At 67.0% G+C, this 55,463-nt stretch carries 55 protein-coding genes; 29 read left to right on the top strand and 26 right to left on the bottom strand.

All coding sequences use genetic code 11. The annotated features are described in order from the left end of the window. Positions 1–74: 74 nt before the first annotated feature. On the bottom strand, positions 75–1,334 hold the full coding sequence (locus IE224_RS05290; protein ID WP_268246535.1) for an argininosuccinate synthase: 1,260 nt from the start codon (positions 1,332–1,334) through the stop codon (positions 75–77). An 81-nt stretch (positions 1,335–1,415) separates the two neighbouring features. Here IE224_RS05290 and ilvA point away from each other — a divergent pair, with 81 nt between their 5' ends. Beyond that, entirely contained in the window at positions 1,416–2,705 is a 1,290-nt protein-coding gene (gene ilvA, locus IE224_RS05285) for a threonine ammonia-lyase IlvA (protein WP_191308571.1), read from the top strand. Positions 2,706–2,753: 48 nt separating this feature from the next. Next, positions 2,754–4,055 (top strand): PP2C family protein-serine/threonine phosphatase, encoded by a 1,302-nt coding sequence (locus tag IE224_RS05280; RefSeq protein ID WP_229849250.1) that lies wholly within the window; start codon positions 2,754–2,756, stop codon positions 4,053–4,055. Here the strand turns inward: IE224_RS05280 and IE224_RS05275 are convergent. Next, a complete protein-coding gene (locus IE224_RS05275) occupies positions 4,052–4,495 on the bottom strand; it encodes an NUDIX domain-containing protein (protein ID WP_191308569.1) in 444 nt (147 codons plus the stop codon). The two genes, IE224_RS05280 and IE224_RS05275, sit on opposite strands and share 4 nt — an antisense overlap. Before the next feature lie 144 nt (positions 4,496–4,639). Here IE224_RS05275 and hslO point away from each other — a divergent pair, with 144 nt between their 5' ends. From hslO to IE224_RS05245, 6 genes are all read left to right on the top strand, one after another. Next, positions 4,640–5,656 (top strand): Hsp33 family molecular chaperone HslO, encoded by a 1,017-nt coding sequence (gene hslO / locus IE224_RS05270; RefSeq protein ID WP_191308567.1) that lies wholly within the window; start codon positions 4,640–4,642, stop codon positions 5,654–5,656. After that, positions 5,653–6,246: an NUDIX hydrolase gene (locus IE224_RS05265; protein WP_229849249.1), complete on the top strand. Its 594-nt coding sequence runs from the start codon at positions 5,653–5,655 to the stop codon at positions 6,244–6,246. The genes hslO and IE224_RS05265 overlap by 4 nt, the downstream gene beginning before the upstream one ends. Further along, positions 6,243–7,382: a CCA tRNA nucleotidyltransferase gene (locus IE224_RS05260; protein ID WP_191308566.1), complete on the top strand. Its 1,140-nt coding sequence runs from the start codon at positions 6,243–6,245 to the stop codon at positions 7,380–7,382. The genes IE224_RS05265 and IE224_RS05260 overlap by 4 nt, the downstream gene beginning before the upstream one ends. After that, positions 7,379–9,223: an ABC transporter ATP-binding protein gene (locus IE224_RS05255; protein WP_191308564.1), complete on the top strand. Its 1,845-nt coding sequence runs from the start codon at positions 7,379–7,381 to the stop codon at positions 9,221–9,223. Before IE224_RS05260 ends, IE224_RS05255 begins: the two co-directional genes overlap by 4 nt. Further along, positions 9,220–10,458: a class I SAM-dependent RNA methyltransferase gene (locus IE224_RS05250; RefSeq protein WP_191308562.1), complete on the top strand. Its 1,239-nt coding sequence runs from the start codon at positions 9,220–9,222 to the stop codon at positions 10,456–10,458. Before IE224_RS05255 ends, IE224_RS05250 begins: the two co-directional genes overlap by 4 nt. A 63-nt stretch (positions 10,459–10,521) precedes the next feature. Then, positions 10,522–11,037 (top strand): L,D-transpeptidase family protein, encoded by a 516-nt coding sequence (locus IE224_RS05245; protein WP_191308561.1) that lies wholly within the window; start codon positions 10,522–10,524, stop codon positions 11,035–11,037. A 54-nt stretch (positions 11,038–11,091) separates the two neighbouring features. On the opposite strand, the gene dalA is transcribed toward IE224_RS05245, so the two are convergent. After that, positions 11,092–11,604 (bottom strand): divisome-associated lipoprotein DalA, encoded by a 513-nt coding sequence (gene dalA, locus IE224_RS05240; RefSeq protein ID WP_167621274.1) that lies wholly within the window; start codon positions 11,602–11,604, stop codon positions 11,092–11,094. Between the two features lie 221 nt (positions 11,605–11,825). Here dalA and IE224_RS05235 point away from each other — a divergent pair, with 221 nt between their 5' ends. After that, positions 11,826–12,476, top strand: a complete 651-nt coding sequence (locus tag IE224_RS05235; protein WP_191308559.1) for a L,D-transpeptidase — start codon at positions 11,826–11,828, stop codon at positions 12,474–12,476. Between the two features lie 76 nt (positions 12,477–12,552). Here IE224_RS05235 and IE224_RS05230 read toward each other — a convergent pair whose 3' ends face one another. The 3 genes from IE224_RS05230 to IE224_RS05220 all read right to left on the bottom strand — a co-directional run bounded on the left by IE224_RS05230 (position 12,553) and on the right by IE224_RS05220 (position 15,078). After that, a complete protein-coding gene (locus tag IE224_RS05230) occupies positions 12,553–13,119 on the bottom strand; it encodes a hypothetical protein (RefSeq protein WP_191308558.1) in 567 nt (188 codons plus the stop codon). Positions 13,120–13,213: 94 nt separating this feature from the next. Beyond that, on the bottom strand, positions 13,214–14,242 hold the full coding sequence (gene hemH / locus IE224_RS05225; protein ID WP_191308556.1) for a ferrochelatase: 1,029 nt from the start codon (positions 14,240–14,242) through the stop codon (positions 13,214–13,216). Next, entirely contained in the window at positions 14,239–15,078 is an 840-nt protein-coding gene (locus IE224_RS05220; RefSeq protein ID WP_191308554.1) for a methyltransferase domain-containing protein, read from the bottom strand. Before IE224_RS05220 ends, hemH begins: the two co-directional genes overlap by 4 nt. A 31-nt stretch (positions 15,079–15,109) precedes the next feature. Here IE224_RS05220 and IE224_RS05215 point away from each other — a divergent pair, with 31 nt between their 5' ends. From IE224_RS05215 to IE224_RS05205, 3 genes are all read left to right on the top strand, one after another. Continuing rightward, positions 15,110–15,847: a double zinc ribbon domain-containing protein gene (locus IE224_RS05215; protein ID WP_191308553.1), complete on the top strand. Its 738-nt coding sequence runs from the start codon at positions 15,110–15,112 to the stop codon at positions 15,845–15,847. Between the two features lie 29 nt (positions 15,848–15,876). After that, positions 15,877–16,149 (top strand): glutaredoxin 3, encoded by a 273-nt coding sequence (grxC, locus tag IE224_RS05210; RefSeq protein ID WP_167621268.1) that lies wholly within the window; start codon positions 15,877–15,879, stop codon positions 16,147–16,149. 112 nt (positions 16,150–16,261) lie between these two features. Beyond that, complete coding sequence (locus IE224_RS05205; RefSeq protein ID WP_167621267.1) at positions 16,262–16,732, top strand: MarR family winged helix-turn-helix transcriptional regulator; 471 nt, start codon at positions 16,262–16,264, stop codon at positions 16,730–16,732. Here IE224_RS05205 and ubiG read toward each other — a convergent pair. Beyond that, positions 16,729–17,475, bottom strand: a complete 747-nt coding sequence (gene ubiG, locus IE224_RS05200; protein WP_191308551.1) for a bifunctional 2-polyprenyl-6-hydroxyphenol methylase/3-demethylubiquinol 3-O-methyltransferase UbiG — start codon at positions 17,473–17,475, stop codon at positions 16,729–16,731. The genes IE224_RS05205 and ubiG overlap by 4 nt on opposite strands. 48 nt (positions 17,476–17,523) lie before the next feature. Between ubiG and pip the strand changes: the two genes are divergently transcribed. From pip to infB, 5 genes are all read left to right on the top strand, one after another. Then, complete coding sequence (gene pip / locus IE224_RS05195) at positions 17,524–18,510, top strand: prolyl aminopeptidase (RefSeq protein WP_191308549.1); 987 nt, start codon at positions 17,524–17,526, stop codon at positions 18,508–18,510. Positions 18,511–18,634: 124 nt separating this feature from the next. Further along, positions 18,635–19,264, top strand: coding sequence for a ribosome maturation factor RimP (gene rimP, locus IE224_RS05190; protein ID WP_167621263.1), 630 nt, complete (start codon positions 18,635–18,637; stop codon positions 19,262–19,264). A gap of 3 nt (positions 19,265–19,267) precedes the next feature. Beyond that, positions 19,268–20,887, top strand: coding sequence for a transcription termination factor NusA (gene nusA, locus IE224_RS05185; RefSeq protein WP_167621262.1), 1,620 nt, complete (start codon positions 19,268–19,270; stop codon positions 20,885–20,887). Positions 20,888–20,905: 18 nt separating this feature from the next. Further along, positions 20,906–21,526, top strand: coding sequence for an RNA-binding protein (locus tag IE224_RS05180; protein WP_191308547.1), 621 nt, complete (start codon positions 20,906–20,908; stop codon positions 21,524–21,526). Positions 21,527–21,534: 8 nt separating this feature from the next. Continuing rightward, positions 21,535–24,117, top strand: coding sequence for a translation initiation factor IF-2 (gene infB / locus IE224_RS05175; protein WP_191308545.1), 2,583 nt, complete (start codon positions 21,535–21,537; stop codon positions 24,115–24,117). Between the two features lie 333 nt (positions 24,118–24,450). Here infB and mutT read toward each other — a convergent pair whose 3' ends face one another. The 3 genes from mutT to IE224_RS05160 are packed head-to-tail and all read right to left on the bottom strand — an operon-like array spanning position 24,451 to position 26,950. Next, entirely contained in the window at positions 24,451–24,849 is a 399-nt protein-coding gene (gene mutT / locus IE224_RS05170) for an 8-oxo-dGTP diphosphatase MutT (protein ID WP_191308544.1), read from the bottom strand. After that, positions 24,846–26,099, bottom strand: coding sequence for a bifunctional glutamate N-acetyltransferase/amino-acid acetyltransferase ArgJ (argJ, locus tag IE224_RS05165; protein ID WP_191308542.1), 1,254 nt, complete (start codon positions 26,097–26,099; stop codon positions 24,846–24,848). The genes mutT and argJ overlap by 4 nt, the downstream gene beginning before the upstream one ends. Continuing rightward, complete coding sequence (locus tag IE224_RS05160) at positions 26,099–26,950, bottom strand: peptidylprolyl isomerase (protein ID WP_191308540.1); 852 nt, start codon at positions 26,948–26,950, stop codon at positions 26,099–26,101. Before IE224_RS05160 ends, argJ begins: the two co-directional genes overlap by 1 nt. A gap of 196 nt (positions 26,951–27,146) precedes the next feature. Between IE224_RS05160 and secA the strand changes: the two genes are divergently transcribed. Then, positions 27,147–29,864, top strand: coding sequence for a preprotein translocase subunit SecA (secA, locus tag IE224_RS05155; protein WP_191308539.1), 2,718 nt, complete (start codon positions 27,147–27,149; stop codon positions 29,862–29,864). Between the two features lie 69 nt (positions 29,865–29,933). Here secA and fmt read toward each other — a convergent pair whose 3' ends face one another. From fmt to def (IE224_RS05140), 3 genes are all read right to left on the bottom strand, one after another. Beyond that, positions 29,934–30,827, bottom strand: a complete 894-nt coding sequence (gene fmt, locus IE224_RS05150; RefSeq protein WP_191308537.1) for a methionyl-tRNA formyltransferase — start codon at positions 30,825–30,827, stop codon at positions 29,934–29,936. A 64-nt stretch (positions 30,828–30,891) separates the two neighbouring features. Further along, positions 30,892–31,392: a peptide deformylase gene (gene def / locus IE224_RS05145; protein WP_191308536.1), complete on the bottom strand. Its 501-nt coding sequence runs from the start codon at positions 31,390–31,392 to the stop codon at positions 30,892–30,894. Continuing rightward, positions 31,389–31,913 (bottom strand): peptide deformylase, encoded by a 525-nt coding sequence (gene def / locus IE224_RS05140; RefSeq protein WP_167621253.1) that lies wholly within the window; start codon positions 31,911–31,913, stop codon positions 31,389–31,391. The genes def (IE224_RS05145) and def (IE224_RS05140) overlap by 4 nt, the downstream gene beginning before the upstream one ends. A 76-nt stretch (positions 31,914–31,989) precedes the next feature. Between def (IE224_RS05140) and IE224_RS05135 the strand changes: the two genes are divergently transcribed. The 3 genes from IE224_RS05135 (at position 31,990) to IE224_RS05125 (ending at position 34,831) form a co-directional block, all read left to right on the top strand. Then, positions 31,990–33,189 (top strand): MalY/PatB family protein, encoded by a 1,200-nt coding sequence (locus IE224_RS05135; RefSeq protein ID WP_191308534.1) that lies wholly within the window; start codon positions 31,990–31,992, stop codon positions 33,187–33,189. Continuing rightward, positions 33,186–33,734 carry a L,D-transpeptidase family protein gene (locus IE224_RS05130; RefSeq protein WP_191308533.1) on the top strand — a complete coding sequence of 183 codons (549 nt, stop codon included), beginning with the start codon at positions 33,186–33,188 and terminating at the stop codon, positions 33,732–33,734. Before IE224_RS05135 ends, IE224_RS05130 begins: the two co-directional genes overlap by 4 nt. A gap of 134 nt (positions 33,735–33,868) precedes the next feature. Further along, positions 33,869–34,831, top strand: a complete 963-nt coding sequence (locus tag IE224_RS05125; RefSeq protein WP_191308531.1) for an acetyl-CoA carboxylase carboxyltransferase subunit alpha — start codon at positions 33,869–33,871, stop codon at positions 34,829–34,831. Positions 34,832–34,835: 4 nt separating this feature from the next. Here IE224_RS05125 and IE224_RS05120 read toward each other — a convergent pair whose 3' ends face one another. Genes IE224_RS05120 through IE224_RS05110 form a run of 3 tightly spaced genes read right to left on the bottom strand, consistent with a single transcriptional unit; the run spans position 34,836 to position 37,218 of the window. After that, on the bottom strand, positions 34,836–35,624 hold the full coding sequence (locus IE224_RS05120; protein ID WP_167621249.1) for a lysophospholipid acyltransferase family protein: 789 nt from the start codon (positions 35,622–35,624) through the stop codon (positions 34,836–34,838). Next, positions 35,621–36,493 carry a cell division protein FtsX gene (locus IE224_RS05115; protein WP_191308740.1) on the bottom strand — a complete coding sequence of 291 codons (873 nt, stop codon included), beginning with the start codon at positions 36,491–36,493 and terminating at the stop codon, positions 35,621–35,623. The genes IE224_RS05120 and IE224_RS05115 overlap by 4 nt, the downstream gene beginning before the upstream one ends. Before the next feature lie 50 nt (positions 36,494–36,543). Continuing rightward, entirely contained in the window at positions 36,544–37,218 is a 675-nt protein-coding gene (locus IE224_RS05110) for a cell division ATP-binding protein FtsE (RefSeq protein WP_167623362.1), read from the bottom strand. A gap of 115 nt (positions 37,219–37,333) precedes the next feature. Between IE224_RS05110 and IE224_RS05105 the strand changes: the two genes are divergently transcribed. Next, positions 37,334–38,098, top strand: a complete 765-nt coding sequence (locus IE224_RS05105; protein WP_191308530.1) for a zinc-ribbon domain-containing protein — start codon at positions 37,334–37,336, stop codon at positions 38,096–38,098. Here the strand turns inward: IE224_RS05105 and IE224_RS05100 are convergent, their stop codons facing one another. The 4 genes from IE224_RS05100 to argH form a co-directional block, all read right to left on the bottom strand. Beyond that, the gene (locus tag IE224_RS05100; RefSeq protein WP_308434844.1) at positions 38,099–40,570 is read right to left on the bottom strand and encodes a DUF4175 domain-containing protein; all 2,472 of its coding nucleotides are present in this window, start codon (positions 40,568–40,570) and stop codon (positions 38,099–38,101) included. It abuts the gene before it with no gap. Positions 40,571–40,635: 65 nt separating this feature from the next. Continuing rightward, positions 40,636–41,901: a diaminopimelate decarboxylase gene (lysA, locus tag IE224_RS05095; RefSeq protein WP_191308528.1), complete on the bottom strand. Its 1,266-nt coding sequence runs from the start codon at positions 41,899–41,901 to the stop codon at positions 40,636–40,638. Beyond that, positions 41,902–42,051 (bottom strand): hypothetical protein, encoded by a 150-nt coding sequence (locus IE224_RS05090; RefSeq protein ID WP_191308526.1) that lies wholly within the window; start codon positions 42,049–42,051, stop codon positions 41,902–41,904. After that, entirely contained in the window at positions 42,048–43,451 is a 1,404-nt protein-coding gene (gene argH, locus IE224_RS05085) for an argininosuccinate lyase (protein ID WP_191308525.1), read from the bottom strand. The genes IE224_RS05090 and argH overlap by 4 nt, the downstream gene beginning before the upstream one ends. 23 nt (positions 43,452–43,474) lie before the next feature. Between argH and IE224_RS05080 the strand changes: the two genes are divergently transcribed. Continuing rightward, the gene (locus tag IE224_RS05080) at positions 43,475–44,023 is read left to right on the top strand and encodes a TlpA disulfide reductase family protein (protein WP_191308523.1); all 549 of its coding nucleotides are present in this window, start codon (positions 43,475–43,477) and stop codon (positions 44,021–44,023) included. Here the strand turns inward: IE224_RS05080 and IE224_RS05075 are convergent. Next, positions 43,998–44,576, bottom strand: a complete 579-nt coding sequence (locus tag IE224_RS05075; RefSeq protein ID WP_191308521.1) for a DNA-3-methyladenine glycosylase I — start codon at positions 44,574–44,576, stop codon at positions 43,998–44,000. The two genes, IE224_RS05080 and IE224_RS05075, sit on opposite strands and share 26 nt — an antisense overlap. Before the next feature lie 102 nt (positions 44,577–44,678). Here IE224_RS05075 and IE224_RS05070 point away from each other — a divergent pair, with 102 nt between their 5' ends. From IE224_RS05070 to phbB, 3 genes are all read left to right on the top strand, one after another. Next, entirely contained in the window at positions 44,679–45,497 is an 819-nt protein-coding gene (locus IE224_RS05070; RefSeq protein WP_191308519.1) for an EAL domain-containing protein, read from the top strand. 101 nt (positions 45,498–45,598) lie between these two features. Next, on the top strand, positions 45,599–46,771 hold the full coding sequence (locus IE224_RS05065) for an acetyl-CoA C-acetyltransferase (protein WP_191308518.1): 1,173 nt from the start codon (positions 45,599–45,601) through the stop codon (positions 46,769–46,771). 84 nt (positions 46,772–46,855) lie between these two features. Then, on the top strand, positions 46,856–47,581 hold the full coding sequence (gene phbB, locus IE224_RS05060) for an acetoacetyl-CoA reductase (RefSeq protein ID WP_191308516.1): 726 nt from the start codon (positions 46,856–46,858) through the stop codon (positions 47,579–47,581). Between the two features lie 72 nt (positions 47,582–47,653). On the opposite strand, the gene IE224_RS05055 is transcribed toward phbB, so the two are convergent. From IE224_RS05055 to IE224_RS05045, 3 genes are read right to left on the bottom strand one after another with little or no spacing between them, the layout of a single operon-like run. After that, positions 47,654–47,818, bottom strand: a complete 165-nt coding sequence (locus IE224_RS05055; protein WP_167621238.1) for a YdcH family protein — start codon at positions 47,816–47,818, stop codon at positions 47,654–47,656. 60 nt (positions 47,819–47,878) lie between these two features. Then, complete coding sequence (locus IE224_RS05050; RefSeq protein ID WP_191308515.1) at positions 47,879–48,637, bottom strand: tRNA1(Val) (adenine(37)-N6)-methyltransferase; 759 nt, start codon at positions 48,635–48,637, stop codon at positions 47,879–47,881. Further along, complete coding sequence (locus IE224_RS05045; RefSeq protein WP_167621236.1) at positions 48,630–48,839, bottom strand: putative signal transducing protein; 210 nt, start codon at positions 48,837–48,839, stop codon at positions 48,630–48,632. Before IE224_RS05045 ends, IE224_RS05050 begins: the two co-directional genes overlap by 8 nt. Positions 48,840–48,914: 75 nt before the next feature. On the opposite strand from IE224_RS05045, the gene IE224_RS05040 reads away from it, so the two are divergent. The 3 genes from IE224_RS05040 to IE224_RS05030 all read left to right on the top strand — a co-directional run bounded on the left by IE224_RS05040 (position 48,915) and on the right by IE224_RS05030 (position 53,989). Further along, complete coding sequence (locus IE224_RS05040) at positions 48,915–49,916, top strand: polyprenyl synthetase family protein (RefSeq protein ID WP_191308514.1); 1,002 nt, start codon at positions 48,915–48,917, stop codon at positions 49,914–49,916. A 252-nt stretch (positions 49,917–50,168) separates the two neighbouring features. After that, positions 50,169–51,575, top strand: coding sequence for an ammonium transporter (locus IE224_RS05035; protein WP_373305507.1), 1,407 nt, complete (start codon positions 50,169–50,171; stop codon positions 51,573–51,575). A 161-nt stretch (positions 51,576–51,736) separates the two neighbouring features. Further along, the gene (locus IE224_RS05030; protein ID WP_191308510.1) at positions 51,737–53,989 is read left to right on the top strand and encodes a transglycosylase domain-containing protein; all 2,253 of its coding nucleotides are present in this window, start codon (positions 51,737–51,739) and stop codon (positions 53,987–53,989) included. Between the two features lie 70 nt (positions 53,990–54,059). On the opposite strand, the gene IE224_RS05025 is transcribed toward IE224_RS05030, so the two are convergent. Then, complete coding sequence (locus tag IE224_RS05025; protein WP_191308508.1) at positions 54,060–54,659, bottom strand: MlaC/ttg2D family ABC transporter substrate-binding protein; 600 nt, start codon at positions 54,657–54,659, stop codon at positions 54,060–54,062. Continuing rightward, positions 54,649–55,353, bottom strand: a complete 705-nt coding sequence (locus tag IE224_RS05020; RefSeq protein WP_167623359.1) for an MlaA family lipoprotein — start codon at positions 55,351–55,353, stop codon at positions 54,649–54,651. The genes IE224_RS05025 and IE224_RS05020 overlap by 11 nt, the downstream gene beginning before the upstream one ends. Positions 55,354–55,463 lie beyond the last annotated feature (110 nt).

Here is a 55,463-nt window from a genome sequence, read left to right as displayed (position 1 = left end):
CACTGTGGGACAGGCCCGGGCAAAAGAAAAGGCCGCGGGAAATGCCGCGGCCCTTGGTGCAGGATCGGGGGATGTTACCTGTTCCGCGCGTTCCGGTTCGCGACCAGCTTCAGGCGCAGCGCGTTCAGGCGGATGAAGCCTGCCGCGTCCTTCTGGTCATAGGCGCCCGCGTCGTCCTCGAAGGTGACATGCGCTTCGGAATAAAGCGACTGGTCCGACCAGCGGCCCACGCAGCAGGCCAGGCCCTTGTAGAGCTTCAGCCGCACGGTGCCCGACACATGTTCCTGCGACTTGTCGATCAGCGCCTGCAGCATCTCGCGTTCGGGGCTGAACCAGAAGCCGTTGTAGATCAGTTCCGCATAGCGCGGCATCAGGCTGTCCTTCAGGTGGCCCGAACCGCTGTCCAGCGTGATCTGCTCGATCCCGCGATGGGCTTCCAGAAGGATCGTGCCGCCCGGCGTTTCGTAGATGCCGCGCGACTTCATGCCGACGAAGCGGTTTTCCACGAAATCCAGCCGCCCGATGCCGTGCTTGCCGCCCAGCTCGTTCAGGCGGGTCAGGATCGTGGCGGGGGACAGCGCCTCGCCATTGATCGCGACCGCGTCGCCGCGTTCGAAGGTCACTTCGATGAACTCGGGCGCATCAGGCGCATCCTCGGGGTTCACGGTGCGCTGATAGACATAGTCCGGCGCGGCCTCGGCGGGGTTTTCCAGCGCCTTGCCTTCCGACGACGTGTGCAGCAGATTCGCGTCCACGCTGAAGGGCGCCTCTCCGCGCTTGTCCTTGGCGATGGGGATCTGGTTCTGTTCGGCGAACTCGATCAGCTTCGTCCGGCTGGTGAGATCCCACAGCCGCCAGGGCGCGATGACCTTGATCGACGGGTCCAGCGCATAGGCCGACAATTCGAACCGCACCTGGTCGTTGCCCTTGCCGGTCGCGCCATGGGCCACCGCATCGGCGCCGTGCTGGTGCGCCAGTTCAACCAGCCGCTTGGAAATCAGCGGGCGCGCGATGGACGTGCCCAACAGGTACAGCCCTTCATACAGCGCATTGGCGCGGAACATCGGAAACACGAAGTCGCGCACGAATTCTTCGCGCAGATCCTCGATGTGGATGTTCTCGGGCGCGATGCCCAGCAGTTCGGCCTTCTGGCGCGCCGGTTCCAGTTCCTCGCCCTGGCCCAGGTCGGCGGTGAAGGTGATGACCTCGCAGCCGTATTCGGTCTGCAACCACTTGAGGATGATCGAGGTGTCCAGCCCGCCCGAATAGGCAAGGACGACTTTTTTCGGCGCGTCGGTCATGCATTTAACCCTTTGGCGAAGTTTCCGGGGCAATAAGGCCAATCGCGCGGTCTAACAAGGGCCGGGCTGCCGATCCCCTTGCCAAGTTCGGCTTTTCGCGTCATGCGCAAGCGCATGGAAAACCCTGCCCCCCGCGACCCCGCCCTCAGCTTTCCCGCCGCAAGCTTTTCCGACTGCGTCGCGCAGGCCGAAACCGCCATCCGCGACCTGTTCGAGCCCACGCCCTTGCAGCGCAACGACTACCTGTCGGCGAAGCTGGGGGCCGAGATCTGGCTCAAGCGCGAGGATCTGACGCCCGTGCGCAGCTACAAGCTGCGTGGCGCCTTTAATGCGATGCGCAAGCGTGTCACGCCCGGAGCCGCCGGAAATGCGCATTTCGTTTGCGCAAGCGCCGGCAATCATGCGCAGGGCGTAGCCTATGCCTGCCGCCATTTCGGCGCGCGCGGCACGATCTTCATGCCGGTCACGACGCCCAAGCAGAAGATCGACAAGACCAAGATCTTCGGGGGCGATGCGATCGAGATCGTGCTGACCGGCGATTACTTCGACCAGACACTGGCCGCGTCCCAGACCTTTGCCGCCGAACAGGACGCGCAGTTCCTGCCTCCCTTCGATTCGGCCGACGTGATCGAGGGCCAGGCGACGGTCGGGCTGGAAATCCTGCGCCAGCTTGACGGGGCGCCGGATCTGGTGGTCCTGCCGGTGGGCGGTGGCGGGCTGGCGGCGGGCATCACGCGCTATTTCGCCGAGATGGCGCCGGCCACGCAATTCGCCTTTGCCGAACCCCTGGGCGGCGCCAGCCTGCAGGCAGCCTTGCAGCAGGGCGCGCCGGTCGCGCTGCCCGCGGTAGACAATTTCGTCGACGGCGCCGCCGTGGCGCGCATCGGCGCCCTGCCCTTCGATGCCCTGCGCCGCTTCAGCCCGCAGGACGTGCATCTGGCGCCCGAGGACCGCATCTGCATCACCATGCTGGAGATGCTGAACACCGAGGGCGTGGTGCTGGAACCGGCGGGCGCGCTTGCCATCGACGTGCTGGGCGATCTGGGCGACCTGGCCGGCAAGCGGGTGGTCTGCGTCTGTTCCGGTGGCAACTTCGACTTCGAGCGACTGCCCGAGGTCAAGGAACGCGCCCAGCGTTTCGCGGGGGTGAAGAAGTATTTCGTGCTGCGCCTGCCGCAGCGCCCCGGCGCGCTGCGCGATTTCCTGGAACTGCTGGGTCCCGACGACGACGTGGCCCGATTCGAGTACCTGAAGAAGTCGGCGCGCAACTTCGGCTCGATCCTGATCGGCATCGAGACCTCGGCTCCGCAGAACCTGACCACGCTGAAGGCGCGGCTGGATCACGCGGGCTTTGTTTATCGCGACATCACCAACGACGAGATTCTGGCAGAACTTCTGGTCTGAATCCGGGCATTTACCCGGTCTTTACGGTCTGGGGGTTATCACCTGGGCATGAAGCGCCCGAATCGCCAGATGCTTGCCCCCAGCCAGCCGCCCGCCACCCGGCTGGTTCGGCGTGTCCTGTTGGTAAGCCCCAATGCCGCGCAGCGACGCATCTTCTCGATCCAGCTGCGCCGTGCCCATTACGAGGTGATGGAGGCAGGCTCGGTCGCGGACGCGCTGCAACTGTGCCAGCGGAACGAACCTGACATCGTGCTGTCCGATTGGTCGATCCCGGGTCGTGCGGGCATGGAATCGGGACTGGACCTGTGCCGGGCCTTCCGTGCAGGCGAACGGCGAAACTATGGCTATTTCGTGTTGCTGACCTCGGCCCAGGACGAGGTGGACGTGGCCCAGGGGCTCGAGGCGGGGGCGAACGATTTCCTGGCCAAGCCCGTGACGACGCAGGACCTGCTGGTCCGCCTGGCCGCCGGCGAACGCATCCTGCGGGTCGAGGAGGATCTGCGCGCCAGCAATGCCCAGCTTCGAACCGCCCTTGACCGGCTGCGCGACACCCAGGCCGCGATCGACCGCGACCTGGCCGAGGCGCGCAAGCTGCAGCAGGGGCTGGTCAAGCAGCGATCGGGCCGGTTCGGGCCGGTCCAGCTGTCGCTGCTGCTGCGACCCGCGGGCCACATCGGCGGCGACCTAGTCGGTTTCTTCCCTATCGGAGAGGATCGGGTCGGCATCTATGCCCTGGACGTGTCGGGACACGGCGTGACGGCGGCCCTGCTGACCGCGCAACTGTCGGTCCACCTGTCGGGATCGGCCGACCAGAACGTGGCCCTGCGCGCGGCCCAGACGGGGACCGATGCGGTCAGCCCGGCGGCCCTGGCGCATTTCTTCAACAACATGATGCTCGAGGAGATGGCGACCGATACCTATTACACCATGATCTATGGCGACCTGAACCACGTGACGGGCCGGTTGCGGATGGTGCAGGCGGGTCATCCCCATCCCTTCCTGCAACGCGCCGACGGATCCGTGCGGCCCCTGGGCAACGGCGGAATGCCCATAGGCGTCTTCGAGAAGCCGATCTTCGACGAGATCGACGTGACCCTGCAACCGGGCGACCGCCTGCTGATCTGCTCCGACGGCATCACCGAGGCCACCAGCCCCGCCGGCCGGCTGCTGGGCGACGACGGGGTCGAGGCCATCCTGCGCACCAATGCCTTCCTGGGCGGGCACGTGTTCCTCGAATCGATGGCCTGGTCGGTATCGGAATACTGCCGCGGCGAAAGGCAGGACGACATGTCGGCCGTGCTGATCGAATATCTCGCCCCGGCCGAGACGGTGCCCCTGCCCCGCCGCTAGACCAGGTGGCGGAAACGCCGCAGGAAGGCTTGGGCGCCGGGATCGGCCAGCAGGTCCATCGCCCTGTCGGGGCCGGCCCAGCGGATGCTGTGATGCGGTTCGATCGGCGTGGACAGGCGCAGGACCGGCCGGGCGATCCAGACATGGCACAGCTTTTCGGCGAAGCGGTCGTAATCCGGCATGAAGGCAAAGCGGCGATAGCTTCCCAGGTGGCGGGCGGCGCCGATGGACCAGCCGGTTTCCTCGAAAACCTCGCGGTGCAGGGCGCGCAGGCCGGTTTCGCCGGGGTCGATGCCGCCGCCGGGCAACTGGAACTCGGGCTCGGGCGTGGCCTGGTGGGTCAGCAGCAGCCGCCCGTCGCGGACCAGCAGGCCATAGGCGCCGGGCCGCAGGTGGTGACGCTGCCCCGGCCGCGGGGGATTGCCGTATCGGCGGATCATGGAAACCTCGGCTTGTCTGCCCTGTCTCTAGCGCAGGGCGGGACGGCGGGAAAGCGGCCCTCTTGGGATTGCCGGCAAACCCCCTATATTGGTCGCGACCCGGCCCGCCCCTTGCGGGCCCGAACCGATTTCAGGAATCACCGCATGAGCAAGATCAACCAGATCGCGTGGGACGACACGGTTTTGCCGTTCCAACTGGACCGTTCGGACATTCGCGGCCGCGTGGCGCGGCTGGACGGCGTGCTGGACCATATCCTGTCACGCCACGATTATCCGGCCCCGGTCGGCGCCCTGGTTGCCGAACTGGCGCTGCTGGCGGCCCTGGTGGGCCCGACCGTGAAGCTGCGGTGGAAGCTTAGCCTTCAGGTCCGCGGCAATGGCGCGATCCGCACGCTGGCCGCCGACTATTACGCCCCCGAACATGACGGCGCGCCGGCCCGCATCCGGGCTTGGGCCAGCTTCGACGCCGACCGCCTGGACAGCCGCCCCCCTTTCGAACAGGTGGGCGAGGGGTATTTCGCGATCCTGATCGACCAGGGCCAGGGGTCGCTGCCCTACCAGGGGATCACGCCCTTGTCGGGCGGGTCGCTGTCGGCCTGCGCGCAGACCTATTTCGCGCAATCCGAACAGCTGCCGACTCGGTTCCAGCTGGCCAGCGGCTTTTCCCGGCTGACGGGTGAGACCGGCCATTGGCGCGCCGGCGGCGTCATGCTGCAAACCCTGCCCGCCCAGCCGATGCAGTCAGGCGAGGGCGGCAGCGGCGAGGGCGGCCTGATCGAGGCGGCCGACATCCTGCAGGGCGCGGCATCCGAGAACTGGAACCGGGCGAACCTTCTGCTGGACACCGTCGAGGTGCTGGAGCTGATCGGCCCCTCGGTCGGCCCCACCGACCTGCTTCTGCGCCTGTTCCACGAGGAAGAACCCCGCGTCTTCGACACCCAGCGGGTGGAATTCGGCTGTTCCTGCACCTCGGACCGGGTGCGCGACACGCTGTCGATCTATTCGGCCAAGGACATCGCCCACATGACCACGCCCGAGGGCATCGTGACCGCCGATTGCCAGTTCTGCGGCGCGCATTACGAGTTCGATCCCCAAAGCCTTGGCTTCGAGGCCACCGTGGACGCCGACGGCCAGCCCCTGCCCGACAGGGCGGCCGAGTGATCCCCGACTGGTCCGAGGATCGGCTGCGCCTGGCCCTGTCCGTCGCGACCGGGCCAACCTCCGATTACGACCTGAACCCGGATGTCGCCCCCCCTACGGCCAATCTGCGTCCTGCCGGCGTGCTGGCTGCGTTCCACGCCGACGACGGGAGGCTGGTCCTGACCAAGCGCGCATCGGGACTGCGCCATCATCCCGGCCAGATCGCGCTGCCCGGCGGCAAGGTCGACGCGGCGGATGCCGATCCGACCGCCGCCGCGCTGCGAGAAGCGCAGGAGGAAGTGGGCCTTGACCCCGCGCAGGTCGACCTGCTGGGCTCCTTGCCCCCGCATCGCACGGTGACGGGCTTTGCCGTGACCCCCGTCATCGGCATCATCCGCGGCCCCTTCCAGCCCCGCCCCGAACCCCGCGAGGTCGAGGAGGCCTTCACCCTGCCCTTCGCCCATGTTGCCGACCCGGCCCGCTATCGGGTGGAACGCCGGCGCTGGCGCGAGGGCTGGCGCAGCTATCACGCCGCGCCCTTCGGCCCCTATTACCTGTGGGGCGCGACAGCGCGGATCCTGCTGGGCCTTGCGAAAGGGATCCAGGCGTGACGCGGCTTCCCGCCGGCCTTTTGCAGGATGCGGACTTGCAGGCGATCTTCGCCGCCATCGAGGCGGGGGGCCATCGCGCCTGGCTGGTGGGCGGCGCGGTCCGCAACGCGCTTCTGGGCGAACCCGTGGGCGATCTGGACCTGGCCACTGACGCACCGCCCCACCGGGTCAGCGACCTGGCGAAAGCCGCAGGGCTGAAGCCGGTGCCCACGGGCATAGACCACGGCACGGTGACGGTCGTGGCAGGCGGACGGGGGTTCGAGGTGACCACCCTGCGCCGCGATGTCGAAACCGACGGTCGCCGCGCCGTCGTGGCCTTTTCCGACGACCTGGCCCAGGACGCGCACCGCCGCGACTTCACCATGAACGCGCTTTACGCAGGTCGCGACGGCACCGTCATCGACCTTGTCGGCGGGCTTGAGGATCTGCATGCCCGCCGCCTCCGCTTCGTGGGCGATCCCGCGCAGCGCATTGCCGAGGATTACCTGCGCATCCTGCGCTTCTTCCGCTTCCTGGCCTGGTATGGCCGCGACGCGGATCCGGCAGCCCTTGCCGCCTGCCGCGACGGGCGCGATGGGCTGGCGCAGATCTCGCGCGAGCGTATCGGGCAGGAACTGCGCAAGCTGCTGATGGCCCGCGATCCCCTCCCCGCGATCCGGCTGATGGCGGAAACCGGCGTTCTGGCCGAGGTGCTGCCCCATGCCACGCCCGACCGTCTGGCGGCGCTCGCGCCCTCGGCGCACTGGCTTGCGCGGCTGGCAGCGCTGTCGCAGGCCGATCTGGCCGACGCGCTGCGCCTGTCGCGCGCCGATGCACGCGACCACCGGATCCTGGTAACGGCCCTGGCCGAGGACTGGTCCTTCGACCGCATCGCCTATCGCCTGGCGGGCGAGCTGGCCGACGCCGCGGCTGTGCTGGTCCAGACGGGCCCTCGCGGCACGCGCCCCGGCTGGCCCGAGGCCAAGGCCGCCGCGCGCCCGCTGCCGATCACGGCCGGCGACCTGCAGCCGCGCCTGCAGGGTCCGGCCCTTGGACGCGCGCTGAAAGCGGCCGAGGATGCATGGATCGAGGCGGGCTTTTCCATGCCCGTCCCCGCCCTGATCGACATCGCCCTGCTTGCCGGAGAAAGCCAATGACCCTTCACCACCGGCTTGGCCGCCTGATCGATGCCTTCCGCCCGGCGGAGGGCCCGCCCCCCGCCACCCTTCTGGCGTTCTTCCGCTGGTGCCTGTCGGGCGCATGGGGTGGGCTGACGCTGGCCGGCATCGCCTCGGCCCTTGGCGGGGTCGCCGACGTGGTGGCGGCCGTGCTGCTGGGCTGGGTCGTGGACGCCATCGCGACGGGCGATCCTGGCGCCTTCTGGGGTCAGAACGGCCTGCTGGTCGCGGCGTTCGTGGGCTTCTTCCTGCTGCTGCGGCCGCTGATCTTCGGCTTTTCCACCGCCACCAGCAGCGTCATCATCGGACCGAACGTCCTGCCCCTGGTCCTGTCGCGGATCCACCGCTGGACCATGGGCCATTCTGTCGCCTTCTTCGACAACGACTTCGCCGGGCGCCTGGCGCAGAAGCAGATGCAGACCGCCCGCGCCGTCACCGATGTCGCGTCCGAGATGGTGAACGTGGTGGCCTTCGCGCTGGCCTCGGTCCTAGGATCGGCGGCCTTCCTGGTGTCGGTCGATACCTGGGGGGCGGTCGCGCTGATCCTGTGGATGCTGGCCTATCTGGGCCTGATCCGCTTTTTCCTGCCGCGCATCCGGGCGAAATCCGGCGCCCGCGCATCGGCCCGCGCGATGATTACGGGCCAGGTCGTCGATACCATCACCAACATCAAGACCGTCAAGCTGTTCGCCCATGCCGAACACGAGGATCGCGCGGCCCTTGGCGCCATGGCGGGCTTTCGCGAACGGGCGCTGGATTTCGGCGTGGTCAGCAGCACCTTCCGCATGTCGCTGATGGTGATCGCGGGCGTCCTGCCGGTGATCCTGGTCGGAGGGTCGATCATGCTGTGGCGGCAGGGCCAGGCGACGCCCGGCGACGTGGCGGCGGCGGGCGCGATCGCCATGCGCCTGTCGCAGATGACCGGCTGGGTCAGCATGGCGCTGATGGGCATCTGGGGCAGCGTGGGCGAGGTCGAGGACGGCATGAAGACCCTGTCCCCGCCCCATGCCCTGACCGACGCGCCGGATGCGGTTCCGCTGGAACGGGTCGCGGAACAGGTCGATTTCGACCATGTGGGTTTCGCCTATGGCCGCGACGAAGGAGGCCTTGCCGATATCGACCTGCATATCCGCGCGGGCGAAAAGGTGGGCATCGTCGGTGCCTCGGGGGCTGGCAAGTCCACGATGGTGGCGCTGCTGCTGCGGCTTTATGACGTGGAAAAGGGCGCGATATGCATCGACGGGCACGACCTGCGGCAGGTCACCCAGGAAAGCCTGCGCCGCCAGATCGGCATGGTTACGCAGGAAACGGCGATGTTCAACCGATCCGCCCGCGACAACATCCTGTATGGCCGTCCCGGCGCCACGCAGGCCGAAATCGAGGCCGCCGCCCGCGCCGCCGAGGCGCATGACTTCATCCTGACGCTGCAGGACCATGCCGGGCGGCGGGGCTATGACGCCCATCTGGGCGAACGGGGCGTCAAGCTGTCGGGCGGGCAGCGCCAGCGGATCGCGCTGGCCCGCGCCTTCCTGAAGGACGCCCCGATCCTGGTCCTGGACGAAGCGACAAGTGCCCTGGACAGCGAGGTCGAGGCCCAGGTCCAGGACGCCTTGGTCCGCGCCATGAAGGGCAAGACCGTGCTGGCCATTGCTCACCGCCTGTCCACCATCGCCGAACTTGACCGGATCGTCGTCATGGACAACGGCCAGATCGTCGAACAGGGCAGCCACAACCAGCTTCTGGCGCGTGGGGGGCTTTACGCGCGCTATTGGAACAGGCAATCGGGCGGCTTTCTGGGAACCGAGGAAGCGGCGGAATGAGCCTGTGGCATGTCGAACGGTTGGGCCGCCGCGGCGATGGCGTGGCCCATGGCGACGCGGGCCGCGCGCTTGCGGCCCTGACCTTGCCCGGCGAGGCCATCGAGGGCGAGGCGCAGGGCGACCGCATCCCTGCCCCGCGCATCCTGACGCCCTCTCCCGACCGGGTGCGCCCCATCTGCGCCCATTACCGCGCCTGCGGGGGATGCTCGCTGATGCACGCAAGCGACGGCTTCACCACCGCATGGAAGCGGCAGGTGGTCGAAACCGCCCTTGCGGCGCGCGGGCTGCCGGCGCCGGTCGAGGGGGTTCACGTCTCGCCGCCCATGTCCCGGCGGCGGGCGGTTCTGTCTGGCCGTCGCACGAAGAAGGGCGCGCTTGTCGGCTTCCACGCCCGCGCGTCCGACGTGATCGTCGATCTGGCCGAATGCCACGTCATGCGGCCCCAGATCACCGCCGCCCTGCCCCTGCTGCGCCGCATCACCGTCGCTGGCGCCTCGCGCAGCGGCGAGTTGTCGATGACCGTCATCCACGGCCCGGCAGGGCTGGATCTGACGGTTGCAGGCGGCAAGCCGATGGAGCCAGCGCTGCTCCAGGTCCTTGCCGCATTGGCCGAGGAAGGCGACCTAGCCCGCCTGACCTGGCAGGATCAGGCAGGTGAAGGCCAGTCGATCACGCGCCGCCCGCCGGCCCTGCCGATGGGCCGCGCGCAGGTCGTCCCGCCGCCGGGCGCCTTTCTGCAAGCCACGGCGGAGGGAGAGGCTGCCTTGCTGGCGGCGGTGCGCGACTTCAGCGCAGGGGCCGCGCGGATCGTGGACCTGTTTTCGGGCTGCGGCACCTTTTCGCTGCCCCTGGCCGAGACGGCCACGGTTCACGCGGTCGAGGGGCTGGCCGCGCCCCTTTCTGCGCTCGATGCCGGTTGGCGCGCCGCACCGGGGCTGAACCGCGTCACGACCGAGAATCGTGACCTGGCCCGCCGCCCGCTTCTGGCGGATGAACTGAACCGCTTTGACGCGATTGTGATCGACCCGCCCCGCGCCGGCGCCGAGGCTCAGGCGCGGGAAATCGCCCGCTCGACGGTGCGCAGGATCGCGTTCGTATCCTGCGATCCGGTCAATTTCTCAAGGGATGCGCAGCTTCTTGCCGACGGTGGCTTTGTGCTGAAACGGCTTCGCGTGGTCGATCAGTTTCGCTGGTCCCCCCATGTCGAAACGGTGGCTGAGTTCGTCAGAACCTAGGCAGATCACGATGGTTTGTGCTATCTAGCATCCATAAAAAATCCAGAAACGTCAGAGGCAGTGATGTTCAAGCCAACGCGCCGCGCCGTCGCATTTTCGATGCTCGCCTTTCTGGCGGCATGTGGCAAGCCGCCCAGCAAGTTCCGCGCCTATAACGGCCCGGCCGTCACGCAGGTCGTGGTGAACAAGGGTGCGCGCAAGATGTATCTTCTGCACGGCCAGTCCGTGCTGAAATCCTATGACGTGGGCCTGGGCAACGTGCCCGTGGGCCACAAGCAGTTCGAGGGCGATGGCAAGACGCCCGAAGGCGTATATTTCATCGACCGCTTCAACCCGCGCAGCCGCTATCACCTTTCGGTGGGCGTGTCCTATCCCAATGAACGCGACGCGGCCCTGGCGCAGGCGCTGGGACGCCAGCCGGGCGGCGACATCTTCATCCACGGCCGCGGCCCCGAAGGTAACCGCTTCGCCCAGACCAACCGCGACTGGACCGCGGGCTGCATCGCCGTGAAGGACGAAGAGATCGAGGAAGTCTATGCCATGCTGCGGCCCGGCATTCCGATCGTCATCAACCCTTGAAGGGGCGCGACGGCCCGAATGACAAAGGCCCCGGATGTCCGGGGCCTTTTGCGTTCAGCTGCCGGTCAGCAGCGTCCACCACAGCTTGCCCGACGGCTCCTGGTAGAAGGCGAAGCCCAGGTTCGTGGCCGCCGGATCCATGATGACGTCGCGGGTGTCGCGGGTGCCCATCCAGGCGGTCAGGGTCTGGATGTCGTTTTCGTAGGATTCCGAGATGTTCTCGCCAATGATGGTGCCGAAATACCCGGCCCGCCGCGCCCGATCCAGGGGCGAGGATCCGTCCGATCCCCAGTGCCAAGCCCGGTTCTGCGCCGACATGTCGCGCGAATGGGCCAGGGCGGCTGCCGACAGCTGCGGGTTCAGCACCAGAGGCGGCACGGCAATATTTGCCCGCAGCGTGTTGATTTGCTGCAACACGCGGATCGGAATCTGCTGTTCCTCGGCGGCGCCGATCTGGTTGCCGGCGGGCATCGCCCCCCCGCCCGGCGCGACCGGAGGCAGGCTGCGTGGCTGACAGGCCGCCAGTGCCATCAGCGACAGGGTCGCGATCACCTTGATATTCGGCATTTTTCCGCCATCCCTCGTATCTTCTTGCGTGAAGATCTATCGAATAGCGTCGGCCCGATCAAACCCACGAATTCGTGAAAGCCGGGGCTGTGACATCAGCGCCTCCACATGAGTTTGAATTGCTGGAATCGCTGCCGGGGCCTATACAAATCTCCTGCCGCATGAGGCGGAGTGGCAAGGCCGTCCAGCAAGAACGGCCATCCTTCGAAGGACATGTGACGATGAGCAAGTCATCTGCGATCAACCGCCGGACCTTCCTGGGTTCGGCCGCCGCGCTTGGTGCCGCCGGTCTGGCGTTGCCGTCGCTTGCGCAGCGATTCGACCCTTATACGGGCCAGCCCATCCAGGGCGCGATTCCCGGCGCCACGCCGGATGCGGGCGCCGTGCAATACGATCCGAACGCCGACCAGCGGCACAATATTTCGAGCTTCCAGGGCCAGGACTGGCGGCCGCATTTCCCGAACCTGACCAATGGCGCGATCCTGTGCGACCTGACCTCGCGCGCCGTGCATTTCTGGTCCGAGGACGGCAACACCTACAAGGTCTATCCCTCGTCCATCCCTGTCAGCGAGGATCTGACCCGCACCGGCCGGACCGAGATCATCAAGAAGGTGGAAGGTCCAAGCTGGTCCCCCACGCCCGAGATGAAGGCCCGCAACCCGGAATGGCCGGATTTCGTGCCGCCGGGGCCGGACAATCCGCTGGGGACCCATGCGCTGTGGCTGTCGTGGCAGTATTACCGGATCCACGGCACGCATGACACGCGCAAGATCGGGCGCAAGTCCTCGAACGGCTGCATCGGGCTGTATAATGAACATATCCAGGAACTATACGGCCTGACCAAGATCGGCACGCAGGTTCTGGTGATCTGACCGCGGCTGGCCGTCCTTTGTAATTCCAAAGGCCGCCAGCATCCTGGCGGCCTTTGTCGTCATCGGCCCCGGGTGATCAATGGCGCGTGCGGGACCGTTCCCGCGCGGGCAAATCGCCCGCGTGATCGAAGGCCCCTGAAGGCGCGGTTCTGCGTTCGGTTTCAGCCAGGGCCCTCTTGCCCTGGTCGGCATCGGGATCGTTGGGATGCAGCGGGGCACCCTTCTCTCGCGTCTCCGAAGGCCCGCCCGCCGCAGACTGTTTCGCCGCGAGGGCCTTTTGCGCAAGCTCCACCTGATCCGGACGATCGCCAGCGGCCGGGCCGTCGGCCTTGCGGCGGTCGCGTTCGGCCGTGGCGCGGTCCAGCGCATCGTTGAGGTAGTCCAGCTTGCTGCGCATTCCCTCGTTTCCGCCAGCCGCCGTCGCGCCCGAGGGGTCGGCCTTGCCGCGCGCCTCTCGGCCCTGCCTGTTTCCCAGGTCGCGGGCGCGGTTGCGCCGGTCGCGCAATCGCGACACCAGATCCGACAGGTCCCGGTCCTTCAGTTGGCCAAGCGCGGGCTGCCGGGCCTGGTCGGCCAGGTCCTGCTCGTCGCGGCTCAGGGCGCGCTGTTCTTCCGCGCTTGCGGGGGCATCATGCTTGGTCATGGGGTCCTCCTTTGCGTCGGAAACCTAACAGGAAGCCCTGGCAGCGGTTCCGCCCCCGCAGGACAGGGGCGATCACGTTTCCTTCGGACTCGATCTAGACCCAGCCCGAGAGATTCTCGCGCAGCACGTTCAGCATCACCTCGATATGCTCGGGGTCGTCGTTCAGGCAGGGGATGTAGGTGAAGTCCTTGCCGCCCGCGTGTTCGAAGCTTTCGCGGATCTCGCCGTTGATCTCCTCCAGCGTCTCGATGCAGTCCGAGGAGAACGCGGGCGAGATCACCGCGATGTCGGTAATGCCCTTTCGCGCCAGTTCGGCCACGTGTTCCACGGTATAGGGACGCAGCCATTCCTCGCGCCCGAAGACGGACTGGAAGGTGGTGTCGATCACGCCGTCGGGCCAGCCCAAGGCCTCTTTCAGCAGGCGCGAGGTCTTCTGGCACTGGCAGTGATAGGGATCGCCCTCCAGCAGGTATCGTTTCGGCATCCCGTGATAGCTGGCGACCAGCTTGGCGGGGATCTTGTCGCCAAGCGCGCGGCGCACCGAGGCCGCAAGCGCCTGGATGTAATCGGGCCGGTTGAAATAGGGTTCGACCGTGCGCACCGCGGGCTGCCATTTCTGCTTCATCAGCGCGCGGAACAACTGGTCGTTCGCCGTGGCCGAGGTCGCGCCCGCGTATTGGGGATAAAGCGGCAGGAAGACGATCCGCTGGCATCCCGCCTTGACCATCCGGTCCAGCACGTCCTGGGTCGAGGGGTTGCCGTAACGCATGCAGAACTCGACCATGACGCCTTCGCCCCATTCGGCCTGCGCGCGCTCGCGCAGCGCCTCGGTCTGGGACCGGGTGATGGTCATCAGGGGGCTTTCGTTCTTTTCCTGGTTCCAGATCAGCTTGTAGTTCTTGCCCGAGGTGAAGGGCCGCTTGGTCAGGATGATGCCCTGCAACAGCGGCTGCCACTTCCATGCCGGGAAATCGATCACCCGCTTGTCCGACAGGAACTCGTTCAGATAGCGGCGCATCGACCAGTAGTCATGGCCGTCCGGCGTGCCCAGGTTGGCGATCAGGATGCCGGTCTTCTTCTTGGGGATCGAGGGGTGGTCCGCGGGCGCATGGGCTGGCTTCATGTCTTCTTGGTCCTGATTTCTTTCAGCGCGTCTTCAAGTCGTGTGGTGGCCGAACCGGGCCGCAACGGTTTCGGCTGCGTTTCGGAAGGCGACCATCCGGTCAGAAAGACCAGATCGAAGGTCGTGGCGATACGGGACGGATCGTCGCGGTCCCCATGGTGTTCGGCCATGATTGCTGCGGCGCGCGCCAGCACGCCCCGGCCCGTCGGGCGGCGGAGGCGGGCCGCCATCGCGTTCCCCTCGCCCATGGCGCGCAGGTCATGGGCCAGGTGGAACAGGTCGCGATAGCTTGCCCTCTGCGGCAAGAGGTCGGCCACCGGCAGGGCCAGCCCGGCCCGGCCGATCAGCGCGCCCATGTCGCGGATGTCGCCCATCGGCAGGACGCGCGGCGACAACCCGCCCGTCAGTTCGACCTCGGCCTGGGCCAGGGCGGCGCGCAGTTCCTGAAGGGTCTGGCCGCCGAAGCAGACGGCGATGAACAGCCCGTCCTCGCGCAAGGCGCGGGCGCATTGCACGATCTGGCCCACCGGATCATCCGCCCAGTGCAGCGCCATCGCATGGATCACCAGGTCATGGGCCCCGGCCTGCAGATCCAGGACGGGATCGTCGGGAACGATGCGCGCATCCGGGAAGGCATCGCCCCAGAAACTGGGAAAGCCCGTGACCAGGGCGGGGGCCGTAAACCTTCTTTTAACCTCGGAAAGCCTATCCTGGATCTCGTCGGCGGCCAGACGGTGCAGCACATCGACGAATCCCTGGCGAATCGCCCGGTCCCGCTGGCGCAGCAGCGCGGGGCGGTCGGTCAGGGCGGGGCGGTCTGGTGCGGATGTGGTCATGGGGGTGGAACATAGGATGCTTCACGGGGCGATGAAAGGCGCGTTGCGCCTGCTTTATCCGCCGCAATGCGTGGCTTGCGGCGCGACGGTCGCGGACGGGGGCGACGATCCGGGGCAGCTTTGCCCCGCCTGCTTTCCAGACACGCGCTTCATCACCGGCGCGGCCTGCGCGCGCTGCGGCGTGCCCCTGCCCGATGATGGAACAGGGTCACACGACCCGACGCTGTGCTGCGACGACTGCCTGTCGATCGCGCGGCCCTGGCAGCGGGGGCGGGCAGCGATGGTCTATGCGGGCACCGGGCGGCGCCTGGTGCTGGCGCTGAAGCATGGCGATCGTCCCGACCTGGCGCCCGCGCTTGCGTCCTGGCTGGCCCGTGCGGCGGCGCCCTTGGTCGAACCGGATACGGTCGTGGCGCCGATCCCCCTGCATCTGCGGCGGCTGCTGAAGCGGCGCTATAATCAGGCGGCGCTGATCTCGGGCCGGGTGGCGCGGGCGCATGGGGTGGCGCATCTGCCGGACCTTCTGCTGCGGCGCAGGCACACGGCCGCCCAGGATCATCGCGGCGTCAGCGACCGTTTCGCCAATATCGCCGGCGCGCTTGCGGTCAACCCGCGCCATGCGGCGGGTGTGGCGGGGCGGCCCGTGCTGCTGATCGACGACGTGATGGCATCGGGCGCCACCATGGCCGCCGCGGCCGAGGCGCTGCTTGCGGCAGGTTCGGGACCAGTTTCGGTCGCGGTTCTGGCAAGGGCGGTCAAGGATGACTAGGTAAGGGGGCCAAAGGAAAGGAACAGCCCGTGACCCAGCCCACGATCACCATCTATACCACCCGCACCTGCCCCTTCTGCATCCGCGCCAAGGGCCTTTTGCGGGAAAAGAACGCCCAGTATGACGAGATCGACGTGGGCGGCGACCCCTCGGTCCGCGCACAGATGACCCAGCGTGCCCATGGCCGCCGCACCGTGCCGCAGATCTTCATCGGCGACCGCCATGTCGGTGGCTGCGATGACCTGTTCGACCTCGAACGCCAAGGCAAGCTGGATGCGCTGTTGACGGGCACTGCCGCCTGACGACATCCTGACGCAGGGTCAGGCAAAGGTCAGGCTTGACCTGCGACCATCTTGCGGGGCACGGTTTCGGCTTCGCCCCGCCCTGGCCTAATATATTGTCCCGACAGGAAAAATGCCCATACCCGCGACCTCAGACCGTTCCCAGGCCACCGACCGGCTTGCCGCAAGCCTTTTTGCCGAGGTCTTGATCGCCGAGCAGCTGTCGCGCAACCTGATCAGCAAGGCCCTGCCGCGCGGGATGCAGATTTCGCATTTCTCGGTGCTGAACCTGCTGGCCCATGTGAACGAGGAACGCACCCCTGCCCAACTGGCGCAGGCCTTTCATGTGACGCGCGGGGCAATGACCAATACCTTGTCGCGGCTGGAATGGGCGGGTCATGTCCACATCCGTCCCGACTGGGACGATGCGCGGCGCAAGTTCGTGTCGATCAGCCCGGCGGGGCGGGCGGCACGGAACGCGGCTCTTGCCGCCTTCATGCCGCTGATCGCCGAGGTCGTGCGCGACATCGGCGCAGACCGCGTCCGCACCGCCCTGCCGGTGCTGCGGGAATTGCGAATCCGGCTGGAAGGCGACGACGACTAGGCGTCGCGCCGGGCGGTCATGATGTAGTTGACCGACAGGTCGCGATCCGACAGCGACCAGCCGAAGGTGAGGGGGTTGAAGACCATCCCCCGCCGGTCCGCGACCGTCAGGCCCGCGCCCTCTGCCATGGCCGCCAGTTCGTCGGGCGTAAGGAACCGCGCCCAGTCATGCGTCCCGCGCGGCAGCCAGCGCAGCACCCATTCCGCCCCGATGATCGCCGCGCCAAAGCTTTTCGCCGTCCGGTTCAGCGTCGACAGGATCACCAGCCCGCCCGGCCGCAGCAACTGCTTGCAGGTCGCGACAAAGGCCGCCGGGTCCGCCACATGTTCCACGATCTCAAGCGCGAGGACCACGTCGAACAGCCGCCCCTCGGCCACCAGGGCTTCGGCTGTCGTGGAAACGTATTCGATGGCCAGCCCCTGCTGCTGCGCATGGACCTGCGCCACCGCGATGTTGCCTTCGGCCGCATCGGCGCCCGTGACCTTCGCCCCCAGCCGGGCCATGGGTTCGGACACCAGGCCGCCGCCGCAGCCGATGTCCAGGACGCGCAGCCCCTCGAACGGGCGCAGGCTGCGCCGGTCGCGCCCGAACTCGGCGGCGATCTGGGTGGCGATATAGTCCAGCCGCACCGGGTTCATCAGGTGCAGCGGACGGAACTTGCCCCGGGGATCCCACCATTCGGCGGCCATCGCCTCGAACTTGGCAATCTCGGCAGGGTCGATGCTGCTGATGGGGCTGGTCATGGGCTGGTCCTTCTGGCGGGCGGGTTCGTCTGTGCTTATAGTAAGGCCATGGATCGATTGGCAGGACAAATCGCCGCGTCGCATGGCCGCCTTCACCCGGCTGTCGAACCCTTTGCCCGGCACATGCTGGAGGTCGGCGACGGCCACCAGATCTATGTCGAGGAAAGCGGCAATCCCGAAGGCCGCCCCGTCGTGGTCCTGCATGGCGGCCCGGGCGGCGGCTGCAGCCCCTTCATGCGGCGCTTCTTCGACCCCGACCATTACCGTGCGATCCTGTTCGACCAGCGAGGCTGCGGGCGATCTCGTCCCCAAGCTTCGGTCCACGCGAACACCACGCAGCACCTGATCGCGGATATCGAGGCCATCCGCGAAACCCTGGGCCTGCGATCCGTGCTGCTGTTCGGGGGAAGCTGGGGCGCGACCCTGGCCCTGGCCTATGCCCAGACACATCCCGGCAGGGTCACCGGCCTTGTCCTGCGCGGCGTCTTCCTGGGCACGCAAGGCGAATTGGACTGGTTCTATGGCGGCGGCGCGGGCCGGTTCTTTCCCGATCTCTGGGCGCAGTTCCGCGACCCGATCCCCGAATCCGAACAGGACGACCTGATCGCCGCCTACCACAGGCGGCTGTTTTCGGACGACACCGGGCGGCAGGGCCGCTATGCCCAGCCTTGGCTGATGTGGGAAAACGCCCTGGCCGGCCTGCAATCTGCCGCCGTCAGCCATGCGCCGCCCGATTACGCCCGCGCCTTCGCCCGGCTCGAGAATCATTATTTCACCAACCGCTGCTTTCTGGACGAAGGCCAGCTTCTGCGCGACCGCCACCGGATCGAGCATCTGCCCGCCGTGATCGTCCAAGGACGCTATGACATGGTCTGCCCGCCCCTGTCGGCCTGGCGGCTGGCCGAGGGCTGGGACCGTTGCGAACTTCGCCTGGTGCCTGCCTCGGGGCACGCCCTTTCCGAACCCCGCATCACCGCGGAACTGGTGCAGGTGATGGACGGGATCCGGGATGCAGGCGGCGCAAGATCACTTTGACCTTGCAAAATGGGCGTTTCCTGCTAAATACCCCCTCAACAGCGGTGCAGGCGTCCAAACCCTGCCCACCGGACACATTCGCATGGGCCCGCTGAGGGCCCTTTTTCACATCCGAAGGGATCTCATGTCGAACGATCTGATCGCCAAGACCGCCATCGACCGGCGTCTGGCCGAGATCATCGCCCCGGTGATCGAGGATCTGGGGTTTGAACTGGTGCGCGTGCGCCTGCAGGGCGGCAAGACCGCCACGCTGCAGATCATGGCCGACCGTCCCGAAGGCGGCATCAACGTGGACGATTGCGGCGACATTTCCGTGGCCGTCAGCGCCACCCTGGATGTCGAGGATCCGCTGGAGGACGCTTATCACCTGGAAGTCAGCAGCCCCGGCATCGACCGCCCGCTGACCCGGATGAAGGATTTCGAGACCTTCGAAGGCTACGAGGCGCGGCTGGAAACGAACCAGGCCATCGACGGGCGCAAGCGCTTCAAGGGCGTTCTGGCCGGCGTCGAGAAGGGTGAGGGCGGCGACGAGGTCCTGCTGAACATCGAGGAAGGCGGCGAGGTCCAGACCATCGGGCTGCAGTTCGACTGGCTGTCCGACGCCAAGCTGGTCCTGACGGACGAGCTGATCAAGGAAATGCTTCGCCAGAAGAAAGAGGCCGGCGTCCAGATCGACAACCTGGACGAAAGCGCCTTTGACGAGATCGAAACCGAAGACGACAACGACGGCGAGAACGCCGCTGCCAAGGAGTGAGTGATGGCAATCACCTCTGCCAACCAGCTTGAACTGCTGCAGACGGCCGAAGCCGTCGCGCGCGAGAAGATGATCGAGCCCGAGCTGGTCATCGAGGCGATGGAGGACAGCCTCGCCCGTGCCGCCAAGTCGCGCTATGGCGCCGAGATGGACATCCGCGTCAAGATCGACCGCAAGACCGGCAACGCGACCTTCACCCGCGTCCGCACCGTGGTCGAGGATGACGCGGTCGAGAATTACCAGGCGCAGGTCACGGTCGAACAGGCCCGCCCCTATCTGGACAACCCGCAGGTCGGCGACGTGATCGTGGACCAGGTTCCCCCGGTGGAACTGGGCCGCATCGCCGCGCAGTCGGCCAAGCAGGTCATCCTGCAGCGCGTCCGCGAGGCTGAGCGTGACCGCCAGTACGAGGAATTCAAGGACCGCGCCGGCACCATCATCAACGGCGTTGTCAAGCGCGAGGAATACGGCAACATCATCGTGGACGTCGGCCGCGGCGAGGCGATCCTGCGCCGCAACGAGAAGATCGGCCGCGAAAGCTATCGCCCGAACGACCGCATCCGCGCCTATGTCAAGGACGTGCGCCGCGAATCGCGCGGGCCGCAGATCTTCCTGTCGCGCACCGACCCGCAGTTCATGGCCGAACTGTTCAAGATGGAGGTGCCGGAAATCTATGACGGCATCATCGAGATCAAGGCCGTGGCCCGCGACCCCGGTTCGCGCGCAAAGATCGCCGTGATCTCCTATGACAACAGCATCGACCCGGTCGGCGCCTGCGTGGGCATGCGCGGCAGCCGCGTGCAGGCCGTTGTCGGCGAATTGCAGGGCGAAAAGATCGACATCATCCCCTGGAACGAGGATCAGGCCACCTTCCTGGTCAACGCGCTCCAGCCGGCCGAGGTCAGCAAGGTCGTCTTCGACGAGGAGGCCAACAAGATCGAGGTCGTGGTTCCCGACGAACAACTGTCGCTGGCCATCGGCCGTCGCGGCCAGAACGTGCGCCTGGCCAGCCAGCTGACCGGCATGGATATCGACATCCTGACCGAGGAAGAGGAATCCAAGCGTCGCCAGGCCGAGTTCAACGCCCGGACCCAGCTGTTCATGGACGCCCTGGACCTGGACGAGTTCTTTGCCCAGCTTCTGGTGGCCGAAGGCTTCACCGACCTTGAGGAAGTGGCCTACGTCGAACTGGACGAGCTTCTGTCGATCGAAGGCGTGGACGAGGGCACCGCATCTGAACTGCAGGCCCGCGCCCGCGACGTGCTGGAAGCCAAGAACAAGGCCGCGCTTGAAAACGCGCGCGCGCTTGGCGCCGAGGACAGCCTCATTGAATTCGAGGGGCTGACCCCCCAGATGGTAGAGGCACTGGCCAAGGACGGCGTGAAGACGCTGGAAGATTTCGCCACCTGCGCCGACTGGGAACTGGCCGGCGGCTGGACCACGGTGAACGGTCAGCGCGTCAAGGACGAAGGGCTGCTGGAGCCCTTCGAGGTCTCGCTTGAAGACGCACAGTCCATGGTCATGACCGCCCGGGTCATGCTGGGCTGGGTCGACCCGGAGGAACTGAACAGCAGTGACGACGCCGAAGCCGGCGACGACACCGACGAGGAGGCCGGGGCGTGATGCCCCGGATTTGCCCGCTTGAGTCGCGGTGGTCGCATCAAGGAACATGATCAGCCCGAAAGGCGCTGCATCGTCACCGGGGAAGTCCAGCCCAAGGCTGGACTGATCCGTTTCGTGGCCGGGCCGGACGGCCAGGTCGTGCCGGATCTGGCGGAAAAGCTGCCGGGACGGGGAATCTGGGTCAGCGCGGATCGCGCGGCCATCCAGAAGGCGGCGGCAAAGGGGCTTTTCTCGCGCGCCGCCAAGGCGCCGGTCAAGGCACCCGAGGACCTGGCCGAGATGGTCGAGGCAGGCGTTGCCAGGCGATTGGTCGAACTGCTCTCGCTTGCGCGCAAGTCCGGCCGCGCGGTCGCAGGCTTTGAAAAGGTGAAGGGCTGGCTGGCCGAGGGGCGCGCAAAGGTGCTGCTGCAGGCCAGCGACGGGTCCGATCGCGGCAAGGGAAAGCTGTGGACCCCAACGGGCGGACGCTGGTTCGGCTGCCTGACCGCATCAGAATTGGGTTTGTCCTTCGGGCGCGATCATGTCATACACGGCGCGCTTGCGGCGGGTGGCCTGACGGACAAGGTGATCTTGGAAGCCGGCAGACTGACGGGTCTGCGCGGGCATGACGGCGGCAATACGGCGGCCGAGAAGGAATGAAGACGCAGATGAGCGACAAAGACGGAAAATCCACCTTGGGACTCGGCGGCAGCGGCCGCTCGGGCCAGGTGAAGCAAAGCTTCAGCCACGGCCGCACCAAGAGCGTCGTCGTGGAAACCAAGCGCAAGCGCGTCGTGGTGCCCAAGCCGGGCGCCACGCAGATGACGGATGCCCAGAAAGAAAAGAACCCGCTGACGGCGCGCATGGCGGGTGACCCGTCCAAGCGTCCCGCAGGCATTTCCGATGCCGAGATGGAGCGCCGGCTGAAGGCTCTTGCCGCCGCCAAGTCGCGCGAGGTCGAGGAAGCCGCCCAGCGTGCCGCCGACGAAAAGGCGCGCGAGGAAGAACGCGAACGCCGCCGCGCCGAGATCGAGGCGAAGGAGCGCGAGGACCGCGAACGCGAGGAAGCCCTGCGCCTCAAGGCCGAGGAAGACGAGCGGCGCGCCCGCGAGGCCGCAGAAGCCGCCAAGCGCAAGGATGAACCCAAACCCGCCGAACGCCCGGCCCGTGCCACCGCCCCCGCGGCTGCGCGCCCGGCAGGCGCACGTCCCGCCGCCCCCGATCGCGCCGCGATCGAGGCTGCAGCCTCGCGCGCCGAGAAGCCCGGCATCGCTACCGGCCCGCGCCGCACCGACCGTGATCGTCGCGACAGCGGCGGCGACAGCGATGCGAAAGCCAAGGCCAAGGCCGAGGACAGCCGCCGCACCGGCCGCCTGTCGCTGAACCAGGCGCTTGACGGCGAAGGCGGGCGTCAGCGTTCGCTGGCCGCGATGAAGCGCAAGCAGGACCGAGCCCGCCAGAAGGCTATGGGCAATGTCCGCACGGAAAAGCAGGTCCGCGACGTGCAGCTGCCCGAAACCATCGTGGTGTCGGAACTGGCCAACCGCATGGCGGAACGCGCCGCCGATGTCGTCAAGTCGCTGATGAAGATGGGCATGATGGTGTCCATGAACCAGGCTATCGATGCCGACACCGCCGAGCTGGTGATCGAGGAATTCGGCCACAAGGCGGTCCGCGTGTCGGATGCCGACGTGGAACAGGTCATCGATACCGTGCAGGACAAGGCCGAGGATCTGCGCCCGCGCCCGCCGATCGTCACGATCATGGGCCATGTGGACCACGGCAAGACCTCGCTTCTGGACGCGATCCGCAAGGCGAACGTCGTCTCGGGCGAGGCAGGCGGGATCACGCAGCATATCGGCGCCTACCAGGTGAAGACCGACTCTGGCGCCGTGCTGACCTTCCTGGACACGCCGGGCCACGCGGCCTTCACCTCGATGCGCGCCCGTGGGGCGCAGGTCACGGATATCGTGGTGCTGGTGGTTGCCGCCGACGACGCAGTGATGCCGCAGACAATCGAGGCGATCAATCACGCCAAGGCCGCAAAGGTGCCGATGATCGTGGCGATCAACAAGATCGACAAGCCTTCGGCCGATCCCGACCGGGTCCGCACCTCGCTGCTGCACCAGGAAGTCGTGGTCGAGAAGATGTCCGGCGACGTGCAGGATGTCGAGGTATCGGCCAAGACCGGCCAGGGCCTGGACGAGCTGCTGGAAGCCATCGCGCTGCAGGCCGAGATCCTGGAACTGCGGGCCAATCCCGATCGTGCCGCTCAGGGCGCGGTGATCGAGGCGCAGCTTGACGTGGGCCGCGGTCCCGTCGCCACCGTTCTGGTCCAGAACGGCACGCTGAAGCGCGGCGATATCTTTGTTGTGGGCGAACAGTGGGGCAAGGTGCGCGCGCTGATCAACGACAAGGGCGAACGCGTCGACGAGGCCGGTCCCTCGGTCCCGGTCGAGGTTCTGGGCCTGGACGGCACCCCCGCCGCAGGCGACGTGCTGAACGTGGTCGAGACCGAAGCCCAGGCCCGCGAGATCGCGGATTACCGCATCCAGCAGACCAAGGACAAGCGCGCCGCCGCCGGTGCCGCGACCACGCTGGAACAGCTGATGGCCAAGGCCAAGGCGGATCAAAGCGTGTCGGAACTGCCGGTGGTCGTGAAGGCCGATGTGCAAGGTTCGGCCGAAGCGATCGTGCAGGCCCTGGAAAAGATCGGCAACGACGAAGTGCGCGTCCGCGTGCTGCATTACGGCGTGGGTGCGATCACCGAATCCGACATCGGCCTGGCGGAAGCCAGCAATGCCCCGGTGATCGGCTTCAACGTCCGCGCCAATGCCCCGGCCCGCAATTCGGCCAACCAGAAGGGTGTCGAGATCCGCTATTACTCGATCATCTATGACCTGGTAGATGACATCAAGGCGGCCGCTTCGGGCCTTCTGTCGAACGAGGTTCGCGAGAACTTCATCGGCTATGCCGAGATTCGCGAGGTCTTCAAGGTCACTGGGGTCGGCAAGGTTGCAGGCTGCCTGGTCACCGAAGGCGTGGCGCGCCGCTCGGCAGGCGTGCGCCTGCTGCGCGACAACGTGGTGATCCACGAAGGCACGCTGAAGACCTTGAAGCGCTTCAAAGACGAGGTGAAGGAAGTCATCTCGGGCCAGGAATGCGGCATGGCCTTCGAAAACTACGACGACATCCGCCAAGGCGATGTCATCGAGATCTTCGAGCGCGAGGAAGTCGAGCGCAGCCTGTAAGGGCGGCGCATCGACGCGGCAGAAAAAAGGGGCGGCCATTTCGGCCGCCCCTTCTGCGTTTGTCGTGGTGCACCAAACCTGGGTCAGCGCGTGACCGGCTTCCCCTCGAATGTGCGGGTCCCAATGCGGACAACCATGTTCCCGTTGGGGGCGAGACATTCGAAAAGCCCCTGGACGAGAATGTGGCTGCCGATCGAAATCGTGCGAATCATGTCAAGCCCTCCTGTTCCCTCTGGAACCAAACTGCCATGAAATGGTTACCAATGGTTTAACGATTGCGCGATATGCGAATAAATGAGGCCCATTGGTGACTTTTGCCGCCGGGGTGAGGCTTCAAAGCCACATCTGCAGCATCGGGATCAGGGGTAGGTCGGCGGGCGGCATGGCATAGTTTCGCAGATCCCCTGCACGGACCCATGCCAATTGCTGTCCTTCCCGCGGATGGGCGATACCGTTCCACCGGCGGCAGGCAAAGACCGGCATCAGCAGGTGGAAGTCGGGATAGCTGTGGCTGGCAAAGGTCAAGGGTGCCAGGCACGATGTCCAGGTGTCGATGCCCAGTTCCTCGTGCAGTTCGCGGATCAGGGCTGCCTCGGGAGTTTCGCCCGGCTCGACCTTGCCGCCCGGAAACTCCCACAGGCCTGCCATGGACTTGCCTTCCGGGCGCTGTGCTAGAAGCACGCGCCCGTCCGCGTCGATCAGCGCGACGGCGGCAACAAGGACCGTCTTCACGACCGATAGTCGGCGTTGATGTCGATATAGCCGTGGGTCAGGTCGCAGGTCCAGACGGTCCGCGCCCCCTGCCCCAGTCCCAGATCAACGGCGATCACCAGATCCTGCCGCTTCATGTAGGCGCTGGCCTTGGCCTCGTCATAGCTGGGCGAACGCCAGCCATTCTCGGCCAGGATCATGTCGCCAAAGCGGATCGTCAGCCGGTCGCGGTCGGCCTGGGCACCGGACTTGCCAACGGCGGCGACGATGCGGCCCCAGTTCGCGTCCTCGCCCGCGATGGCGGTCTTGACCAGGGGCGAATTCGCGATGGACATGGCGACCCTGTGAGCATCGGCATCAGAGGCCGCGCCCGTGACCTGCACCTCGACGAACTTCGTCGCTCCCTCGCCGTCGCGCACCACAAGCTGCGCCAGTTCGCGCATGACGCCGTGCAGCGCCGCCACGAAACCCGCACCCGCCCCGCTGTCCAGCGAGGTGATGGGCGCGGCCTTGCTGCGCCCGGTCGCGGCCAGGATCAGCGCGTCCGAGGTCGAGGTGTCGCTGTCCACGGTGATGGCGTTGAACGTCTTGTCCAGGCCCGACGACAGCGCCTGCTGCAGCAGCGGGGCCGCGATGGTGGCGTCGGTGAAGACATAGACCAGCATCGTCGCCATGTCGGGCGCGATCATGCCCGATCCCTTGGCGATGCCGGCGATGCGGATCTCGCCGCCCTCGCCCGCCACCGTGGCCGAGGCGCCCTTGGGGAAGGTGTCGGTGGTCATGATCGCACGGGCCGCGTCGGCAATGCCACCCGCTTCCAGCATTGCCGCCAGGTCATCGACGATGGCGATGATCCGGTCATGGGGCAGCGGTTCCCCGATCACCCCGGTCGAGGACGAAAAGACCCGATCCGCCGGAACGCCCGTTGCGGCAGCCACCGCGCCCGTCACCGCATCCACGGATTCCTGGCCCCGCGTTCCGGTGAAGGCATTGGCATTCCCGGAATTGACGATGATCGCCGCGCCTTGCGGCGCATCGCCCCCCCCGGCCAGCTTCGCCTGGTTGTCCAGGATGCAGGCCGCGCGGGTCGAGGACCGGGTAAAGGCCCCCGCCAGCGTGGATCCGGGCGCGACGCGGATCAGGGTCACGTCGGTGCGGCCCTGATACTTCACACCTGCGGCACCGCTGGCGAATTCCACGCCATCGATCACCGGCAGGTCGGGAAAGCGGGCTGGGGCCAGGGGTGAAACGGGAAGCCCGGCCTTGCCCATTATTGCGCCTCCAGCAGTTCGGTCTTGTTCATCAGGGCGGGGTCGATGCCCTCGACCTTCTCGACCGTCGCTTCCGAGGTCAGGCGCTCGATCTCGGCTTGGACCTTGTCGCGCAGGACCATCTGGCTGATCTGGTCGCGCACCTCGTCAAGCGCCGGGGCTTCGCGCAGGCGGGTGTCGTTCAGCTTGATGACGTGCCAGCCGAACTCGGTCTGCACGGGGTCCGAGATCTGGCCCTTTTCCATCGCGCTGACGGCGTCGGCGAAGGGCTTGACCATCTGGTCGGCAGAAAACCAGCCCAGATCGCCCTTGTTCGGCCCGCTGGGCCCGGTCGAGCTTTGTTCGGCCAGCGTCCCGAAATCGGCGCCGCCATCAAGCTGGGCCTTGATCTCGCGGGCTTTTTCCTCGGTATCGACAAGGATATGGGCGGCGGAATATTCGGTCGCGGGTTCCTCGGCCGCGAACAGCTTGTCATAGGCCGCCTGGATTTCCTCGTCGGTCGGCTGGTTCTTGGTGACCTCGGTGATCGCGGCGGCGGCCAGGGTGTTGCGCCGCTGGATTTCCAGCTGAGCGCGCACGCCGGCGTTTTCCTGGCCGGCATCGGCCACGGCGGTCTGCTGGATCAACTGGTCCAGCATGATCTCGTATAGGGCACCGTCGCCCATCTCGGCCATCTGGGGATCCTGGGATGCGGCCTGCTTCATCACGATCATCTCGCCCAGGGTGATGGGCGTGCCGTTGACGGTCGCCACGACCGTGTCGGCGCCCTTGTCCTGGGCCTGGACGGACAGCGGCAGGGACGCGGCCAGAAGGACGGCCAGAAGGACGGCCAGAATCGACGGTTTCAGCATGGAGATTCCTTCGCGTGTTCAGCCCGCGCGTCCGGGCCAGCGTTGACAGTCCGGCAGGCGAGGCATAGATCCCGGACCAACTCCGTGGAAGGCGCTGCCGCCGCTTTCGTTCAGGCCCCTGATACGGCAATGCGGCAGGTCGCGGCAATAGCCCGGCAGACACCGCCTTTCCCAACAACGTGATTGCGAAGGTAACATGCTCGGCATCGGAAATCTGGCGAAGAAGGTCTTTGGAAGCCCCAATGACCGCAAGGTCAAGGGAACGCGCGGGCTGGTGGCCCGCATCAACGCGCTGGAGGATCAGTTCCGCCCGCTGACCGACCAGCAGCTGGTCGAGAAGACCCGCGAGTTCCAGAACCGCGTGGCCCAGGGGGAAAGCCTGGACGACATCCTGCCCGAAGCCTTCGCCAACTGCCGCGAGGGCGCGCGCCGCGCCCTGGGCCTGCGCGCCTTCGACGTGCAGCTGATGGGCGGGATCTTCCTGCACCAGGGTAACATTGCCGAGATGAAGACGGGCGAGGGCAAGACCCTGGTCGCGACCTTCCCTGCCTATCTGAACGCCCTGACCGGCAAGGGCGTCCATGTCGTCACGGTCAACGACTATCTGGCGAAACGCGACGCCGACTGGATGGGCAAGGTCTTCCGCCAGCTGGGCATGACCACGGGCGTCGTCTATCCCTTCCAGGCGGAACCCGAAAAACGTCAGGCCTATGCCGCCGACGTGACCTATGCCACGAACAACGAACTGGGCTTCGACTATCTGCGCGACAACATGAAGGGCAGCGTCGAGGAAATGGTCCAGCGCGGCCACAACTACGCCATCGTGGACGAGGTGGACTCGATCCTGATCGACGAGGCGCGGACCCCGCTGATCATCTCGGGTCCGTCGCAGGACCGCAGCGAACTGTATGTCACGCTGAACCAGTACATCCCGCTGCTGACGGAAGAACACTACAAGCTGGACGAGAAGGCCCGCAACGCCACCTTCACCGAGGAAGGCAACGAGTTCCTGGAAACCCGCCTGCAGGCCGACGGCATCCTGCCCGAGGGCCAGACGCTCTATGACCCGGAATCCACCACCATCGTCCACCACGCCAACCAGGCATTGCGCGCCTACAAGCTGTTCAACAAGGACCAGCACTACATGGTCCGCGACGGCGAGGTGATGCTGATCGACGAATTCACGGGCCGGATGATGAAGGGCCGCCGCCTGTCCGACGGCCTGCACCAAGCCATCGAGGCCAAGGAAGGCGTGACCATCCAGCCGGAAAACGTCACCTTGGCCAGCGTGACCTTCCAGAACTACTTCCGCCTTTACAACAAGCTGGCGGGCATGACCGGCACGGCCGCGACCGAGGCCGAGGAATTCGCCGAGATCTACAAGCTGGGCGTGGTCGAGGTTCCGACCAACCGCGGCATCGCGCGCCAGGACGAACATGACCGCGTCTATCGCACCGCGCAGGAAAAATACGCAGCCGTCGTCGAGGCGATCAAGGAAGCCCATGCCAAGGGCCAGCCGACCCTGGTCGGCACCACCAGCATCGAGAAGTCCGAGATGCTGTCCGAGATCCTGAAAAAGCAGGGCATCCCCCACAACGTCCTGAACGCCCGCCAGCACGAGGCCGAGGCGCAGATCGTGGCCGACGCGGGCAAGCCCGGCGCCGTCACCATCGCTACCAACATGGCCGGCCGCGGCACCGACATCCAGTTGGGCGGCAACGTGGAAATGAAGGTGCTGGCCGCGCTTGCAGCCGACCCCGAGGCGAACCCCGACGAAATCCGCGCCCGGATCGAAGCGGAACACGCGGCGGACAAGGAAAAGGTGCTGGCCTCGGGCGGGCTGTTCGTGCTGGGCACCGAACGCCACGAAAGCCGCCGGATCGACAACCAGTTGCGCGGCCGTTCCGGCCGTCAGGGCGACCCCGGCCGGTCGCTGTTCTTCCTGTCGCTCGACGACGACCTGATGCGGATCTTCGGGTCCGAACGGCTGGACAAGGTCCTGTCCACCCTGGGCATGAAGGAAGGCGAGGCGATCGTCCACCCCTGGGTCAACAAGTCCCTGGAACGCGCCCAGGCCAAGGTGGAAGGCCGCAACTTCGACATCCGCAAGCAATTGCTGAAATTCGACGACGTGATGAACGATCAGCGCAAGGCGATCTTCAGCCAGCGCCGCGAGATCATGGACAGCACCGAGGTCGGAGAGATCGCCGCCGACATGCGCCACCAGGTCATCGACGATCTGGTCGATGAATTCATGCCGCCGAAATCCTATCCCGAACAATGGGATCTGGACGGCCTGAAGACTGCGATCCGCGAACGGCTGAACATGAACCTGCCCGTCGCCGACTGGGCGGCCGAGGAAGGCGTGGATCAGGACGCCATGCGCGAACGGATCGAAAAGGCGACCGATACCTATATGGCCGACAAGGCGCAGGCCTTCGGCCCGGAAAACATGCGCAATATCGAAAAGCAGGTCCTGCTGCAGATGATCGACCAGAAATGGCGCGACCACCTGCTGACGCTGGAACACCTGCGGTCCGTCGTGGGCTTCCGCGGCTATGCGCAGCGCGATCCCCTGTCGGAATACAAGACCGAGGCCTTCCAGCTTTTCGAGACCATGCTGGACGGCCTGCGCTTCGACGTGACGCAGCGCCTTGCACAGATCCGCCCCCTGACCGAGGCCGAGCGCGAGGAAATGCTGCGCCAGATGGCCGAGCAGCAGAAGGCCGCGCAGGAACACCTGACGATGGAGCATGGGGCCGAGCGCCAGTCCGATGACGATGCGGACAAGCCTGCGCCGCTGGTTGCGGGCTTCGACGAAGCCGATATGAACACCTGGGGCAACCCGTCGCGCAACGATCCCTGCCCCTGCGGATCGGGCAAGAAGTTCAAGCACTGCCACGGCGCGATCTGACGCGCCGTGCTCCTGCAGGGTGGGGTTGCAGGCCCCACCCAATCTCCCTGACCCGCAGGAAGGCGGCCGCTAGTTCAGCCGCGCCGGAAGTCCCCAACCCCGCAGCAATTCGTCCGTCGTCATCGGCTTCTTCCCCGACCGCTGCGCTTCCAGCACCTCGACTGCGCCATCCCCGCAGGCGACGGTGAAGCCCGCCAGCACCTGCCCCGGAACCCCCTGCCCTTCAACGACCCGGCTGCGCAGCAGCTTCACCCGCTCGCCCGCGATCTCGCACCAGGCGCCGGGAAAAGGCGACAGGCCCCGGATCAGCCGGTCCACCTCGGCGGCTGGGCGGGTCCAGTCCACCCGCGCCTCGGCCTTGTCGATCTTGGCGGCATAGGTCACGCCTTCGGCGGCCTGCGGCACGGCGGGCAGCGGCAGCCGGTCCAGCACATCCACGACCAGGTCCGCCCCCATCGCCGCCAGACGGTCATGCAGGTCGGCAGTCGTCTCCTCGGCCCCTATCGCCGTGCGCGCCTCGGCCAGCACCGGCCCGGTATCCAGCCCCGCCTCCATCTGCATGATGGCAACGCCGGTTTCCGCATCCCCTGCCATGACCGCCCGATGGATCGGCGCCGCACCCCGCCAGCGCGGCAGAAGCGAGGCATGAATGTTCAGGCATCCCACGCGCGGCGCATCCAGCACCGGCTGCGGCAGGATCAGCCCATAGGCCACTACCACCGCCACATCCGCCTGCAAGGACGCGAAATCCGCTTGATCCGCCGCATCGCGCAATCGCAGCGGCGTTCGTACCTCGATCCCCAGTTCCTCGGCAGCACGATGGACGGCTGACGGCCGAGGCTTCTGCCCCCGCCCCGCAGCCCGCGGCGGCTGCGAATAGACCGCCACGACCTCATGCCGCGCGGCGATCGCCCGCAGCGCCGGCACCGAGAACTCGGGCGTTCCCATGAAGATCACGCGCATCCTGCCCTCACCTTCTGTGTCCAAATATCCTCGGGGGGTCCGGGGGGCGAAGCGCCCCCGGCGGTCACCGCCGCGCCAGCTTCGCCGATTTCGCGACCAGCATCTTGCGCCGCAGGGGCGACAGGTGATCGACATACATCCGCCCGTCCAGATGGTCGATCTGGTGCTGGACGCTGGTGGCCCACAGGCCCACGAAATCGCGCTCCTCGACCTCGCCCGCCTCGTTCAGGAAGCGCACCGTCACCGCGCGCGGTCGGCTGACGGGGGCAAAGACGCCCGGCAGATTGGGGCTGGCCTCGTCATGGCTGCGGAACTGGACGCTGGCGTGCAGGACCTCGGGATTGGCCATGCGCACCGCCTGCCCCCGCTTCTCGGACGCATCCACGACAGCCAGCCGCAGCATGATCCCGATCTGCGGCGCGGCAAGCCCCACGCCGGGCATCGCCTCCATCGTGTCCACCATGTCGTCCCAGATCATCCGGACAGTCTCGGTGACGGCTTCGACCGGATCGGCGGGGATATGCAGCCGCCGGTCCGAATAGGGCAGGAAGGCGCGGACCGTCACGCGCGGCCCTTTTCCCGCTTCAGCTTGACCATGCGGCGGGTGATCATCTGGCGCTTGATGGCGGACAGGTGGTCGATGAACAAGACGCCGTTCAGGTGGTCCAGCTCGTGCTGCGCGCAGGTCGCCCACAGCCCGTCGAACTCTTCCTCATGCGTCTTGCCGTCCAGGCCCATCCATTGCAGCCGTACCTGCTTGGGGCGCGTCACGTCGGCATATTGCTCGGGGATGGACAGGCAGCCTTCCTCATAGGTGTTCAGCTCCTCGGATTCCCAGGTCACCTCGGGGTTGACCAGCACCAAGGGGCGACGCTCGGCCTCGGGGTCGCGGTTGGCGTCCATCACGAACACGCGGGACAGCACGCCCACCTGCGGCGCGGCCAGGCCCACGCCCGGCGCGTCGTACATGGTGGCCAGCATGTCGGCGGCCAGCGTCTCGATCTCGGGCGTGATGCGGGCCACGGGCTCGCAGACCTTCTTCAGGCGCGGGTCGGGATGGATCAGGATGGGGCGCAGGCTGCTCATGTCCCGCGATTTAGGGCAAGGCTTCACCATAAGCAACAACCGGCATATGCATGGGGAAACAGCGACAGGCAGGACCATGAACCAGCACAGCCATCCCCGGCCCGACTTTGACGAGATCATCGACCGCGTGGGCACCCGCTGTTCCAAATGGGACGACATGCAAGGGACCTATGGCGTGGCGCCTGACGAAGGCGGCCTGGCGATGTGGGTGGCCGACATGGACTTCCGCCCCCCGGCAGCCGTTCAGCGCGCGGTCGAGGATGTCGCCGCCCACGGCGTCTACGGCTATCCCGGCGCGAACCGCCCCTATCTGGACGCGATCCGCTGGTGGATGGAAAACCGCCACGGCTGGAAGATCGACATCGACTGGATCCTGACCTGCGCGGGCCTGGTGAACGGCGTGGCGATGGCGCTTGACGCCTATACCGAAGCTGGCGACGGCGTGATCGTGATGTCGCCCGTCTACCACGCCTTTGGCCGCGTCATCCGTGCCTCGGGTCGCGAACTGGTGGAACTGCCCCTGGCGCAGGAAGACGGCCTCTACCGCATGGACTGGAACGGCTGGGAAAGCCGCCTGACGGGACGCGAGCGGCTGCTGATCCTCTGCTCGCCCCACAATCCGGGCGGCAGGGTCTGGACCACCGGCGAACTGCGCGAGGTGGCCGACTTCTGCATCCGCCACGACCTGATCCTGGTATCGGACGAAATCCACTGCGACCTGGTCATGCCCGGCCACAAGCACAGCGTCACCGCCACCGTCTGCCCGGACATCGCGGACCGGCTGGTCACGCTGACCGCCGCCACCAAGACCTTCAACATCGCGGGCGCCCATATCGGCAACGCGATCATCGCGGACAAGGCGCTGCGCGACCGCTTCAAGGCGGCGCTGATGGCGCGCGGCATCTCTCCGGGCCTGTTCGGGATGGACATGGTCACGGCCGCCTATTCGCCCGAGGGCGCGGCCTGGGTCGACGCGCTTGTGGACTATCTTGACGGCAACCGGCGGATCTTCGACGCGGGCATCCACGCGATCCCCGGCCTGCGGTCCATGCCCCTGCAGGCGACCTACCTGTCCTGGGTCGATTTTTCGGGCACCGGCATGGCGCCTGCGGAATTCACCGCCCGCGTCGAAAAAGCCGCCCGCATCGCCGCCAACCACGGCGCCACCTTCGGCACCGGGGGCGAGGATTTCCTGCGCTTCAACCTCGCCACCCCCCGCGCCCGCGTGACCGAGGCCGTGGAGCGCCTGCAACAGGCCTTCGCAGACCTGCAATGAAGGGGCTTTCCCGCCTCTTCTCGGTCCTGACGGCGCTGTGCCTGCTGGGGGCGGCCTGGATCATGCTCGCCCCGCAGCGGCCAGAACCCGCCCCCCGCGTGCCGCCCCTGACTGCCGGCCTGGACGGCCCTGTCGATCACATCCAGATCCGCAAGTCCGACCGCCGGATGACGGCGTATCGCGACGGCCGCCCGCTCAAGACCTATCGCATCGCGCTCGGCTTCGCACCGGATGGCGACAAGCGCCGGCAGGGCGACGGCAGGACGCCCGAAGGCCGCTTCACCATCGACCGCGTGAACCCCGCAAGCGCCTATCACCTGTCGCTGGGGCTCGATTACCCGCGCCCGCAGGACCGCGCCCGCGCCGCGGCGTCCGGCATCGATCCGGGCGGCGACATCTTCATCCACGGCCAGCCCAACCAGCGGCCCGACGGCGAAACCCTGCCCGGCGACTGGACGGCGGGCTGCATCGCCGTCAGCGACGCGGAAATCCGCGAACTCTACGCCGCCGCCCGCATCGGCACGACCGTCGAGATCCTGCCCTGACGCAGCGCTTTCACTATGGTTCAAATATCCCACGGGGGTCCGGGGGTATGAAACCCCCGGTGCCGCGTTGCAATCCCGTTGCCGCGCGATCATATAGGAGCGCACACCCGAACACACCCGAAGGCACACCCCGCATGGTCTATCTGGATTTCGAAAAGCCGCTTGCCGACATCGAGGGCAAGGCCGAGGAGCTTCGCGCCCTGGCCCGCAAATCCGAAAATACCGTGGACGTCGAGAAAGAGGCCGCGGCCCTGGACAAGAAGTCGGGCGAGCTGCTGCGCGACCTTTACAAAAGCCTGGACCCCTGGCGGAAGACCCAGGTCGCCCGCCATCCCGACCGCCCCCATTGCCGCGACTATATCGATGCGCTGTTCAGCGAATACACGCCCCTTGCGGGCGACCGCGCATTCGGCGACGACCATGCGGTCATGGGCGGCCTTGCCCGCCTCAACGACGCGCCCTGCGTGGTGATCGGCCATGAAAAGGGCAACGACACCAAGACCCGCATCCACCACAATTTCGGCATGGCGCGGCCCGAAGGCTATCGCAAGGCAATCCGGCTGATGGATCTGGCCCACCGCTTCAAGCTGCCGGTCATCACGCTGGTGGACACGCCGGGCGCTTATCCCGGCAAGGGTGCCGAGGAACGCGGCCAGTCCGAGGCCATCGCCCGCTGCACCCAGAAATGCCTTGAAATCGGCGTGCCCCTGGTCAGCGTCATCATCGGCGAGGGCGGATCGGGCGGCGCAGTGGCCTTCGCCACGGCGAACCGCATCGCCATGCTGGAGCATTCGATCTATTCGGTGATCTCGCCCGAGGGCTGCGCCTCGATCCTGTGGAAGGATGCCGAGCGGATGCGCGAGGCGGCCGAGGCGCTGCGCCTGACCGCGCAGGATCTGAAGAAGCTTGGCGTGATCGACCGGATCATCGCCGAACCCATGGGCGGCGCGCAGCGCGACCCTTCGGCCGCGATCAAGGCGGTGGGCGAGGAGATTACGGCGATGCTGGCCGACCTGAAGGGCAAGAAACCTGCGGACCTGATCAAGGACCGCCGGCAGAAGTTCTTGGACATGGGGTCGAAAAGCCTGGTGGCGTAAGCTTTCAGGGCGCCGGGACGGCCGTCGCCCTGAACCCCGCCTCGGCCATCAGGCGGTCGGAATGGGTTTCGACCTCGGCCTCGAGCCGGGGGATGAAGCCCTCGACCGGAACCTCGGCGGGAACGACCGGCAGGAACTCGACCACGGCGCGGCCCGGGCGGATGCCCCAGCCCTTGCGCGGCCAGAACAGCCCGGTGTTGACCGCCACCGGCACCACCGGCAGGCCGCTGCCCGCGCGGATCGTGCTGACGCCATGCTTGTAGGGGCGGCGCTCGCCGGGCCTGGTCCGGGTGCCTTCGGGATAGATGATCAACTGCCCCAGCCCCTCGCCCGCGATCCGGCGGTTGATCTCGGTCGAGATGGCGCGCATTGCGTCCCGCCCGCGATTGCGGTCGATGGGGATGCAGCCGACCTTCCAGGCATACCAGCCCATGATCGGCACGCGCATCACCTCGCGCTTCATGATGAAGGCGCGGCGGGGAACGGCATGGGCGATGACAAGGATGTCCAGGAAGCACTGGTGCTTGGCGGCGATGATGCAGTCATCGGTCGGAGGCGTGCCGCGCACCTCGCAGGTGACGCCCAGATGCAACCGGGCGGCCCAGAGCATGTATCCGATCCAGCGCGTCGCGACCCGGTTGGCCCCGGCGCGGCCGTCGCGCAGCAGCGCGGGAATGCCCAGCAGCCCGATCGCCAGCGTCGCGAAGGCGACATGGACGTAGTAAAGCCCGTTCTGCAGATATTGCCAGGGCGTCAGCGGGCCGGGAACGGGCGATGCCGCCCGGTCGCTCATCTCACTGCCCCCAGCATCTTCAGGGCGGCCCAGCGGGTCGCCAGAAAGCCCACGACGCCCGCCACGACCGGGATCAGCAAGGGCAGAAGCCAGCCCCAGCCCTGGAAGCCCAGCCCCGTCAGGAAACCGCCCGCCGCCTCCATGCCCGGCAGCAGGGCGATGCCCGCCATGCCGCACAGCGTGCCGACGGTCGCGCCGATCGCCGCGCGCTTGGTGAAGCGGCGCACGAAGGCGGTGGCGATGGTGATGTCGCGCGCCCCGATCAGGCGCAGCACGCGGATCACCTGCCCGTTCGCGGCCAGGGCCGCCTTGGCCGCCAGCGTGATCATGGAAGCCGAGGCCGCCGCGATCAGCAGCAGCGACACGATGCCAAGCGCCCGCAGCCGGTTCGCCGCCGTCACCAGCGGGCGGCGCCATTCGGTGTGGTCATCCAGGACCGCAGCCGGCACCTCGGCCTCAAGACGCAGGCGCAATCCCCCGGCGTCAAAGTCCTCGCCCGTGATAGGCAGGTCGATCAGCGAGGGCACGGGCAGCGCGTCCACCGGCATGTCGGGGCCGAACCAGGGGGCCAGCAGGCCCGCCACCTCGTCCGCCGGAAGCAGGCGAGGCTGCCCCGCCCCGGGCGTGGTGGACAGAACCTGCATCGCGGCCTGGGTGGCTGCATCCTGGTCGCCCTCGGGCGCACTGACGCGCACGGTGACGGATCCGGCCAGTTCGCTGGACCAGCGGTCGGCCAGCCGACCCGTCGCCAGTGCCAAGGCCAAGGCAAACACCGCCAGAAAGGCCATCGCGCCGGCCGAAAACAGCGTCAGTTGCGCAGTAAAGCCCGTGGGCGGCACGATCCGGTCGCCCGACCCGCCGTCGCGCATCAGGCCCTGCCACAGCGCCTTCAAGTTCAGCGCCCGAAATTCAGCCCGTTTCACAGATCAGCCCCCGCCAGATGCAATGTTCCGTTGGCGATCCGCAACACGCGGGCCGCGACCTGTGCCTTGGCCGCGCGGATCAGGTTCATGTCATGGGTCGCGACCAGCACGGTCTTGCCGGACTTGTTCAGCTCGATCAGCAACTGCATCAGCCTGACCGACATGTCCCAGTCGAGGTTGCCCGTCGGCTCGTCCGCCAGCACCAGGTCGGGCGACAGGATCACCGCGCGCGCCAGGGCTGCGCGCTGCCGTTCGCCACCCGACAGGGATGGCGGCATTGCACGGGCGTGCTGCGTCAGGCCCACCCAGCCCAGCAGGTCGCGCAGCGCGTCCATGTCCACAGGCTGGCCCGCCACGGACAGCGGCAGGGCCACGTTCTCGGCCACGGGCAGGTGGTCCAGGAACTGCGTGTCCTGGTGCACTACCCCTACGCGGCGGCGAAGATCCGCGATCCCGTCGCGCGTCAGTTGCCGCACATCGCCGCCAAAGGCCGTCATCTGCCCGGAGGACGGCAGCAGGTCCGCATAGCACAGCCGCAGAAGCGTCGTCTTGCCCGACCCGGATGGCCCGGTCAGGAAATGGAACATGCCCGGCTGCAAGCTCAGCGTCATGTCCGACAGCAACTCGGGCCCGCCGTGATAGCCGAAGCCGACATCCCGCATCTCGATCAAGCGCAACCCCCCGTTTCTTCTATGCCGTTCCGTCGGTGCCTGTCTTGGAACCCGGCCCCGCGCTTGATAGAACAGCCAAAAGGCGAATGCGAGGGCCGGCATGGCGGAAATACGGTTGATCTGTCCCGGTTGCGCGGCGGAATATCGCGTTCCAGGCAGCGCAGTCCCCGCTGGCGGGCGCGAGGTGGAATGCAGCGCCTGCGGCCATGTCTGGCACGCGACACCCACGCCCGAAGCCGATCGGCTGGATCTGGCAGCGTTTCAGGCACTGCCCGCCGCCGAGCCTGCCGCGGACCTGCCCCGGCCCGCCCGCAAGCTGCCCGAGAACGTCCTGGACATCCTGCGCGACGAGGTCGAGCACGAGCGTCGCGCCCGCGCCGCCGAGGAGGACCAGCCGGACGCGGATCCCGCAGCCAAGGCGGATCCGGCACCGGACGCCCCTGGTCCGGACGTCGCCCCCGATCCGGCATCGCGCCCGGCGCCCGATCCCGAATGGCCGGCAACCACCATCACCCGCCATTTCGACGCAAGGCCGGCGGCCGCGCAGAAAACCGATCCTGAATCCGCGCCGCGCCCTGCCCGGCATCCTGTCCCGCTGAAGGCCGAAGTCGCGGTAGCCCCCCGGCAGACCCCGCCGGAACGACGCCCGCAACCGGTGGCGCGACCGCAGCCGGCGCGGCCGGTCAGGACGGCGAAAGGCGGTTATGTCATGGGCTTCGCGCTTGCCGTCATGGTTCTGGCAGGGCTTCTTGCGGCCTATCTTCTTGCGCCCGGGATCGAGGACCAGGGCAGCGTCGGCGAGGCGCTTGGTCGCCTGCGTGCCAGCATCGACGGGGCACGGCTTTGGCTGCAGGACAGCCTGTCGGGGATGTTGCGCTGATCAGAAGCGGTCCAGCAACCGCCCCAGATAATCGCGTTCGTCCTGCGGACGGTCTACCTCGCCGCTGCGGCGGCGGATCTCGTCCAGCAGGTCGCGGGCACGCTGCGCAGGGTCCACGCCTTCTGCCAGGGGATCGCCGCCCGCGATGACATGGCCGTTGCCGTCCCGCTGACGGCCCAGCGGATCAAGCGCCGGACGCTGGCCCATGGTCTGGCCTTCCCCCGCCCTGTCGCCGCCGCCGGGCTGCTGGCCTTCCTGGCCCTGCTGCTGCCCCTGCTGGCCTTGTTGCCCCTGCTGGGCCATCATGTCGCCCAGGGCGCGCATCCCCTCGCGCATGGACTGGATGGCATCGGCCTGGCGCTGCAGCGCACCGCCCATGTCGCCCTGGCGCAGCGCCTGCTCGGCTTCCTCCATCGCGCGGCCCGCCTCGTCCAGTTGGCGCCGCGCCTCGTCCCCGCCGGGCGATCCCTGGCCCGGCAGCAGGCCCTGCTGCTGGCCCAGCTCCTCGCGCAGTTGCTGTTGGCGGTCTGCCAAGCCCTGCGCATTGTCGGACGGCTGACCCATTTGCCCTTGGCCGAATTGTTCCTGCATGTCCCGGAAAGCCTCGTCCGACAACTGCTGCTGCTCGCGCAGCGTGTCGGCCAGCCGGTTCATCGGCTGGTTGCCGCTGCTGCCCTTCTGGCCTTCGCCCTGACCCTGGCCCTGCGACTGCCGGACCTGCAGGTTCTCCATCATGCGGTTGAACTGCTCCAGCAACTCCTGTGCCTCGGCCATGCGGCCCTCGTTCATCAGCCGCTGGATCTCGTCCATCATCTGCTGGATCTGGTCGCCGGTGATCTGCTGGCCCTGCTGTTCACCGGTGAACCGTTCCGACGGATCCTGTTGCTGCCCCTGCTGGGCCAGCATCTCGGTATAGGCGTCCGTCGCGGCCTTCAGCTCGTCCATCAGCCGCTGGATCTCGTCGGGGCTGGCGCCATTGCGGATCGCCTCGGACAACTTTTCCTGCGCCTGGCGCATCCGTTCCAGGGCGTCGGAAAGCCCGCCGTCCTCCAACTGGACGGCCGCCTGCCACAAGGCCTCGGCCAGATCGTCGCGGGCCTTGTCGGTCAGGCGGTCACCCTCCAGCAGCGTCACCGCACCGCGCAGTTCCAGGTACAGCGGCTGTTCGACGAAACCCTGCGGCTGCCATGTGACCGCCCGCAGGATCTCGGCGCTGCGTCCGGCATTGTCGCGCGACCACAGCAGGTCGCGCCGCATCTCGATCAGGGCGGCGGCCAGGGGGTTGAAGAAGCGCCGCCCCGGCAGCACGGTCCGCATCGGCTGCGCCTCGCCCACCTGCTCGATCCCGTCCACCGCCCGCAGGCTGACGCTGACCGGCAGGTTCGCCCAAGGATGGCGCGACAGATCCTCGGTCAGTTGGCCCTGCACCTCGCGGCGGTCGCCGCGTGGCAAGGGCAACGCCAACTCCACCGCTGGGCGGGGCTCGGGGTCGATGGCAAGGCCGAAGCGGCGATCCACGGCAGGCAGATCAAGCGCAATCACGGCCTGGCCCGTGACGACGCCATGATCGTCCTGCGCGCTGAAATCCTGCACCATCCGGCCGTCGGCCCGCCGCACCGGCGCGGCCCCGGCCCGGATCACGGGGGCACTGTCTGCCAGCACGGTGACGTCGAAACGGCGTCCCGCCACCTCGATTGCCCCCGACTGTTCCGCCCGAAATCCCGGCGCCTGCGGATCCTCGCCAAGGGCGGGGCCGATGTCCTGCGTGACAGAGGCGCCCTGCCCGTACAGACGAAAGGTCACCTCGCTGCCCTTGGGCAGTTCCAGCACCTGCCCCTCGGCCAGGGCGTTCAGATAGATCGTCGGACGGCGGGTATAGGCGGGCGGTTCGGCCCAGCCCTCCCAACTGGGGCCGGTCGGCACCACATCGGTCGTCACCGGGCGCGATACGGTCGCGGCGATCGCAGCGATACCCTGCCCCATCTGGCTTGCCCCGCCAAAGATCAGCGCCATGACAAGGGCCACCAGCCCCGCCAGCCGCAGCGCAAAGGGATCACGCCGCGTCAGGCCCGCATCGGGACGCACCGCCCGTGCGCGGGACGCCCGCGCCCGCATCTGCGCCAGATGCGCCTGCCACAAGGCACCCTCGCCGCCGATCGCCGCGCTGTCGGTCAAGGCGGCCAGCGGACGGCCCGGCAGGGTCCGGTCCAGCCGGCCCATCGCATCGGCCATGCGCACCCGGCGAAAGCGCATCCCACCCCGGATCGCTACCCAGATCAACAGCAGAACCACCGTGCCTGACAGCCAGGGCAGCACCGGCAGCGGCACAACCGCCACCACGCCCAGCGAAAAAGCGGCGAACACAAGCGCCAGCACGGTGGCCAGCGGCCAGAAGGCGCGGGCCGCCTGTTCCCAGACCATGCCCCAGCGGGTCAGGTGCAGGGCACGGGCGACCGGGCCTGTCTTCTTCACGAAAATATCCTCGGGGGTCCGGGGGCAGACAGCCCCCGGCTGCAACGTCACATCGGGGTGCCGCGTCAAAGCCATTCCGGGATGCTATCCCGGGCCAGCATTTCCTCAAACGTCGGCCTTGCCCTGATGACGGCGAAGTGATCGCCGCTGACCAGAACCTCGGGCACCAAGGGCCTGGAGTTGTATTCGGACGCCATCACCGCGCCGTAAGCCCCCGCCGACCGGAAGGCGATCAGGTCGCCTGCCGCCATGGCGGGCAGTTCTGCGCCCTTCTGGAAGGTGTCGCCCGATTCGCAGACCGGACCCACGACGTCGAAGGGTTGCACGGTCGCCCCCACCGCGGGTTCGATCAACGGGACGATGTCGTGATGCGCGCCATACATGGCCGGGCGCAGCAGGTCGTTCATCGCCGCGTCCACGATCAGGAAGTCGCGCCCCTCGCCCTCTTTCACATAGACCACTTGGCTCAGCAGCACCCCGGCATTGCCGACGATGTTGCGCCCCGGCTCGATCTCGATCTCGCAGCCCAGATCGCCCACTGCGTCCCGGATCACCTGGCCATATTCGATGGGCAGGGGCGGCGCGTTATTGTCGCGACGATAGGGAATGCCCAGGCCGCCGCCCAAATCCAGCCGGGTGATGGCGTGCCCGTCGGCGCGCAGCGCGCGGGTCAGGTCCGCGACCTTGGCATAAGCCGCGCGATAGGGGTCCAGATCGGTCAACTGGCTGCCGATATGCACGTCCACACCCACGACCTGCAGGCCCGGCAGAGCGGCAGCCTCGGCATAAACCTCGCGCGCGCGGGCGATGGGGATGCCGAACTTGTTCTCGGACTTGCCGGTCGCGATCTTCTCGTGCGTTTTCGCATCCACGTCCGGGTTCACGCGCACCGCCACCGGAACCGTCGCGCCCATGCTGGCCGCAAGGGCCGACAGCGCCCGCATCTCGGGCTCGGATTCCAGGTTGAACTGGCGGATGCCGCCGTCGATGGCCATGCGCATCTCGGCCGGGGTCTTGCCCACGCCGGAAAAGACGATGCGGTCGCCCGGCACGCCCGCGGCCTTGGCGCGGGCGTATTCGCCGCCCGAGACGACATCCATTCCCGCGCCCAGATCGCCCAGTAGCTTCAGCACCGCCAGGTTGCTGTTGGCCTTGACGGCAAAGCAGACCAGGTGATCGGTCCAGTCCAGCGCCTGGCGGAACAGCCCGAAATGCCGCGTCAGGGTCGCCGCCGAATAGACATAGACGGGCGTCCCCACCTCGACCGCGATGCGCGACAGGGGAACGTCCTCGGCGCAAAGCTGGCCGCCCTGATAGTTGAAGTGATCCACCTATAGCTCCGTGATCACGCCCATGGTGGCGTGGCCGGAAATCGAGACATTGGATTGGGGCGCGGTCTTGGGCGCCATTGGACGTTCGGGAGGGCCGTCGACGCCGCAGGCTGCCACGGCTGCCACCGCCAGAATTGCAATCCACTTCATGCCAGCTTCTCCTTCCAGCGGGTGATTTGCGCACGCACCTGATCGGGCGCCGTGCCGCCATAGCTTTGCCGCGAGGCGACCGAATTGTGAACGCCCAAGACGCCGAAGACTTTATCGGTGATCCCCGCATGGACCCCCTGCATGTCGTCCAGCGTCAGGTCGGGCAGGTCGCATCCCCTGCGCTCCGCCAGGGCCACCAGCGATCCGGTGACGTGATGGGCGTCGCGGAACGGCAGGCCAAGTTCGCGCACCAGCCAGTCGGCCAGATCCGTCGCGGTCGAAAAGCCGGCCGAAGCCGCAGCCTCCATCCTGTCGCGATTGGCGGTCAGGTCGGACAGCATCCCGGTCATCGCGGCCAAGGCCAGCATCAGGCTGTCGGCGGCATCGAAGACCTGTTCCTTGTCCTCCTGCATGTCTTTGGAATAGGCCAGCGGCAAGCCCTTCATCACCGTGAACAGAGCGACCGTCGCCCCCAGGATCCGGCCGATCTTGGCGCGGATCAGTTCGGCCGCATCGGGGTTGCGCTTCTGCGGCATGATCGACGACCCGGTGGACCACTTGTCCGACATCGACACGAAGCGGAACTGGGCCGAGGACCAGATCACCAGCTCCTCGGCCAGGCGCGACAGGTGGACGGCGCAGATGGACGCGGCCGACAGGAACTCCAGCGCGAAGTCCCGGTCGGACACGGCATCCAGGCTGTTGGCCATGGGGGCGTCGAAGCCAAGCGCCTGCGCGGTCGCGTGGCGGTCGATGGGATAACCGGTCCCGGCCAGCGCGGCGGCGCCCAGGGGCGATTCGTTCATCCGCCTGCGCGCGTCGCCGAACCGCGACAGGTCGCGGCCGAACATTTCCACATAGGCCATCATGTGATGGCCCCAGGTCACGGGCTGCGCGGTCTGCAGGTGTGTGAAACCCGGCATCACCCAGTCCGCCCCCGCCTCGGCCTGCGCCAGGGCGGCGCGGATCAGCGCCTGCAGCGCCTCGATCGCCGCGTCGCACTGGTCGCGCACCCACAGGCGGAAGTCTGTCGCCACCTGGTCGTTGCGCGACCGGCCCGTGTGAAGGCGGCCCGCAGGTTCGCCGATCACCTCCTTCAACCGCGCCTCGACATTCATGTGAATGTCCTCAAGCTCGGTGCGGAAGGGGAAATTGCCCCCTTCGATCTCTGACAAGACGGTGAGCAGGCCTTCCCTGATCGCCTTGGCATCGGTATCGCTGATGATGCCTTGTGCGGCCAGCATGGCGGCATGGGCCCGGCTGCCCCGGATGTCCTGGGCGTAGAGCCGCCGGTCGAACCCGATCGAGGCGTTGATCGCCTCCATGATCGCGTCCGGCCCTGCGGCGAAGCGCCCGCCCCACATGCTGTTGGCGGAATCCTGTTGCGGCCGGTCGGTCATAGGCGCGTCCTTCGGAGGTCTTCATGCTGCGTTCCGCCCTGCTTTATACGGCACTGCTTTTCGGTGCAAATGCCGCCTTCGCGGGCGCGGTGGACTGGCAGGCCGCCAGGGACGCGGGCCTTGTGAAGCTGGTCCCGGCCGAGGAACCGGCGCCCGTGTCCGATGTCGAATTCACCGACCCCAAGGGCGGCACGCATACCCTTGCCGACTACAAGGGCAAGGTCGTGCTGCTGAACTTCTGGGCCACCTGGTGCGCCCCCTGCCGCGAGGAGATGCCCTATCTGGACGCTCTGCAATCCGAAATGGGCGGCGAGGATTTCGAGGTCGTGGCGGTGGCGACGGGCCGCAACGCGCCCGACCGCATCGACAAGTTCTATGCCGAAACCGGGTTGCAGAACCTGCCCGTGCTGCTGGACCCGCGCCAGCAGCTTGCCCGCGACATGGGCGTGGTGGGCCTGCCCGTGACCGTCCTGATCGACCGGGAGGGGCGAGAGGTCGCCCGCCTGCTGGGCGAGGCCGACTGGAGCAGCGAGCCCGCCAAAACCGTCATCCGCCAGCTTGTGGCGGAGTAAGCTGGGCATGGCGGTGACAGGTGGTGACATGGTCGTTCACCATCCCCGTCGCCTGCATGAAGGCATAGGTGATCACCGGTCCGCAAAAGTTGAAGCCGCGCTTTTTCAGCGCCTTCGACATCGCGGTGGATTCCGGGGTCGCGGCCGGCACCTGGGCGCCGCTGGCGAAGTTGTTCTGGATCGGCTGGCCGCCCACGAAGGACCACAGGAAGGAGGCGAACCCCTCTTGCGCCTCGATTTCCAGGAAACGCTGCGCGCCGCGCACCGCTGATTCGATCTTGCCGCGATGGCGGATGATCCCCGGGTTCTGCAGCGCCCGGTCGATCCGCGCATCGTCCCAGCAGGCCACGCGTCCGGGATCGAAATCCTCGAACTCGGCCCGAAAGGCATCGCGCTTGCGCAGGATGGTGATCCAGGACAAGCCCGCCTGGAAACCGTCAAGCACCAGCTTTTCCCACAGCGCCCGCCCATCGTATTCGGGCACGCCCCATTCGGTATCGTGATAGGCGACATACAGCGGGTCGGTCCCGCACCAGGCACAGCGGCTGGTCATGAAGCATTAACCCTTAATCCACAATTCCCTGCGTGTTTACCGCAAATTAGGCGATCAATGCGAGAAGGGAACACGGAATGATTGCGTGACAAGGGGCCAGACGTGACCGACGCGAAAAAACCCGGCAAGGGATCCCCGCTGGATTTCGCCGTGGACCAGCAAAGCAGGCTGACCCTGCCGGCGGTCAGGCTGGCGGTCGAAAGGGGCAATGGCGTGCTGGCCTTCCAGCCCGTCGTGCAGGCGCAACGGACCAGCCGGCCAGCCTTCTACGAAGGGCTGATCCGCATCATCGACGAATCGGGTCGCATGGTGCCCCTGCGCGACTTCATGCCGGTGGCCGAAACCACCGAACTCGGCCGCCAGATCGACTGCCTGTCGCTGTCCCTGGGCCTGAAAGCTTTGTCCGAGGAAACATCGCTGCGCCTGTCGATCAACATGTCGGCCCGTTCGATCGGCTATCCGGCCTGGATGGACACGCTGCGCCGGGGCGTTTCCGCCGACCCGCAGGCGGCCGAGCGGCTGATCCTGGAAATCACCGAAAGCTCGGCCATGGGCCTGCCGGACGAGGTGAAGGCTTTCATGCGCGAGGTGCAGCGATACGGCATCGGACTCGCGCTCGATGATTTCGGGGCGGGCTATACCTCGTTTCGCTATCTGCGCGATTTCTGTTTCGACATGATCAAGATCGACGGCCAGTTCATCCGCGAGATCGCGACCCATCCCGACAACCAGGTGCTGACCCAGGCGCTGATGTCCATCGCGCATCACTTTGACATGTTCACCGTGGCCGAGATGGTCGAAACCGCCGATGACGCGGCCTTCCTGATCGACAATGGCATCGATTGCCTTCAGGGCTATTACTTTGGCGCGCCGACCATCGCGCCGCCCTGGAAGTCCCCGCCTTCGGTCGCCCTGCGCTAGGGGGGTATCAGACTTTCGGCCGATATGCTTGACGCCACGGCATGAACCCGCATCCTGTCCACGATTCGCCACTTGTCTGGCATCAAGGGAAGGAGCCCGTCATGACCAAAGCCGTAATCGTTTCCGCCGCCCGCACTCCGGTCGGCAGTTTTATGGGGTCGTTCGCCAACATCCCGGCGCATGACCTGGGGGCTGCCGTCCTGCAGGAAGTCGTGGCCCGCGCCGGGATCGACCCGGCCGAAGTCAACGAAACCATCCTGGGCCAGGTGCTGACGGCCGGCCAGGGCCAGAACCCCGCGCGCCAGGCCCATATCAAGGCGGGCCTGCCGCAGGAATCTGCAGCCTGGGGCATCAACCAGGTCTGCGGCTCCGGTCTGCGGGCCGTGGCGCTTGCCGCCCAGCACGTGATCCTGGGCGATGCGCAGGTGGTGCTTGCGGGCGGTCAGGAAAGCATGTCGATGTCGATGCACGCGACCTTTCTGCGCGCGGGGCAGAAGATGGGCGACATGCAGATGGTCGACACCATGATCCGCGACGGGCTGTGGGATGCCTTCAACAACTATCACATGGGCACCACGGCGGAGAACGTCGCCCAGAAGTGGCAGATCAGCCGCGACCAGCAGGACGAATTCGCGCTGGCGTCCCAGAACAAGGCCGAGGCCGCGCAGAAGGCCGGTCGCTTCGATGATGAGATCGTGGCCTACACCGTCAAGACCCTGAAGGGCGATACGGTCGTGGACAAGGACGAATACATCCGTCACGGCGCCACCATCGACGCCATGCAGAAGCTGCGCCCGGCGTTCTCGAAGGACGGCTCGGTCACGGCAGGCAATGCGTCGGGCCTGAACGACGGCGCGGCGGCGGTGATGGTGATGACCGAGGAAGAGGCCAATCGCCGTGGTCTGACGCCCCTGGCCCGCATCGCCTCTTGGGCCACGGCGGGCCTGGACCCGGCGATCATGGGCACGGGCCCCATCCCGGCCAGCCGCAAGGCCCTGGAAAAGGCCGGCTGGTCCGTGGGCGACCTGGATCTGGTCGAGGCGAACGAGGCCTTTGCCGCCCAGGCCTGCGCGGTCAACAAGGACATGGGCTGGGATCCCGACATCGTGAACGTCAACGGCGGCGCCATTGCCATCGGCCACCCGATCGGCGCCTCGGGCTGCCGGGTCCTGAACACGCTTCTGTTCGAGATGAAGCGCCGCGACGCGAAAAAGGGCCTGGCCACCCTGTGCATCGGTGGCGGCATGGGCGTTGCCATGTGCATCGAACGGTAGGCGGAATGGCGCGCAATGATGTTGCGCGCCATCTACTTGCCTTGTAGCAATATTTCAGAAACAATTTAAAAGGGGGGAGGATCCATGTCCAAGGTTGCACTTGTCACCGGGGGTTCGCGGGGCATCGGCGCGGCGATTTCCAAGGCGCTTCAGGAGGCTGGCTATACCGTCGTCGCCACCTATGCCGGCAATGACGAGGCCGCGAAGTCTTTCACGGAAGAAACCGGGATCAAGACCTATAAATGGTCGGTCGCCGACTATGACGCCTGCGCCGAAGGCATCAAGCGGATCGAGGACGAGGTCGGCCCCATCGCCGTCCTGGTCAACAACGCGGGCATCACCCGCGACGCGATGTTCCACAAGATGACGCCCCAGCAGTGGAAAGAGGTCATCGACACCAACCTGACCGGGCTGTTCAACATGACGCACCCCGTCTGGTCGGGGATGCGCGACCGCAAGTTCGGGCGGATCATCAACATCAGCTCGATCAACGGGCAGAAGGGCCAGGCGGGCCAGGCCAACTATTCCGCCGCCAAGGCGGGCGACCTTGGCTTCACAAAGGCGCTTGCCCAGGAAGGCGCGCGGGCCGGCATCACCGTGAACGCGATCTGCCCCGGCTATATCGCGACCGAGATGGTCAAGGCCATCGACGAAAAGGTCTTGAGCGAACGCATCATCCCCCAGATCCCGGTGGGCCGCCTTGGCGAGCCCGAAGAGATCGCGCGGACGGTGGTCTTCCTAGCATCCGACGATGCGGGCTTCATCACCGGATCGACGATCAGCGCCAATGGCGGCCAGTTCTTCGTCTGATCACCAGCCCTGAAACGGCCACGGCCCGCGCTGATCGCGCGGGCCGCTCCAAATCTGTCACCGTTCAACAGGTCAGTGGGTCAGTCGGGAAATCTCTTCCTTGAGACGAAGTTTCTCGCGCTTCATGGCCTTGATCTGCATGTCGCTGGATCCAGGGCTTCTTTGTTCTCGTTCAACGGCCTCGGAAAGCACCTGGTGTTTCTTGCGCAGTTCCTCGACGTGGGAAGCAACCGACATCGCGTCCTCCTGTATAGGTTGAGTCGAACAGGGGGATTGCAGCATAGGCCTGCGATTCTGTCACGAGACTTTTGCAAACAAATCTGTCAGTGGCGAACCCTCGCGCAGCACGGCGGACGCTGCCTCCGTCAGATCCTCGCGGTCGCCCGGATGGGCCGGTGCGCGGTGCATGACAAATGGCGCCAGAAGGCGCAGCGGGCCTCGCGCGCCCTTTGTCGCCTGGACGATCACCCGCCCCGCCTCGCGTCCGGCGCGGCCCGCGACGGGCAGGATCGCCACCGACCCGGCGCGACCAGACAGCGAGGCCAGCATCGCGTCCAGCCGGTCGGCCCGCTGGATCAGCGTCACCATGCCGCGGGGCCGCAACCGGCGCAGCGCGCTGTCGATCCAGACGGACAGCGGCGTTTCCTCGCGCCGGGCAATGGCACGGCCGCCATCGGGCGCGGGCGTTCCGCCCAGGAAATAGGGCGGGTTGGCGATCACATGGTCGAAGATCTGCGAACGAAGCTGGGCAGGCGGGCGGGCTAGGTCGCCTGTGACCACCTGCATGGCGATCCCATTCGCCGCCGCGTTGCGCGTCGCCAGATCGGCATAGGCGGCCTGCTGCTCCAGCCCCACCAGATGCAGACCCGGCACCCGCCAGCCCAGGCACAGGCCGGCGACCCCCGCCCCGCAGCCCAGGTCCAGCACCGCCTGCCCCGCCTGCGCCGGACAGGCCGCCGCAAGCATCACCGCATCGGCGCCCGACCGAAAGCCGCCCCGGGGCTGGGCGATGCGCAGCCGGCCGCCCAGGAAGCCGTCGCTTGTTAGCTCACTCATCCAGGCCGGCATCGCGCAGGATCGCGCGGGCCATGAATTCGTCGCGGTCCGCGACCATCAGCCGCTGCGGCAGGATGCCCAGCGAACCTTCCAGCACGCTCATGTGCTGATCCATCTGAAAAGCCCGGATTCCCTCGTCCTCCAGCAGGCCGAGGGCGCGGGACATGCGGACGGGATCGTTGCTGCGGAACAGTTCTTTCATGGCGGAAACGCTAGGCGGCGGTTGCGCAAATGTCGAGGGCATGGCAAGGGACGGGCGCGGCAAAGGGGTAAGGCAATGGGTGTGCAGGAAAACGTCCAGAAACCGCTGGATCGGCTGTCCGAGGCGCTTGGCGCCGAGATGGAGGCGGTCAACGCCCTGATCCGCGGCCGCATGTCCAGCGAGAACGCCCCCCGCATCCCCGAAGTAACCGCCCACCTGATCGAGGCTGGCGGCAAGCGGCTGCGGCCCATGCTGACCCTGGCCGCCGCACGCATCATGGGCTATGGCGGGCCGTTCCATATCCACCTGGCCGCAACGGTCGAGTTCATCCATACCGCGACCCTGCTGCATGACGATGTCGTGGACGAAAGCCGCCAGCGGCGCGGGCGGCCGACAGCAAACCTTTTGTGGGACAACAAGTCCAGCGTGCTGGTCGGCGATTATCTGTTCGCGCGCAGCTTCCAACTGATGGTCGAACCCGGCAACCTGCGCACGCTGGAGATCCTGTCGAATGCCGCCGCCACCATTGCCGAGGGCGAGGTGCTGCAACTGACCGCCGCCCAGGATCTGCGCACGGACGAAAGCATCTATCTGAAGGTGGTGCGAGGCAAGACCGCCGCGCTGTTTTCCGCCGCGACCGAAGTGGGCGGCGTGATCTCGGGCGCCCCGGCGGAACAGGTGCAGGCGCTGTTCGATTATGGCGACGCCCTGGGCATCGCCTTCCAGATCGTCGATGACCTGCTGGATTACGGCGGGGCGACCGAAACCATCGGCAAGAATGTCGGCGACGATTTCCGCGAACGCAAGCTGACCCTGCCGGTCATCAAGGCGGTCGCCAAGGCAGATGCGGAAGAACGCGCCTTCTGGTCGCGCACCATCGAGAAGGGCGACCAAGGGGACGGGGACCTGGAACATGCGCTTGCCCTGCTGGCCCGACACGGCGCGATGGAGGCCGCCCGCGCCGATGCGCTGCGGTGGTCGGCCACCGCCAAGGCCGCGCTGACAAAGCTGCCCCCCCACCCGATCCGCGACATGCTGTCCGATCTTGCGGATTTCGTCGTCAGCCGCGTCGCCTGATCGTCAGCCAGTCACCTTTCCCGTGACACCGCTCGCCCTGCAGGCGGGTTGGTCCCTGTCATGCAAGCCCAGCGGGCATCCCGAAAACCGGCACTGCCTGCAAAACGGGCGACCCTCGTCCGTTCCGCCCATTGGGCGGGCATTCCCTGTCTGGCCCCGTTCCGGCATTGCCCGAAGCCTGTGCAAGCCCCTGACCTGCGCCGCATGAAAGGGCGTCGGCGGCGCGTCCGGTGCCGCATGGAAGGGGATTTGATGATGACAAGGGCTGCTCCCTTTATTGCCGGTGCCGCGATGCTGATTGCGGCGCCTTCATTCGCACAGGATGCCGCGGTCGCGGTCGAGGCTGCCGTTCCGGTGCCGGACAAGGGCGACACGACCTGGATGCTGGTTTCGGCGATCCTGGTGATGATGATGACGCTGCCGGGGCTGGCGCTGTTCTATGGCGGCCTCGTGCGGGCCAAGAACATGCTGTCGGTGCTGATGCAGGTGCTGACGGTCTTCAGCCTGATGGCGATCCTGTGGGTGGCCTTCGGATACTCGCTGGCCTTCACCGGCGCGGGCACGGCCGAGGACGTGACCTTCTTCACCCCCTATATCGGCGGGCTGTCCAAGATGTTCCTGTCCGGCGTCGGCACCGATTCCGTGGTCGAGGGCTTCACGGCAGGCGTGGTCATCCCCGAACTGTCCTTCGTGATCTTCCAGATGGCCTTCGCCTGCATCGCATCCGCCCTGATCGTCGGCGCGACGGCGGAACGGTTGAAGTTCAGCGCGATCCTGATGTTCATCGTGATCTGGTTCGTCTTCTCGTATCTGCCGATGGCCCACATGGTCTGGTGGTGGGGCGGTCCCAGTGCCTATGACGCCCCTTCGGGGCTGCTGTTCGGCCATGGCGCCCTGGACTTCGCGGGCGGCACCGTCATCCACATCAACGCGGGCGTTGCGGGCCTGGTCGCTGCGATGGTCGCTGGTCCCCGCCTGGGTTACCGCAAGGAGTTGCTGGCCCCCCACAACCTGTCCTTCACCCTGATCGGCGGCTGCCTTCTGTGGATCGGCTGGTTCGGCTTCAACGCAGGCTCCAACCTGGAAGCCAACGGCCTGACCGCGCTGGCGATGATCAACACCGCCGTCGCCACCGCCGCGGGCGTGCTGGCATGGTCCTTCGGCGAATGGGCCTTCCGCGGCCATCCCAGCCTTTTGGGCGGGATTTCCGGCGCCATCGCGGGCCTTGTGGGCATCACCCCGGCCGCGGGCTTCGTTGGCCCCATGGGTGCCATCGCCATCGGCCTGATCGCGGGCCTGCTGTGCATGTGGTTCGTCATCAGCATGAAGCCGCGCATGGGCATCGATGACAGCCTGGACGTGTTCGGCATCCACGGGATCGGCGGCATCATCGGCGCGATCCTGACCGGCGTCTTCGCCGCGCCATCGCTGGGCGGGACGGGCGTCTTCGATTACGGCGCCAACGCGGTGGCCGAATTCTCCATGGGCGCGCAGGTCTGGAACCAGACGCTGGGCGTGGTGATCGCGATCGTCTGGTCGGGCGTTGTGTCCTTTGTGGCGATCCACATCGTCAAGGCGCTGATCGGGCTGCGTGTGACCGATACCGACGAACGCCAGGGCCTCGACATCACCACCCATGGCGAAAACGCCTACAACTGACACCGCACACCCTGCAGGAAAGGCCCGGCGCGTCCCGCCGGGCCTTTTTCATGCGCAAATCACGGATTGGTGCGGGCAATTCCCCTGTGCTGATTCTTCGTGTAGGGTGCGGACCAATTTGGCCGGCGAACGGCCCTGGGCAGAAACGCAGGCATCTACGCATGAAACGACCGACCGGCACCCCGAAGCGCACGGGCCGCAGCCCTGTTGCCGACAAGCGCGCCTCCGCCACGGAACAGAAGGCGCCGGTCCGCCGCCACAAGGCTCCTGCCCGGCGCGGCAATGTCGTGGTCCGCACCATCGCGGGGACCGTCGGCCTGATCTGGCGCATCCTCTGGGGATCGATGTGGCGGCTGGCGATGGTCATGATCCTGATCGTCGGCGGCGCGACCGCCTATTTCTACGCGACGCTGCCCGAACCCGAGGCCCTGTTTGATGCCCGCGCGCGCGGCTCGGTCACCATGCTGGACCAGGACGGCAAGGTCTTCGCCTGGCGGGGCGAAACCTATGGCGCGGTGACCAGCGACCGCATCGCACCGGTCCTGAAGGAAGCCGTGATGGCGACCGAGGACCGCCGCTTCAACTGGCACCTGGGCGTCGATCCGATCGGCATCGCCAGCGCCATCAAGATCAACCTGTCCGAAGGCCGCGGCGCGCTGGAAGGCCACGGCGGATCCACCATCACCCAGCAGGTCGCGAAACTGCTGTGCCTGGGCGACAGCTTCGACCCGATCCGCTGGAAGAACGAGGCCGAGTTCGAACAGGACTGCCGCGTCACCTCGCTGTGGCGCAAGATCAAGGAAGTGCCTTACGCCTTCGCCCTGGAAGCCAAGTATTCCAAGGACGACATCCTCAACATCTACATGAACCGGTCCTACATGGGCGGCGGCGCGCGCGGCTTCGAGGCCGCGAGCCAGCGTTACTTCAACAAGCCCGCCTCCGACGTGAATGCGTCAGAGGCCGCGATGCTGGCGGGCCTTCTGCAGGCGCCCAGCTATTTCGCGCCGACTGCGAACCTGCAGCGTGCCCAGAACCGGGCCAGCGTGGTCCTGGGCCTGATGACCGAGGAAGGCTACCTGACCCCCGCCGAGGCCGAGCAGGCCCGCGCCAATCCCGCGCAACTGTCCCAGGCGGCCGAGGCGCGCGCCGGCGGATACTTCGCCGACTGGGTGATGGAATCCGGCCCCGGCTTCCTGACCAGCGAGACGACCGAGGATGTGACGATCCGCACGACCTTCGACCCGCGCATCCAGACCGCCGCCGAACGCGCGCTGAAGCGCATCTTCGACGAGAAGGTCAGCGACAATTCCAAGGCCGAGGCCGCCGTGGTGGTGATGTCGGCCGACGGCGCGGTCCGGGCCATCATCGGCGGGCGCGACAGCGTGGTGAACGGCGCTTTCAACCGCGCGGTCCAGGCCAAGCGCCAGACCGGGTCCAGCTTCAAGCCCTTCGTCTATGCCGCCGCGCTGGAAGCGGGCTATGGTCCCGGCGACCGGGTCGAGGACGGACCCCTGACCATCCGCATTCCCGGCGGCCGCCCCTGGTCGCCCCAGAACTATACCCGCCGCTTCTATGGCAACGTGACGCTGACGACGGCGCTGAAGCAGTCGCTGAACACCGCCACGATCCGCCTTCAGGAAGCCGTTGGCCGCGACGCGGTGCGCCGCATCGCCCACGACTTCGGCATCGTCAGCAACCTCACCACCAGCCCGTCGCTGGGCCTGGGCGCGTCCGAGGCGACGCTGATGGAACTGACCGGCGCCTATGCGGGCATCCGCAACGGCGGCACGGCGGTCGCCCCCTATGGCCTGGTCGAGCTGCGCATCGCGGGCGACGACCAGCCCCTGATGGGCCAGTCTGGCGGCATGGGCGCCCGCGTCATCAGCCAGCGGGCAGCGGGCCAGTTGATCTACATGATGCAGCAGGTCATCGACAGCGGCACCGGCAGACGCGCGAAGATGGGCTCGCGCCCCGTCGCGGGCAAGACCGGCACCACCAGCAGCTATCGCGACGCCTGGTTCGTGGGCTTTTCCGAACAATACGTGGTCGGCGTCTGGATGGGATACGACGACAACACGCCGCTGAAGGGCGTGACGGGGGGCGGCCTGCCCGCCGAGATCTGGCAGGCCGTGATGACCGACATCCACGAGGGCCTGCCGGAACTGCCGCTGTCCACGGTGTCCCCGGACGGAAGCGGGATCCTGTTGTCGAACGACGGCGCGCCCAAGGTCGTGACCTCGGGTTCGGCGGACGATCCGCTGGCGGCCGCGCTTGCGGGGGCCGTCAACTCGGCCAACCCCGCCCCCGGGGTGCCGACGCAGGTCACCGCGCCCCAGACGCCCGGTGACAGCAGCACCGCCAGTTCGGATGATGCGCTGAGCCGGGCGCTGAACGGGATACTGGGGGGGAACTGATCCCCCCATCATCACAAGCAAAAGCCCGGCTTTCGCCGGGCTTTCTTGTGGCGCAATCTGCGAGGCGACGTTAACCCGACGCCTGCAAATCCGCGGTCAGCGCCGCCAGATCGCCGCGGCGCGCCGTCAGCATGGCGGCGATCTCGGCGCGTTCGCTGGCCAGCATGTTCACGCCCTCGATGATGATGTTGAAGAACTTGTCGCGGCCGGACTTGTTCGACACGTGCCACTCGACCTCCATGGGGGCACGTCCGTTCAGATAGGCGACCGAGGTCACGGCATAGAAGCTTTTCAGCGGGCGCGCGCCCGTCACCTCGATCTTCGAGCCGACGAACTCGCGGAAGCGCTTGCCGTACTTGCGGCCGATATAACCCTGGAAGGCTTGGGTATAGGCGGCAAGGGCGCGCGGATCGGCCTGCCGGGCGGCGGGACCAAGGGCCGAACGGGCGATCACGTCCACATCGGCATAGCGGGCGAAGATCGCTTCGAAATCCCGATACATCTGCGCCGGCTGCTGGCCCGAGTTGATGACCCTGTAAACCTCGCCCAGGGCCGTGTCGATCAGCGCACGGGCCTGGTTCGCGTCCAGCGACCAGCCGCGTATCGGTGCCAGCGAAAAGGCGGCCGCGCCGCCGATCAGCGCCAGGACGCCGCGCCGGTCATTCGGCATAAGGGTCGATGGCATCCTGCGCGGCGGTATCGGCATATGGGTCAATCTCGGCCCCTCCCTGGTTCAATTCGTGGCGGCGGTGCATCAGATAGATCAGCCGCACCTGGGCATAGCTATCCGCACTGCCTTGCAGAACACTATCCACCGTGTCCCCGAAACGCGCCCGCTCACCAGCTTTTGACGCGACCCGTAGGCCAAAAGCCGCCCATGCGCCGTCGCGGTGCAGCAGATGATAAAGCGGGTCGATCGCCAGATCGACGACCTTGCCCACGGCGTCCCGTTGGGTCGAGGGACCAAGGACGGGCAGTTCCAGATAGGCGCCCTCGGGCACGCCCCAGACGGCCAGCGTTTCGCCGAAATCGGTGTCCTGCTCGGGCAGGCCGAAGTCCTTGCCGGCCGGATCCAACAGGCCGCCCATTCCCAGCGTCGTGTTGACCGCAAAGCGGAAAAAGTTCTTGATCGCGGGTTCGGGCCGGCCCTGCAGGACGCTGTTGACGACCTTGCCCGGCAGCGACAGGTTGGAGCCTGCGTTGATGACCAGATCCATCGCGCCCGTCTGGCCCGGGGCCTTCTCGCCCGACGACACCAGGTTCGAGACCGGCGCGATCACCGTGCGGTCCAGACCCTTGTTGAAGGCATGGACGCGGCGGTTCTGCGCTTCATAGGGGTCGTTGACGCGGATGCCGTCCTGCATCACAGGTTCCGACGCGCAGCCGGCCAGAATCAGGCCAAGGGCCAGCGAAGCGAAAAGGGACAAGCGAGGCAAAGGATCTCCTAACCTTTTCGGAATAAGACAAGGGGCAT

This window comes from Paracoccus aerius, assembly GCF_014656455.1.
In the GTDB taxonomy this organism is placed as follows: Bacteria; Pseudomonadota; Alphaproteobacteria; order Rhodobacterales; family Rhodobacteraceae; genus Paracoccus; species Paracoccus aerius.
Note: the sequence above shows the minus strand (reverse complement) of the source record. Positions and strands in the feature narration are given on the sequence as shown.

What these genes read in the sequence shown, in the direction of transcription:
- ilvA (WP_191308571.1), top strand. Translation starts at nt 1,416, where the DNA reads ATGGAAAACCCTGCCCCCCGCGACCCCGCCCTCAGCTTTCCCGCCGCA.
- IE224_RS05280 (WP_229849250.1), top strand. Translation starts at nt 2,754, where the DNA reads ATGAAGCGCCCGAATCGCCAGATGCTTGCCCCCAGCCAGCCGCCCGCC.
- IE224_RS05275 (WP_191308569.1), bottom strand. Translation starts at nt 4,495, where the DNA reads ATGATCCGCCGATACGGCAATCCCCCGCGGCCGGGGCAGCGTCACCAC.
- hslO (WP_191308567.1), top strand. Translation starts at nt 4,640, where the DNA reads ATGAGCAAGATCAACCAGATCGCGTGGGACGACACGGTTTTGCCGTTC.
- IE224_RS05255 (WP_191308564.1), top strand. Translation starts at nt 7,379, where the DNA reads ATGACCCTTCACCACCGGCTTGGCCGCCTGATCGATGCCTTCCGCCCG.
- IE224_RS05250 (WP_191308562.1), top strand. Translation starts at nt 9,220, where the DNA reads ATGAGCCTGTGGCATGTCGAACGGTTGGGCCGCCGCGGCGATGGCGTG.
- IE224_RS05245 (WP_191308561.1), top strand. Translation starts at nt 10,522, where the DNA reads ATGTTCAAGCCAACGCGCCGCGCCGTCGCATTTTCGATGCTCGCCTTT.
- dalA (WP_167621274.1), bottom strand. Translation starts at nt 11,604, where the DNA reads ATGCCGAATATCAAGGTGATCGCGACCCTGTCGCTGATGGCACTGGCG.
- IE224_RS05235 (WP_191308559.1), top strand. Translation starts at nt 11,826, where the DNA reads ATGAGCAAGTCATCTGCGATCAACCGCCGGACCTTCCTGGGTTCGGCC.
- IE224_RS05230 (WP_191308558.1), bottom strand. Translation starts at nt 13,119, where the DNA reads ATGACCAAGCATGATGCCCCCGCAAGCGCGGAAGAACAGCGCGCCCTG.
- hemH (WP_191308556.1), bottom strand. Translation starts at nt 14,242, where the DNA reads ATGAAGCCAGCCCATGCGCCCGCGGACCACCCCTCGATCCCCAAGAAG.
- IE224_RS05220 (WP_191308554.1), bottom strand. Translation starts at nt 15,078, where the DNA reads ATGACCACATCCGCACCAGACCGCCCCGCCCTGACCGACCGCCCCGCG.
- IE224_RS05215 (WP_191308553.1), top strand. Translation starts at nt 15,110, where the DNA reads ATGAAAGGCGCGTTGCGCCTGCTTTATCCGCCGCAATGCGTGGCTTGC.
- IE224_RS05205 (WP_167621267.1), top strand. Translation starts at nt 16,262, where the DNA reads ATGCCCATACCCGCGACCTCAGACCGTTCCCAGGCCACCGACCGGCTT.
- ubiG (WP_191308551.1), bottom strand. Translation starts at nt 17,475, where the DNA reads ATGACCAGCCCCATCAGCAGCATCGACCCTGCCGAGATTGCCAAGTTC.
- pip (WP_191308549.1), top strand. Translation starts at nt 17,524, where the DNA reads ATGGATCGATTGGCAGGACAAATCGCCGCGTCGCATGGCCGCCTTCAC.
- rimP (WP_167621263.1), top strand. Translation starts at nt 18,635, where the DNA reads ATGTCGAACGATCTGATCGCCAAGACCGCCATCGACCGGCGTCTGGCC.
- nusA (WP_167621262.1), top strand. Translation starts at nt 19,268, where the DNA reads ATGGCAATCACCTCTGCCAACCAGCTTGAACTGCTGCAGACGGCCGAA.
- infB (WP_191308545.1), top strand. Translation starts at nt 21,535, where the DNA reads ATGAGCGACAAAGACGGAAAATCCACCTTGGGACTCGGCGGCAGCGGC.
- argJ (WP_191308542.1), bottom strand. Translation starts at nt 26,099, where the DNA reads ATGGGCAAGGCCGGGCTTCCCGTTTCACCCCTGGCCCCAGCCCGCTTT.
- IE224_RS05160 (WP_191308540.1), bottom strand. Translation starts at nt 26,950, where the DNA reads ATGCTGAAACCGTCGATTCTGGCCGTCCTTCTGGCCGTCCTTCTGGCC.
- secA (WP_191308539.1), top strand. Translation starts at nt 27,147, where the DNA reads ATGCTCGGCATCGGAAATCTGGCGAAGAAGGTCTTTGGAAGCCCCAAT.
- fmt (WP_191308537.1), bottom strand. Translation starts at nt 30,827, where the DNA reads ATGCGCGTGATCTTCATGGGAACGCCCGAGTTCTCGGTGCCGGCGCTG.
- def (WP_167621253.1), bottom strand. Translation starts at nt 31,913, where the DNA reads ATGAGCAGCCTGCGCCCCATCCTGATCCATCCCGACCCGCGCCTGAAG.
- IE224_RS05135 (WP_191308534.1), top strand. Translation starts at nt 31,990, where the DNA reads ATGAACCAGCACAGCCATCCCCGGCCCGACTTTGACGAGATCATCGAC.
- IE224_RS05130 (WP_191308533.1), top strand. Translation starts at nt 33,186, where the DNA reads ATGAAGGGGCTTTCCCGCCTCTTCTCGGTCCTGACGGCGCTGTGCCTG.
- IE224_RS05125 (WP_191308531.1), top strand. Translation starts at nt 33,869, where the DNA reads ATGGTCTATCTGGATTTCGAAAAGCCGCTTGCCGACATCGAGGGCAAG.
- IE224_RS05120 (WP_167621249.1), bottom strand. Translation starts at nt 35,624, where the DNA reads ATGAGCGACCGGGCGGCATCGCCCGTTCCCGGCCCGCTGACGCCCTGG.
- IE224_RS05115 (WP_191308740.1), bottom strand. Translation starts at nt 36,493, where the DNA reads ATGCGCGACGGCGGGTCGGGCGACCGGATCGTGCCGCCCACGGGCTTT.
- IE224_RS05090 (WP_191308526.1), bottom strand. Translation starts at nt 42,051, where the DNA reads ATGAAGTGGATTGCAATTCTGGCGGTGGCAGCCGTGGCAGCCTGCGGC.
- argH (WP_191308525.1), bottom strand. Translation starts at nt 43,451, where the DNA reads ATGACCGACCGGCCGCAACAGGATTCCGCCAACAGCATGTGGGGCGGG.
- IE224_RS05080 (WP_191308523.1), top strand. Translation starts at nt 43,475, where the DNA reads ATGCTGCGTTCCGCCCTGCTTTATACGGCACTGCTTTTCGGTGCAAAT.
- IE224_RS05075 (WP_191308521.1), bottom strand. Translation starts at nt 44,576, where the DNA reads ATGACCAGCCGCTGTGCCTGGTGCGGGACCGACCCGCTGTATGTCGCC.
- IE224_RS05065 (WP_191308518.1), top strand. Translation starts at nt 45,599, where the DNA reads ATGACCAAAGCCGTAATCGTTTCCGCCGCCCGCACTCCGGTCGGCAGT.
- phbB (WP_191308516.1), top strand. Translation starts at nt 46,856, where the DNA reads ATGTCCAAGGTTGCACTTGTCACCGGGGGTTCGCGGGGCATCGGCGCG.
- IE224_RS05055 (WP_167621238.1), bottom strand. Translation starts at nt 47,818, where the DNA reads ATGTCGGTTGCTTCCCACGTCGAGGAACTGCGCAAGAAACACCAGGTG.
- IE224_RS05050 (WP_191308515.1), bottom strand. Translation starts at nt 48,637, where the DNA reads ATGAGTGAGCTAACAAGCGACGGCTTCCTGGGCGGCCGGCTGCGCATC.
- IE224_RS05045 (WP_167621236.1), bottom strand. Translation starts at nt 48,839, where the DNA reads ATGAAAGAACTGTTCCGCAGCAACGATCCCGTCCGCATGTCCCGCGCC.
- IE224_RS05040 (WP_191308514.1), top strand. Translation starts at nt 48,915, where the DNA reads ATGGGTGTGCAGGAAAACGTCCAGAAACCGCTGGATCGGCTGTCCGAG.
- IE224_RS05035 (WP_373305507.1), top strand. Translation starts at nt 50,169, where the DNA reads ATGATGACAAGGGCTGCTCCCTTTATTGCCGGTGCCGCGATGCTGATT.
- IE224_RS05030 (WP_191308510.1), top strand. Translation starts at nt 51,737, where the DNA reads ATGAAACGACCGACCGGCACCCCGAAGCGCACGGGCCGCAGCCCTGTT.
- IE224_RS05025 (WP_191308508.1), bottom strand. Translation starts at nt 54,659, where the DNA reads ATGCCGAATGACCGGCGCGGCGTCCTGGCGCTGATCGGCGGCGCGGCC.
- IE224_RS05020 (WP_167623359.1), bottom strand. Translation starts at nt 55,353, where the DNA reads ATGCAGGACGGCATCCGCGTCAACGACCCCTATGAAGCGCAGAACCGC.